This window comes from Nocardia sp. NPDC059180 (genome assembly GCF_042754945.1).
Taxonomy (GTDB): Bacteria; Actinomycetota; Actinomycetes; order Mycobacteriales; family Mycobacteriaceae; genus Nocardia.
In genome coordinates, this window is the sequence record NZ_JBHZBU010000001.1 from 115344 (window position 1) to 170256 (window position 54913).

The 54913-nt window shown below is 66.5% G+C and carries 63 protein-coding genes and 1 pseudogene (2 of these 64 only partly in view); 25 read left to right on the forward strand and 39 right to left on the reverse strand.

Going from position 1 to position 54913, the window contains the following annotated elements:
- Nucleotides 1-287: the 5' portion of an RNA polymerase sigma factor gene (locus tag ACFXNW_RS00505; protein WP_379414801.1), read on the reverse strand. 253 nt of this gene lie to the left of the window's left edge; the window shows 287 of its 540 coding nt (coding positions 1-287); the start codon lies at nt 285-287; the stop codon falls past the left edge of the window.
- Between the two features lie 170 nt (nt 288-457).
- Entirely contained in the window at nt 458-1252 is a 795-nt protein-coding gene (locus ACFXNW_RS00510) for an ArsR/SmtB family transcription factor (RefSeq protein WP_379414802.1), read from the reverse strand.
- A 155-nt stretch (nt 1253-1407) separates the two neighbouring features.
- Between ACFXNW_RS00510 and ACFXNW_RS00515 the strand changes: the two genes are divergently transcribed.
- From ACFXNW_RS00515 to ACFXNW_RS00525, 3 genes are read left to right on the forward strand one after another with little or no spacing between them, the layout of a single operon-like run.
- Complete coding sequence (locus ACFXNW_RS00515; protein WP_379414803.1) at nt 1408-2337, forward strand: ABC transporter ATP-binding protein; 930 nt, start codon at nt 1408-1410, stop codon at nt 2335-2337.
- Entirely contained in the window at nt 2334-3185 is an 852-nt protein-coding gene (locus ACFXNW_RS00520) for an ABC transporter permease (protein ID WP_379414804.1), read from the forward strand. The genes ACFXNW_RS00515 and ACFXNW_RS00520 overlap by 4 nt, the downstream gene beginning before the upstream one ends.
- A complete protein-coding gene (locus ACFXNW_RS00525; protein WP_379414805.1) occupies nt 3175-3417 on the forward strand; it encodes a helix-turn-helix transcriptional regulator in 243 nt (80 codons plus the stop codon). Before ACFXNW_RS00520 ends, ACFXNW_RS00525 begins: the two co-directional genes overlap by 11 nt.
- 136 nt (nt 3418-3553) lie before the next feature.
- Here the strand turns inward: ACFXNW_RS00525 and ACFXNW_RS00530 are convergent, their stop codons facing one another.
- The 3 genes from ACFXNW_RS00530 to ACFXNW_RS00540 all read right to left on the reverse strand — a co-directional run bounded on the left by ACFXNW_RS00530 (nt 3554) and on the right by ACFXNW_RS00540 (nt 5213).
- On the reverse strand, nt 3554-3979 hold the full coding sequence (locus tag ACFXNW_RS00530) for a type II toxin-antitoxin system VapC family toxin (RefSeq protein WP_379414807.1): 426 nt from the start codon (nt 3977-3979) through the stop codon (nt 3554-3556).
- On the reverse strand, nt 3967-4197 hold the full coding sequence (locus tag ACFXNW_RS00535; RefSeq protein WP_379414809.1) for a CopG family transcriptional regulator: 231 nt from the start codon (nt 4195-4197) through the stop codon (nt 3967-3969). The genes ACFXNW_RS00530 and ACFXNW_RS00535 overlap by 13 nt, the downstream gene beginning before the upstream one ends.
- Before the next feature lie 80 nt (nt 4198-4277).
- Nucleotides 4278-5213: an NAD(P)-dependent oxidoreductase gene (locus tag ACFXNW_RS00540; protein ID WP_379416225.1), complete on the reverse strand. Its 936-nt coding sequence runs from the start codon at nt 5211-5213 to the stop codon at nt 4278-4280.
- Nucleotides 5214-5301: 88 nt separating this feature from the next.
- Here ACFXNW_RS00540 and ACFXNW_RS00545 point away from each other — a divergent pair, with 88 nt between their 5' ends.
- A complete protein-coding gene (locus tag ACFXNW_RS00545; RefSeq protein WP_379414810.1) occupies nt 5302-5658 on the forward strand; it encodes a winged helix-turn-helix transcriptional regulator in 357 nt (118 codons plus the stop codon).
- 171 nt (nt 5659-5829) lie between these two features.
- Here ACFXNW_RS00545 and ACFXNW_RS00550 read toward each other — a convergent pair whose 3' ends face one another.
- Nucleotides 5830-6954, reverse strand: a complete 1125-nt coding sequence (locus ACFXNW_RS00550) for a glycerate kinase (protein WP_379416227.1) — start codon at nt 6952-6954, stop codon at nt 5830-5832.
- Nucleotides 6955-7229: 275 nt separating this feature from the next.
- Here ACFXNW_RS00550 and ACFXNW_RS00555 point away from each other — a divergent pair, with 275 nt between their 5' ends.
- Nucleotides 7230-7541 (forward strand): GNAT family N-acetyltransferase, encoded by a 312-nt coding sequence (locus ACFXNW_RS00555; protein ID WP_379414812.1) that lies wholly within the window; start codon nt 7230-7232, stop codon nt 7539-7541.
- Between the two features lie 3 nt (nt 7542-7544).
- Here the strand turns inward: ACFXNW_RS00555 and ACFXNW_RS00560 are convergent, their stop codons facing one another.
- Complete coding sequence (locus ACFXNW_RS00560) at nt 7545-8306, reverse strand: lysophospholipid acyltransferase family protein (RefSeq protein ID WP_379414813.1); 762 nt, start codon at nt 8304-8306, stop codon at nt 7545-7547.
- A 134-nt stretch (nt 8307-8440) separates the two neighbouring features.
- On the opposite strand from ACFXNW_RS00560, the gene ACFXNW_RS00565 reads away from it, so the two are divergent.
- On the forward strand, nt 8441-9094 hold the full coding sequence (locus tag ACFXNW_RS00565; protein WP_379414815.1) for a YqgE/AlgH family protein: 654 nt from the start codon (nt 8441-8443) through the stop codon (nt 9092-9094).
- A 150-nt stretch (nt 9095-9244) separates the two neighbouring features.
- Here ACFXNW_RS00565 and ACFXNW_RS00570 read toward each other — a convergent pair whose 3' ends face one another.
- The 3 genes from ACFXNW_RS00570 to ACFXNW_RS00580 all read right to left on the reverse strand — a co-directional run bounded on the left by ACFXNW_RS00570 (nt 9245) and on the right by ACFXNW_RS00580 (nt 11692).
- Complete coding sequence (locus ACFXNW_RS00570) at nt 9245-10048, reverse strand: ABC transporter permease (protein WP_379414816.1); 804 nt, start codon at nt 10046-10048, stop codon at nt 9245-9247.
- The gene (locus tag ACFXNW_RS00575; RefSeq protein ID WP_379414818.1) at nt 10045-11010 is read right to left on the reverse strand and encodes an ATP-binding cassette domain-containing protein; all 966 of its coding nucleotides are present in this window, start codon (nt 11008-11010) and stop codon (nt 10045-10047) included. The genes ACFXNW_RS00570 and ACFXNW_RS00575 overlap by 4 nt, the downstream gene beginning before the upstream one ends.
- A gap of 163 nt (nt 11011-11173) precedes the next feature.
- A complete protein-coding gene (locus ACFXNW_RS00580; RefSeq protein ID WP_379414819.1) occupies nt 11174-11692 on the reverse strand; it encodes an EXLDI protein in 519 nt (172 codons plus the stop codon).
- A 145-nt stretch (nt 11693-11837) separates the two neighbouring features.
- Between ACFXNW_RS00580 and ACFXNW_RS00585 the strand changes: the two genes are divergently transcribed.
- From ACFXNW_RS00585 to ACFXNW_RS00600, 4 genes are read left to right on the forward strand one after another with little or no spacing between them, the layout of a single operon-like run.
- Complete coding sequence (locus ACFXNW_RS00585) at nt 11838-13592, forward strand: thiamine pyrophosphate-binding protein (protein WP_379414821.1); 1755 nt, start codon at nt 11838-11840, stop codon at nt 13590-13592.
- The gene (locus ACFXNW_RS00590; RefSeq protein ID WP_379414822.1) at nt 13589-14248 is read left to right on the forward strand and encodes an SRPBCC family protein; all 660 of its coding nucleotides are present in this window, start codon (nt 13589-13591) and stop codon (nt 14246-14248) included. The genes ACFXNW_RS00585 and ACFXNW_RS00590 overlap by 4 nt, the downstream gene beginning before the upstream one ends.
- Nucleotides 14248-15285 (forward strand): 3-oxoacyl-ACP synthase III family protein, encoded by a 1038-nt coding sequence (locus tag ACFXNW_RS00595; protein WP_379414824.1) that lies wholly within the window; start codon nt 14248-14250, stop codon nt 15283-15285. Before ACFXNW_RS00590 ends, ACFXNW_RS00595 begins: the two co-directional genes overlap by 1 nt.
- The gene (locus tag ACFXNW_RS00600) at nt 15282-16331 is read left to right on the forward strand and encodes a pyridoxal phosphate-dependent aminotransferase (RefSeq protein ID WP_379414826.1); all 1050 of its coding nucleotides are present in this window, start codon (nt 15282-15284) and stop codon (nt 16329-16331) included. Before ACFXNW_RS00595 ends, ACFXNW_RS00600 begins: the two co-directional genes overlap by 4 nt.
- A 160-nt stretch (nt 16332-16491) precedes the next feature.
- Here ACFXNW_RS00600 and ACFXNW_RS00605 read toward each other — a convergent pair whose 3' ends face one another.
- From ACFXNW_RS00605 to ACFXNW_RS00615, 3 genes are all read right to left on the reverse strand, one after another.
- The gene (locus ACFXNW_RS00605) at nt 16492-16815 is read right to left on the reverse strand and encodes a YciI family protein (protein ID WP_379414827.1); all 324 of its coding nucleotides are present in this window, start codon (nt 16813-16815) and stop codon (nt 16492-16494) included.
- Nucleotides 16816-17106: 291 nt separating this feature from the next.
- On the reverse strand, nt 17107-17793 hold the full coding sequence (locus tag ACFXNW_RS00610) for a winged helix-turn-helix transcriptional regulator (RefSeq protein ID WP_379414828.1): 687 nt from the start codon (nt 17791-17793) through the stop codon (nt 17107-17109).
- Between the two features lie 16 nt (nt 17794-17809).
- Nucleotides 17810-18499, reverse strand: a complete 690-nt coding sequence (locus ACFXNW_RS00615) for an alpha/beta fold hydrolase (protein ID WP_379414830.1) — start codon at nt 18497-18499, stop codon at nt 17810-17812.
- Here ACFXNW_RS00615 and ACFXNW_RS00620 point away from each other — a divergent pair.
- Nucleotides 18490-18666, forward strand: coding sequence for a hypothetical protein (locus ACFXNW_RS00620; RefSeq protein WP_379414831.1), 177 nt, complete (start codon nt 18490-18492; stop codon nt 18664-18666). The genes ACFXNW_RS00615 and ACFXNW_RS00620 overlap by 10 nt on opposite strands.
- Before the next feature lie 125 nt (nt 18667-18791).
- Here ACFXNW_RS00620 and ACFXNW_RS00625 read toward each other — a convergent pair whose 3' ends face one another.
- From ACFXNW_RS00625 to ACFXNW_RS00645, 5 genes and pseudogenes are all read right to left on the reverse strand, one after another.
- Complete coding sequence (locus ACFXNW_RS00625; RefSeq protein ID WP_379414832.1) at nt 18792-19190, reverse strand: hypothetical protein; 399 nt, start codon at nt 19188-19190, stop codon at nt 18792-18794.
- On the reverse strand, nt 19187-20053 hold the full coding sequence (locus ACFXNW_RS00630; RefSeq protein ID WP_379416229.1) for a DUF692 domain-containing protein: 867 nt from the start codon (nt 20051-20053) through the stop codon (nt 19187-19189). The genes ACFXNW_RS00625 and ACFXNW_RS00630 overlap by 4 nt, the downstream gene beginning before the upstream one ends.
- Before the next feature lie 4 nt (nt 20054-20057).
- Nucleotides 20058-20969 (reverse strand): TIGR04222 domain-containing membrane protein, encoded by a 912-nt coding sequence (locus tag ACFXNW_RS00635; protein WP_379414833.1) that lies wholly within the window; start codon nt 20967-20969, stop codon nt 20058-20060.
- A gap of 88 nt (nt 20970-21057) precedes the next feature.
- Nucleotides 21058-21144 (reverse strand): annotated as a pseudogene (locus ACFXNW_RS00640) (hypothetical protein); the annotation flags it as partial.
- A 138-nt stretch (nt 21145-21282) separates the two neighbouring features.
- Nucleotides 21283-21861: a DUF6069 family protein gene (locus ACFXNW_RS00645; RefSeq protein WP_379414835.1), complete on the reverse strand. Its 579-nt coding sequence runs from the start codon at nt 21859-21861 to the stop codon at nt 21283-21285.
- Between the two features lie 207 nt (nt 21862-22068).
- On the opposite strand from ACFXNW_RS00645, the gene ACFXNW_RS00650 reads away from it, so the two are divergent.
- A complete protein-coding gene (locus ACFXNW_RS00650) occupies nt 22069-22773 on the forward strand; it encodes an SDR family oxidoreductase (protein WP_379414837.1) in 705 nt (234 codons plus the stop codon).
- Between the two features lie 38 nt (nt 22774-22811).
- Here ACFXNW_RS00650 and ACFXNW_RS00655 read toward each other — a convergent pair whose 3' ends face one another.
- Complete coding sequence (locus ACFXNW_RS00655; protein ID WP_379414839.1) at nt 22812-23045, reverse strand: DUF2510 domain-containing protein; 234 nt, start codon at nt 23043-23045, stop codon at nt 22812-22814.
- A gap of 225 nt (nt 23046-23270) precedes the next feature.
- Here ACFXNW_RS00655 and ACFXNW_RS00660 point away from each other — a divergent pair, with 225 nt between their 5' ends.
- On the forward strand, nt 23271-24062 hold the full coding sequence (locus ACFXNW_RS00660) for a polysaccharide deacetylase family protein (protein ID WP_379414841.1): 792 nt from the start codon (nt 23271-23273) through the stop codon (nt 24060-24062).
- 7 nt (nt 24063-24069) lie between these two features.
- On the opposite strand, the gene leuS is transcribed toward ACFXNW_RS00660, so the two are convergent.
- On the reverse strand, nt 24070-26943 hold the full coding sequence (leuS, locus tag ACFXNW_RS00665) for a leucine--tRNA ligase (protein ID WP_379414842.1): 2874 nt from the start codon (nt 26941-26943) through the stop codon (nt 24070-24072).
- Between the two features lie 181 nt (nt 26944-27124).
- Between leuS and ACFXNW_RS00670 the strand changes: the two genes are divergently transcribed.
- Nucleotides 27125-27532: an SdpI family protein gene (locus ACFXNW_RS00670; protein ID WP_379414844.1), complete on the forward strand. Its 408-nt coding sequence runs from the start codon at nt 27125-27127 to the stop codon at nt 27530-27532.
- 108 nt (nt 27533-27640) lie between these two features.
- Nucleotides 27641-28387 carry a glycoside hydrolase family 25 protein gene (locus ACFXNW_RS00675; protein WP_379414846.1) on the forward strand — a complete coding sequence of 249 codons (747 nt, stop codon included), beginning with the start codon at nt 27641-27643 and terminating at the stop codon, nt 28385-28387.
- Nucleotides 28388-28405: 18 nt separating this feature from the next.
- Here ACFXNW_RS00675 and ACFXNW_RS00680 read toward each other — a convergent pair whose 3' ends face one another.
- The 3 genes from ACFXNW_RS00680 to ACFXNW_RS00690 form a co-directional block, all read right to left on the reverse strand.
- Nucleotides 28406-30451 carry a PhoX family protein gene (locus ACFXNW_RS00680; protein WP_379414847.1) on the reverse strand — a complete coding sequence of 682 codons (2046 nt, stop codon included), beginning with the start codon at nt 30449-30451 and terminating at the stop codon, nt 28406-28408.
- 141 nt (nt 30452-30592) lie between these two features.
- Complete coding sequence (locus tag ACFXNW_RS00685) at nt 30593-30736, reverse strand: hypothetical protein (protein ID WP_379414849.1); 144 nt, start codon at nt 30734-30736, stop codon at nt 30593-30595.
- Nucleotides 30733-31005 (reverse strand): hypothetical protein, encoded by a 273-nt coding sequence (locus tag ACFXNW_RS00690; RefSeq protein ID WP_379414851.1) that lies wholly within the window; start codon nt 31003-31005, stop codon nt 30733-30735. The genes ACFXNW_RS00685 and ACFXNW_RS00690 overlap by 4 nt, the downstream gene beginning before the upstream one ends.
- A gap of 293 nt (nt 31006-31298) precedes the next feature.
- Between ACFXNW_RS00690 and ACFXNW_RS00695 the strand changes: the two genes are divergently transcribed.
- Nucleotides 31299-32522 carry a helix-turn-helix domain-containing protein gene (locus tag ACFXNW_RS00695; protein WP_379414852.1) on the forward strand — a complete coding sequence of 408 codons (1224 nt, stop codon included), beginning with the start codon at nt 31299-31301 and terminating at the stop codon, nt 32520-32522.
- A 333-nt stretch (nt 32523-32855) separates the two neighbouring features.
- Here ACFXNW_RS00695 and ACFXNW_RS00700 read toward each other — a convergent pair whose 3' ends face one another.
- Nucleotides 32856-33380: a VOC family protein gene (locus tag ACFXNW_RS00700; RefSeq protein WP_379414853.1), complete on the reverse strand. Its 525-nt coding sequence runs from the start codon at nt 33378-33380 to the stop codon at nt 32856-32858.
- A gap of 161 nt (nt 33381-33541) precedes the next feature.
- On the opposite strand from ACFXNW_RS00700, the gene ACFXNW_RS00705 reads away from it, so the two are divergent.
- The gene (locus ACFXNW_RS00705) at nt 33542-34798 is read left to right on the forward strand and encodes an MFS transporter (RefSeq protein ID WP_379414855.1); all 1257 of its coding nucleotides are present in this window, start codon (nt 33542-33544) and stop codon (nt 34796-34798) included.
- Nucleotides 34799-34913: 115 nt separating this feature from the next.
- On the opposite strand, the gene ACFXNW_RS00710 is transcribed toward ACFXNW_RS00705, so the two are convergent.
- The 7 genes from ACFXNW_RS00710 to ACFXNW_RS00740 form a co-directional block, all read right to left on the reverse strand.
- Complete coding sequence (locus tag ACFXNW_RS00710) at nt 34914-35318, reverse strand: nitroreductase family deazaflavin-dependent oxidoreductase (RefSeq protein WP_379414856.1); 405 nt, start codon at nt 35316-35318, stop codon at nt 34914-34916.
- Nucleotides 35319-35349: 31 nt separating this feature from the next.
- A complete protein-coding gene (locus ACFXNW_RS00715) occupies nt 35350-35598 on the reverse strand; it encodes a type II toxin-antitoxin system RelE/ParE family toxin (protein WP_379414858.1) in 249 nt (82 codons plus the stop codon).
- Entirely contained in the window at nt 35595-35867 is a 273-nt protein-coding gene (locus ACFXNW_RS00720; protein WP_379414860.1) for a type II toxin-antitoxin system Phd/YefM family antitoxin, read from the reverse strand. Before ACFXNW_RS00720 ends, ACFXNW_RS00715 begins: the two co-directional genes overlap by 4 nt.
- A 51-nt stretch (nt 35868-35918) precedes the next feature.
- A complete protein-coding gene (locus ACFXNW_RS00725; RefSeq protein ID WP_379414862.1) occupies nt 35919-36215 on the reverse strand; it encodes a hypothetical protein in 297 nt (98 codons plus the stop codon).
- Between the two features lie 226 nt (nt 36216-36441).
- Nucleotides 36442-37167, reverse strand: coding sequence for an amino acid ABC transporter ATP-binding protein (locus tag ACFXNW_RS00730; RefSeq protein ID WP_379414864.1), 726 nt, complete (start codon nt 37165-37167; stop codon nt 36442-36444).
- Nucleotides 37168-38958: an ABC transporter substrate-binding protein/permease gene (locus tag ACFXNW_RS00735; RefSeq protein WP_379414866.1), complete on the reverse strand. Its 1791-nt coding sequence runs from the start codon at nt 38956-38958 to the stop codon at nt 37168-37170. It abuts the gene before it with no gap.
- 273 nt (nt 38959-39231) lie between these two features.
- Nucleotides 39232-40026 (reverse strand): LLM class F420-dependent oxidoreductase, encoded by a 795-nt coding sequence (locus tag ACFXNW_RS00740; protein ID WP_379414868.1) that lies wholly within the window; start codon nt 40024-40026, stop codon nt 39232-39234.
- Between the two features lie 253 nt (nt 40027-40279).
- Here ACFXNW_RS00740 and ACFXNW_RS00745 point away from each other — a divergent pair, with 253 nt between their 5' ends.
- The gene (locus tag ACFXNW_RS00745; protein ID WP_379414869.1) at nt 40280-41389 is read left to right on the forward strand and encodes an ABC transporter ATP-binding protein; all 1110 of its coding nucleotides are present in this window, start codon (nt 40280-40282) and stop codon (nt 41387-41389) included.
- A gap of 41 nt (nt 41390-41430) precedes the next feature.
- Here the strand turns inward: ACFXNW_RS00745 and ACFXNW_RS00750 are convergent, their stop codons facing one another.
- Both ACFXNW_RS00750 and ACFXNW_RS00755 read right to left on the reverse strand, forming a co-directional pair.
- Nucleotides 41431-41748 (reverse strand): hypothetical protein, encoded by a 318-nt coding sequence (locus ACFXNW_RS00750; protein WP_379414871.1) that lies wholly within the window; start codon nt 41746-41748, stop codon nt 41431-41433.
- An 84-nt stretch (nt 41749-41832) separates the two neighbouring features.
- Complete coding sequence (locus tag ACFXNW_RS00755; RefSeq protein ID WP_379414873.1) at nt 41833-42180, reverse strand: hypothetical protein; 348 nt, start codon at nt 42178-42180, stop codon at nt 41833-41835.
- Between the two features lie 99 nt (nt 42181-42279).
- On the opposite strand from ACFXNW_RS00755, the gene ACFXNW_RS00760 reads away from it, so the two are divergent.
- The gene (locus ACFXNW_RS00760) at nt 42280-43251 is read left to right on the forward strand and encodes an o-succinylbenzoate synthase (RefSeq protein WP_379414874.1); all 972 of its coding nucleotides are present in this window, start codon (nt 42280-42282) and stop codon (nt 43249-43251) included.
- Between the two features lie 16 nt (nt 43252-43267).
- Here ACFXNW_RS00760 and ACFXNW_RS00765 read toward each other — a convergent pair whose 3' ends face one another.
- Both ACFXNW_RS00765 and ACFXNW_RS00770 read right to left on the reverse strand, forming a co-directional pair.
- Complete coding sequence (locus ACFXNW_RS00765) at nt 43268-43780, reverse strand: TIGR04338 family metallohydrolase (protein ID WP_379414876.1); 513 nt, start codon at nt 43778-43780, stop codon at nt 43268-43270.
- A gap of 22 nt (nt 43781-43802) precedes the next feature.
- Nucleotides 43803-44651 (reverse strand): DUF2786 domain-containing protein, encoded by an 849-nt coding sequence (locus ACFXNW_RS00770; RefSeq protein WP_379414878.1) that lies wholly within the window; start codon nt 44649-44651, stop codon nt 43803-43805.
- A gap of 120 nt (nt 44652-44771) precedes the next feature.
- On the opposite strand from ACFXNW_RS00770, the gene ACFXNW_RS00775 reads away from it, so the two are divergent.
- From ACFXNW_RS00775 to ACFXNW_RS00800, 6 genes are all read left to right on the forward strand, one after another.
- Complete coding sequence (locus ACFXNW_RS00775) at nt 44772-46067, forward strand: ABC transporter substrate-binding protein (RefSeq protein ID WP_379414880.1); 1296 nt, start codon at nt 44772-44774, stop codon at nt 46065-46067.
- Nucleotides 46068-46114: 47 nt separating this feature from the next.
- Nucleotides 46115-47155 carry a carbohydrate ABC transporter permease gene (locus tag ACFXNW_RS00780; protein WP_379414881.1) on the forward strand — a complete coding sequence of 347 codons (1041 nt, stop codon included), beginning with the start codon at nt 46115-46117 and terminating at the stop codon, nt 47153-47155.
- A 26-nt stretch (nt 47156-47181) separates the two neighbouring features.
- Complete coding sequence (locus ACFXNW_RS00785; protein ID WP_379414883.1) at nt 47182-48057, forward strand: carbohydrate ABC transporter permease; 876 nt, start codon at nt 47182-47184, stop codon at nt 48055-48057.
- Between the two features lie 239 nt (nt 48058-48296).
- Nucleotides 48297-50627: a transglycosylase domain-containing protein gene (locus ACFXNW_RS00790; protein ID WP_379414885.1), complete on the forward strand. Its 2331-nt coding sequence runs from the start codon at nt 48297-48299 to the stop codon at nt 50625-50627.
- A gap of 272 nt (nt 50628-50899) precedes the next feature.
- On the forward strand, nt 50900-51358 hold the full coding sequence (locus tag ACFXNW_RS00795) for a GyrI-like domain-containing protein (RefSeq protein WP_379414887.1): 459 nt from the start codon (nt 50900-50902) through the stop codon (nt 51356-51358).
- Between the two features lie 10 nt (nt 51359-51368).
- Entirely contained in the window at nt 51369-51794 is a 426-nt protein-coding gene (locus ACFXNW_RS00800) for a GyrI-like domain-containing protein (RefSeq protein WP_379414888.1), read from the forward strand.
- A gap of 67 nt (nt 51795-51861) precedes the next feature.
- Here ACFXNW_RS00800 and ACFXNW_RS00805 read toward each other — a convergent pair whose 3' ends face one another.
- From ACFXNW_RS00805 to ACFXNW_RS00820, 4 genes are all read right to left on the reverse strand, one after another.
- Nucleotides 51862-52959, reverse strand: a complete 1098-nt coding sequence (locus tag ACFXNW_RS00805) for an inositol-3-phosphate synthase (RefSeq protein ID WP_379414890.1) — start codon at nt 52957-52959, stop codon at nt 51862-51864.
- The gene (locus ACFXNW_RS00810; RefSeq protein WP_379414892.1) at nt 52952-53509 is read right to left on the reverse strand and encodes a PadR family transcriptional regulator; all 558 of its coding nucleotides are present in this window, start codon (nt 53507-53509) and stop codon (nt 52952-52954) included. The genes ACFXNW_RS00805 and ACFXNW_RS00810 overlap by 8 nt, the downstream gene beginning before the upstream one ends.
- A 152-nt stretch (nt 53510-53661) precedes the next feature.
- Nucleotides 53662-54465, reverse strand: a complete 804-nt coding sequence (locus ACFXNW_RS00815; RefSeq protein WP_379414894.1) for a DUF1707 domain-containing protein — start codon at nt 54463-54465, stop codon at nt 53662-53664.
- 9 nt (nt 54466-54474) lie between these two features.
- A protein-coding gene (locus ACFXNW_RS00820; RefSeq protein ID WP_379414896.1) for a DUF1707 domain-containing protein crosses the window boundary here: on the reverse strand, nt 54475-54913 show its end. 665 nt of this gene lie beyond the right edge of the window; the window shows 439 of its 1104 coding nt (coding positions 666-1104); its start codon lies off the right edge, out of view; the stop codon is at nt 54475-54477.

A 54913-nucleotide genomic window follows, 5' to 3' on the forward strand; every position in this document is an offset into this window, starting at 1 on the left:
AGCGGCCCGCGGTCGAGCGCGCGACGGGCGCGGCGCAAACATTCGTTGCGCACGATGCGGAACATCCACGAGGCGATGGCTGCCGCGGTGCGCAGCGTCCCGATCTTGCGATACAGGGTGATCAAAGCCTCTTGCGCGGCGTCCTCGGCGTCGGCAGAGGACGCACACAATTGTTGCGCGAACCTCCGCACATGCGGATGGGCGCCGGAGACGATCGCGGAGATCGCCTCCGGATCACCCCGCTGGGCCGCCTCCACGAGCTGTTCACCGGCCCATCCGCGTTCCATTCCATCCACCTCCTCGAGGGGACCGGCGCGATGGATGGTGCGGGCGCGACCACGCGGGCATGGCTCGCGGCCCTTGTCTCGGTTCGACTGTCACAACCATAAGAGCATCCGCGACCGAGAAAGGATTCGAACGAGCGGAAATCCGTCCGTGGTTGCCGCTCGACCGGCCGCTATTCGGCGGGCTCGGGCAACACATCTCCGGTTTCCAGCAGCGTCTTGAGGCTCGACAGGATCGCGGGCCAGCCGCCCTGGATGCCGTCGAGGACGCGGCTTCCGGGGTCGAAACCGTCGTGGACGACGGTCAGCTTCACGACCTCACCCTGCGGTTCGATCTCGAAGGTGATCTTGGAGCGCGATTCGGCGGACCATTCGGCGAGTTCGGCGGGGTCCATGCCGAACTCGGCGGCGAACTCCGGGCCGATGGTGTGCCAGGTGTAGGACAGCCTGCGCGGAGGATCGGATTCGAGCACGACTTGTTCCGGGTCTTTGCCGACCCAATTGCCTTGTTTCCACACCATTTCCGAGCCCTGCTGCCAGTCGGTGTCGAAGGTGGCGCCCCAGTAGCGGCCGGTGAAAGCGGGGTCGGTGAGTGCCTGCCAGAGCTTTTCCGGCGTGGTTTTGATGTAGGTGGTGTAGACGAATTCGGTGTCGCTCATCGGACTGGTCTCCAATACGGATTTCAGGTCGGCGAGGGTGTTCACTCGCGCGCGGTGATAGCGGTTGATCCAGCGGTCGGCGATGGCGTTGATGGGTTCGGCATTGAGGTAGTGCAGTTTTTCCCGGCCACTACGTCTGGTGGTCACCAGGTTGGCGGCCTCGAGCACGGCCAGATGCTTGCTGACCGATTGGCGGGCCATATCCAGGCCCGCGCACAGTTCCCGCAGGCTCTGGCCATTGTGAGCCTGGAGGCTGTCGAGTAGCCGCCTGCGACTGGGGTCGGACAGCGCTTTGAATATCTCGTCCATCGCCGTTCTCTCATTATATGCAGCCATTTGGCTGCATGATTCGAGGATAGGCAGCCATGCAGCTGCATGTCAATGCTGAGCCACTAAGCATTGTCACTGCGAAATGTAGTAGGTATGCTACAAACCATCACTAACCCACGACAGGGAGGGAAACCATGACTGTGGGTGATGGCGTAGTGCTCAATGTCGAGAAGCTGCGCATGCGCTACGGCACCAACGACGTCCTCAACGACGTCACGTTCCAGGCGCGACACGGCGAAGTCCTGGTCATGCTCGGGCCCAACGGCGCGGGCAAGACCACAACCATCGAAATCCTCGAGGGGTTCCGCGCGCCATCGGCCGGCCGGGTCGAAGTGCTCGGCGTCGAACCGGTGCACGGCGACGAAGCCTGGCGCTCACGCGTCGGGGTGGTTCTGCAATCATGGCGCGACCACAGCAAATGGCGGGTGCGCGAACTGCTCGCCTACCTCGGCTCCTTCTACGGCCCCTACAGCACCGACAGCACGCGACGGCCATGGGACGCCGATGAACTCATCGCCCTGGTCGGCCTCACCGAACATGCCGGCGCCAAGGTCTCGACTCTGTCCGGTGGGCAACGCCGCAGACTGGATGTGGCCATCGGCGTCGTCGGGAAGCCCGAGGTGTTGTTCCTCGACGAGCCGACCGCCGGTTTCGACCCGGAGGCTCGTCGCGAGTTCCACGACCTGGTGCACCGCTTGGCCGACGAGCAGCAGACCACGATTCTGCTTACCACCCACGATCTGGACGAGGCGGAAAAGCTCGCCGACCGCATCCTGATCCTGGCCGGCGGCCGGATCATCGCCGACGGTTCCGCCGACGAATTGGCACGCCGGGTATCGGTGGACGCCGAGGTGCGCTGGACCCGAGACGACCAGCGGTTCGTGCACACCACCGCAGAGTCGACCAAGTTCGTCTACGAGCTGTTCCAGCAGTTCGGAGCGGATATCGGTGAACTCGAGGTACGCCGTGGTTCGCTCGAGGAAACCTATGTGGCGCTGGTCCGGCACTACGAGTCCGGGTCCGAACAGGCGGAGATCCACGCCATCGAGGAGGTCGCGCGATGAACCCAACCATGGTCGCGATTCGGGCCGGATTCACCCGGGCGCGGATCGAATTGCGGATGCTGTTCACCAATGGCGAGGATGTTGCCGGCGTCATCCTCACCCCGATCCTGATACTGGTTGCGTTGTTCTTCATGCGCAACAGCACCTTCCAGGACACCGGTTTGGAGCTCGGCGCGCTGGCACTGCCCAGCGTGCTCGGGATGATCATCGGGTTCAACGGGTTGTACACCGTCGCCCAGTATCTGGTTCTGGATCGCGAGGACGGCACCCTACTCCGGGCCAAGGCCACACCGAACGGGATGATCGGCTATTTCATCGGCAAGATCGGCGCCAGCGCCGGAGCGGTGCTCGCGCAGGTGGTTATCCTGCTGGGCGTGGGCATGGTGATCGTGGGAGGAGTGGCGCTCGACAGCGTCGGTTCCTGGCTGACGCTGGCGTGGGTACTGGCGCTCGGCCTGCTCGCAGTGCTGTCGATCGGCGCGATCCTCGGTGCGGTCTTCGACGATCCCCGCGGCCTGTTCTTCTTCACCATGCCGCTGATGGGTCTGGTCGCCATCTCGGGCATTTTCTACCCGATCACCGGACTGCCGGGCTGGTTGCAGGTTATCGGGCAGGTATTCCCGATGTACTGGATCGGGCTCGGTATGCGATCGGCGATGCTGCCCGCGAGCGCGGAGGCGGTCGAGCTCGAACAGTCCTGGCGGCATCTGGAAACCGCTGCGGTACTGGGAATCTGGGCAGCCGCCGGACTGCTGATCGCCCCGATCGTGATGCGCCGGATGGCCCGGCGCGAATCGGGAGCCGCCATGGCCGAACGTCGTGAGAAAGCCTTGCAGCGTGCCTACTGAGGTCATCTACAACCGGATCGCGATGCTGCGCGCCGAGCGCGGCATCTCCCGGCGCGAACTCGCGGAAGCGCTCGGCGTGCACTACCAGACGATTGGGTATCTGGAGCGCGGCGAGTACAGCCCGAGCCTGCATCTGGCCTTGCGGATCGCGGAGTATTTCGAGGTGACGGTGGAGGTTGTCTTCTCCACCGCCCCCTTCCCGCGGCTCGGATCGTCTTCGGAGACGGCCTGATTCACCCCGCGCGGCCGCGAAACAGCCGGAACGTCGGAATCGGCGTTCCGGCTTCTTCGCTGTCTGCGATGGCTCGCTGCCAGTAGGCCGATACCGTGTTGCGAATGGGCGTCCATCAGCAGTGCAACCCGACGGACTACGGATAGAGGGTAAAACTCGCGACGTGCCGAGGGCGTACGGCGGTGAAGTGCCGCCGATCGGTGGTGGCAATATCTGCCAGCCCTCGACGCTCCGCCATGGCGACTACCGACGCATCGGCCGTGCCGAGGGGAAGGTTGCGATACCTGGCGACGAGCTCGGCAATCCGCAGCCAGTCGGCGGCGTGGACCGGTTCGATCGCGAACAAGCCCTCTGCTAGATCCCCGAGGAAGCGCACTTCGGCGTCGGTGCCGAGTCGGGTGCTGATGAGATATGCCGCCTCGGTGATGACCAGGGTCGGCACGACGAGCGGGCCTCGATGGGTTTGCAGAAGGTCCAAACATGCTTCGTGGTGGGCGTCATCGGCGTCGACGTAGGCATACAAGGGGCCCGCGTCGACGACCAGAGCGCTTATTTCCCCCACTCCGTGCTCAGGATCTCATCGATCCGACTCGACACATCCGACTGCCCGCTGCGCCCGGCACCGGCCGCACCGAACCGCCGACGCCCCTCGGACGGCGCAGACAGATAGCAGGTGATCGCGGCACGAGTTATCTCCGAGACGGTGACTCCCCGCCGTTGCGCCTCATGACGCAGACGGTCGTCGAGTTCGTCGGGTAGTTTCACCGTCGTCCGCTTCATGGTATGCCAGCATACCCGTCGACCGGCCCGCACGGTTTCGGCGACCTGCCGCCGCCCTGAGTCCGGGCCGTCGGGCGACGTCAGTCCTGGTCCCCGCGCATGAGCTGGAACATGGAGACCGGGCTGCCACTCGCCTCGCTCGCGGCGATGGCCTTGCGCCACAGCGATTGCGAGGTGTGCGACAGCGTTGCGTCGACGCCGACCTCCTCGCTGGCGTCGATGATGTGCTGGGCACCCGCGTCCATCATCTTCAAGGCCGCCCGATCACCCCAGCCGCCGGCCTTCGCCTCCTTGGCGTACTCCTCCATGAAGAACGGGTAGGCCCCTGCCGAGCGAATGGCGTACGGCAGGAACTGGTCGATGTCGTGACCGGAACGCTCGACCACCGCCAGCGCCTGGTGGTAGGACAGGATCCACGGGTGGAAGGTGATGAGCAGCGCCTGGTAGAAGACCTGCGCCAGACCGTCATCAGTGCCGAGGTACTCCTGCGGGCTCAGCGGGCGCAGCAGCTCGGCGTGCGCGTCGAACACCTCGCGCGGCCCGCTGTAGAAGACGTACGAGGCCGGGTGCTCGATATTGTCGCCCGCCGACATGAAACCGCCGGAGACGAACTCGGCGCCGTGTGAACGCACCCAGGCGCCACCCGCGCGCGCCTTCTCCGGCGAATCCGACGACAGATTCGCGATGACCTTGCCCGCGAGATGGTCCGTCGCCTGGCCGAGCACGTCGTACATGGCGTCGTAGTGGGTCAGACTCACCACGATCACCTCGTTGGCGTCGAGCGCCTCGGCGACGGTGTCGGCGCGCTTGGCGCCGAGCTCCACCATGGCGTCGACCTTGGCGGTGCTGCGGTTCCAGACCGTCACCTCGGTACCCGCCTTCAAGAAGGCCCGCACCATCGATTGACCCATCGGGCCGAGACCGATGACCGAGACCGAGGCCGTGCTGCCCTGCTGCTGAGACATGTGCTGATCCTTCGAAAGTCGATACGGTTGTTTGCCTGCGCCGGTATAGATGTTTCATCCGCGCAGGTAGGAGCCACAAGAACGCACGTGCGGGTACGGTTGCTTACGTCGAGGTCCGTATCGAGGTCAGGAGAATCCAATGACGACCGGCAGTGACACGGATCACGATGTCTGCGGTATGACCGTGGCGATCGACGTCGTCGGCGGTAAATGGCGGCTGCACCTGATGTGGGTGCTCAGCGAGGGGCCCCGCCGCTTCGGCGAGATCCGCCGCCTGCTCGAGGGCGTCAGCGAGAAGGTGCTCACCGAGAACCTGCGCCACCTCGAAACCTCCGGCGTCGTGCACCGCGAGGTGTACCCGGAGATCCCACCCCGCGTCGAATACTCGCTCACCCCATTGGGCGCCGAACTCGCGGTAGCGCTACGGCCCTTGGAAGAGTGGGGTGATCGGCATCGGGGTGTGCTGTTCACAAACCTGATGTCGGCGGCCAGTTGAGGCATCGAAACCCAGGCCGGTCGAGAACGGCTCGACCACGATCGAACCCAGGGGGTTCGCGTCGGTTACCGCTGTTCACCTGGCCGCTGCTCGCTGTCGTCTTCCACGTGCTGTGCCTGTGGCCGGCCAAGGCCTGATCGACGTGATGTCCGGATCAGCCGAGAACCGTGACTAGCCCCGGTCTCGGCCGTCGAGTTGTTCGGCGGCAATCCGGGCTCCGATCTGTTCGAGCAGCGCGGCGGCGTCGCCGATCGAGCGGGCTGGATCGGGTTGCAGCTCAGCGAGGGTATAGGTAGCCGCGAATCCCGCTGCGGCGAGCTGTTCAGCGGTGAGTTCGGAGCGTCCTGCGACGGCGACAACCGGGACACCCGCAGCTCGCGCGGCGGCGCTGACGCCCATCGGCGCTTTGCCATGCATGGTCTGCTGGTCCAAGCAGCCCTCGCCGGTGATGGCCAACGTCGCGGATTCGAGCACGGTGGCGAAGTCGAGGAGTTCGAGCACGACCTCGATTCCACTGCGCATCTCGGCGCCCAGGAGGGCCATGGCACCGAAGCCGGTTCCGCCGGCCGCACCCGCGCCGGGGCGCGCGGCGAACTCGCGACCGGTGAGCAGAGCCCAATTGTGCAGTGCTGCTTCGAGGATCGCCATGTCGTGGCGACTTGCGCCCTTCTGTGGGGCATACACCGTGACCGCACCCGAAGGGCCGAGCAGTGGATTGTCCACATCGCTGGCCACGATGAAGTGCGCAGCCGCAAGACCAGGATGCAACCCTCTCGGGTCCACGCGCTTCGCATCCAGCAAAGCCGCGCCGCCCCTGGGCAATTCGCTCCCATCGGGGCCAATTACCCGCGCACCGAGCGCCGTCAGCATGCCCGCTCCGCCGTCGGTCGACGCGCTGCCGCCGAGGCCGAGGACGATTCGTGTGGCGCCGGCGTCGAGCGCGTGGGAGATCAGGACGCCGAGCCCGAAGGTACTGGCGTTCAGCGGGTCCGGGCGACCGCCGGGGAGTTTCGACAGGCCGGCCACGGCCGCGAGCTCGATGACCGCGGTATCACCCTGCACCGCGTACGACGTCTCCAAGAGTTCACCGGTCGGCCCGGGCGCCCGCAGCGAGACCCGCGTCCACCCGGCCGCCACGAACGCGTCGACGGTCCCGTCACCACCATCGGCCACCGGAACCCGCATCACCCGCGCGTCCGGACGCACCTCGGCAATCCCCTTGGCCAGCGCAGATGCCACCTCGGCAGCGGTCAGCGACCCCTTGAACTTGTCCGGGGCGAGCACGACCGCCGGCATCGACTCCATGCCGAGCATTCTCCACTCCTGGTCGAGCAGCAGCCGGCGTGCACGCCATCACCACGTTCGGCTCGGCCGCCGCCACGATTCGGGCGCTGGCGTAGCGCAGTGCTCGGTGACCGGGCGCGCAGGGTCGAAGCCGAATCCCGTGTCGGTGTGGCCCATCCGGATCGCTTCCGAGCACGACGGCTCGGGCGGCGAGGTGCACGCCCGCCGATACCCCGGCCGACACGTTGCGATGTGTTCCCGGCCCGTGGGTGGAGTAGCTTCAAGCCATGTCGACAGAGGTCCGTAACAACACCGCACTGGAACGCTTCGAGATCTACGTCGACGGCGCGATCGCCGGGTACGCGGAGTACCAGGACACCAATGCCGAACGGGCCTTCGTGCATACCGAGATCTATCCCCAGCACGAGGGGCAGGGCTACGGTCGCGTCCTGGTCGAGTCCGCGCTGAACCAGACCCGCGCCGACCACCTCGGCGCCCTCCCGATGTGCCCGATGGTGCGCCACTTCGTCGAAACCCGACCCGAGTACCTGCCGATGGTGCCGCACTGGGCTCGCGGACGGCTCGGTCTTCCGCAGTAGCACTCAGTACGCGGCGACCGCCCCGTCCAACGCCTGCTGCAGATCCGTCCGCACCAACCGCGCGATCTCGGCGGGTCGGGCAGGCAGTTCGGTGATCGGGACCCCGAAGTAGAAGCTGGCCGACTTGGCTTCTTCCTTCGTCGGCTCCGCCGCCGGATCGGCGCGCGGCCCGTAGCTGAGGCCGATGCTGAGCAGTGCGGGTTCGGTGCCGAGCTTCATGGTGCGGAAGGCTATGTGGCCGATACCGCTGCCGATCGGCTGCACCTGGGTCGGGTCGACGTCGTTGCACGTGCCCTCGGGGAACACCGCTAGGCCGTCACCGTCGTGCAGGCGATCAGCGCAGATGTCCATCATGCGCTGACCTGCCGCGTTCACCGCACGCAGGCCGTGGTCGCGGCCGCGGAAGACCGGGATGCCGCCCATCATGTCGATCTTGCGGCGCTGATCGCGTTCGAGGAACAACTCGTCTTTGGCCAGTACCCGCACCCGGCCGATGCGCGGGCGCAGTTCGCTGCGCCAGGCGGCGGCGGCGACGGTGTACGGGTCGAGTTGGGACAGGTGGTTGATCGCGATGAGCAGTGGTTTGCGAGCGCGAACCAGTTCCGCGATCCGCGCCCTCGCACCGGCGGCGTAGCTGATGCGCGGCCGGAAACGCCGCCCGAGCAGCGCGTATGCCGCGCGCGCCTGGAACCGCCGCTGCTGGTGGGAGCGGTAGTAGTCGTACACGGCGTCGCTGTTGTCGAGGATGACCTCGGGCGGTTGCATGCCGCAGACTCTACGACTCCGCACCGCCTGGTCAACGTGGCTGTTGATCTTGTCACGCCCTGATCGGGCGTTCCGCGCGACACGGAACGCGAAGACAAGCGGCGCGACGGCGCGATTACTGCGATGATGACGGAGTGGCACGCGCAGAAGACCCGGATGATCGGAAAACTCGCGGCGGTCGCGGCGGTGGCGAAGAGCACGGCCGGCGAAGCTCGCACCGCGGCGAACAGATAATCCGCGCGGGCACCCTGCTGGTGTCCTCGACCGAACTCGTGGAGCCCACCTTCCGCCGCACCGTCATCTACATCATCGAACACAATGATGCGGGCAGTCTCGGCGTGGTTATCAATCGGCCGAGCGATACCGCCGTCCACGATGTGCTGCCGCAGTGGGCCGAGGTCGCCGCGGCGCCGCGCACCCTGTTCGTCGGCGGCCCGGTCAAACGCGATGCCGCACTGTGTCTCGGCACACTGCGGGTCGGCGCTTCGATCGACGGCGTCGCGGGCCTGCGCCGCATCGACGGCCGGGTGGTGTTGATCGACCTCGACAGCGACCCCGCGGTGATCGCCCCGCTGGTGGAGGGGGTCCGCGTCTTCGCCGGTTACGCGGGCTGGACCTTCGGCCAGCTCGAGGGCGAACTCGAGCAGGACGACTGGATCGTGCTCTCGGCCCTGCCCAGCGATCCCATCACCACGCGCCGCACCGACCTGTGGGGGCATGTGCTGCGCAGGCAGCCGCTGCCACTGTCGCTGTTGGCGACCCATCCGATCGAGGTCGAGCGCAACTGAGGTCGCGGGCGGAGGGACAGGCCGCCGACCCGCCAAAGCTGCCCGACCCCGCGAACCCCGGCCGTTGCCGACAGCCCTGCCCGCGCTCCTCGCCGCCTGCCCCCACACGCCGACGATCCCCTACCGAAGCAGGGGATCGAAGGGGACGAATCAGCGGGTCTGCCGCTTGAACAACGCCATGGCCCACAGGTATCCGAGACCCGCGATACCGACACACCAGGCGAGCGCGATGATCCCGTTGGCGCCGATCTCGGTGCCCATCAGCAGTCCGCGGATGGTTTCGGTGATCGGCGTGAACGGCTGGTACTCGGCGAACCAGCGCAGCACGGTCGGCATGGTGTCGGTGGGGACCAGGCCGCTACCGAGGAACGGCAGCATCACGATCGGGAAGGGCATATTGCTCGCGCTCTCCGGATTCGGCGCGGCGAGACCGAACGCGACGGCCAGCCAGGTGAAGGCGAACACCACGAACAGCAGCAACCCGATCACCGCCAGCCACTCGACCGGGGTCGCGTCGGGGCGGAACCCCATCAGCATGGCCACCCCGAGCATGCCCGCCAGCGCGAGTGCCCCCTGGATCAGCGTGCCGACGACATGCCCGGTCAGCATGGCCGACTGCGAGATCGCCATCACCCGGAACCGGTTGACGATGCCCTTGGTCGCATCGGTGGCAAGTGACACCGCCACCGACACGGTCAGATACGCCGGGAGCAGCAGCAACATGCCCGGTGCCAGGTAGTCGATGTATTTCGCGCCCGGTTCGAGGCCGGCTTCGAGTGCTCCGCCGAAGACGTAATTGAAGATCAGCATGAGCACGATCGGCATGATCAGAATGCTGAAAGTCATGCTCGGATAGCGTCGTACGTGCAGCAGATTGCGGCGCAGCATGGTCAGCGAGTCCGCGACTGTGTTTGCGGTTCTACTGGGCTGGGCCTGCCAGGTTGCGGTGGTCATCGCACGGGCTCCTTGTCCGCGACGGAGGATCCGGTCAGGGTGAGGAAGACGTCGTCCAGGTTGGGTGTGTGGACCGACAAGCCTTCGGCAGGGATGTGGAATTCATCGAGCCGGTCGAGGACCGCGCGCACCGAACCGATACCGCCGTCACCGGGTACGGCGAGGGTGAGATCGTCATCGACCGGACGGGCCACCGAACCGAAGGCCGTGGTCGCCGCGTCCAGATCTGCGCGATCGGCGAACTGCAAGCGGATATGTCCACCGGGGACGAGCCGCTTCAACTCGGGCGCGGTGCCTTCGGCGACGATGCGGCCGTGGTCGAGCACGGCGATGCGGTCGGCGAGCTGATCGGCTTCCTCCAGATACTGGGTGGTGAGGAAGACGGTGACGCTGTAGTCGTCGACCAATTCGCGAATGATCTCCCACATCGACCGCCTGCTGCGCGGGTCGAGCCCGGTGGTCGGTTCGTCGAGGAAGATGATGCGCGGATCGCCGACCAGCGTCATCGCCAGGTCGAGGCGCCTGGTCATGCCGCCGGAGTAGGTGGACGCCGGTTTGTCGGCGGCCTCGGTGAGGTCGAAGCGTTCGAGCAGTTCCGCGGCCAGGTTACGCCCGGCTCGCCGGGGCAGATGGTTCAGATCGGCCATCAGCACCAGGTTTTCCCGGCCGGTGAGCAGCTCGTCGACCGCCGAGAACTGGCCGGTCACGCCGATGGCGCTGCGGACCGCGTCGCGGTCGGTGGCCAGATCGTGTCCGCCGACCTGGATCTCGCCGCCGTCGGCGCTGATCAAGGTGGTGAGGATCTGCACAGTGGTCGTCTTGCCCGCACCGTTGGGGCCCAGTAGGGAGAAGATCGTGCCTTCGGGCACGTTCAGATCGATGGCATCGAGTACCACCTTGTCGCCGTAGGCTTTTCGGAGCCCCGAGACCCAGATAGCCGATGCGCGTCCACCTGTGGACATGGCCTTTCCTTCCACGAATTTCTCATAAAACAATGCGAATGACAGCATGAATACCCCGCACCGCTCCCCGAGGGGCGGTGTTGTCGGATGTGGATGTTCAGTTAGGCGATCGGCGGGTTGCCGAGCACGCCATGACGCCGGCTTCGAGCAATCGGCCCGCGCCTCAGATGTCCAGCTCTTCGATGGGCGGGCGGTCCGCGATGTCCGCGACCCGCTCATAGAGCTTGTCCGGAATCTCGCCTTTCAGTTCGGCGAGAGAATCAACGATTACCAGAATGAAGTCACCCCAATCCTGATCGCCGACGCCGAGCATGCGCCGCCAGCTCTTCCAGTCTTTCCAGCCGTTCACGGTGATATCCGGGAGATCGTCCCAGTTGGAGTACTGGGCATGCAGGACGAACTTGCCCTTGCGGCTGCGGAAGACCCGAACGTGTTCGGTGCGAGTGTCGTTGACATCGCGCCATTCGCCGAGCAGCGCACCCTCGAACCGGACCTGCCGGACACCGTTGTGACCGACCCGGAGCACGACGTCCTCGAACCCTTCTTGCCTGCCCTCCTCCAGTTCGATGAACCGGCGCAGCGCAGTGACAACGGCCCCCGACAGATTGCCGCCGACAAGCTCCTGCGCCCGCTGGAACAGGGGTAGGTCGTCGTCGGCAACGTAGATCGTCTTGTTGGGCATGGCCATGACTATACGTAGATGTATACGTACACGCAATAGTAGGACGGAAAGCGCCCCCGATCAGGGTGAACCCCGGCAGCACCGGTCCCGTATCTCCTCATGGGCGGTGCACGGCGCTGCCGACTCGGTGCGGGAAGGAGGTTCGATGCCCGACAGAGTTGTGGACTATCTGGTGCGCACCATGCCGGACCTCGGCGTGCGACATATCTTCGGCGTCGACGGCGCCAATATCGAAGACCTCTACGACGCCGTCTTCGACGCGGGCGGCGCAGTGACCGGCGTGGTGGCCAAACATGAGTTCTCCGCCGCCACCATGGCCGACGGCTGTGCCCGCTCGACCAGCGGGCTCGGCGTCGTCGCCGCGACCTCCGGTGGCGGTGCGATGAATCTCGTTGCCGGACTTGCCGAATCGTATGCCTCGCGGGTTCCGGTGCTTGCGCTGATCGGTCAGCCGCCGACCGCGCTGGAAGGGCACGGCGCCTTCCAGGACTCGAGCGGTCAAGCGGGTGCGATCGACGCGGTCCGGCTGTTCAGTTCGATCAGCCGCTACTGCGCACGGGTCGCCGCGCCGGCCGAACTGCCCGAACGGCTGGCACGGGCGCTGCGCGCGGCTCGCCGCGGGGGGCCGTCGGTATTGCTGCTTCCGAAGGATGTCCAGCAGGCCGACATGGGCGATATCCCGGCATTCCGTCCCGACCCGCGCGCCACCTGGCTCGACGACGACGAACTGGAGCGCGTGATGACCGCGCTGGAAACGGCACACAACCTCGGGTCGGTGGTGGTCATCGCGGGCGATCAGGTGGCTCGTGACGACGCCCGCACCGCACTCGCCGAGCTGGTGGCCGAACTGGGCGCGCAGGTCGGTGTGGCGCCCGACGCCAAGGACACCTACGACAACTCCGAACCCGCGTTCTGCGGCGTCGCGGGAACCATGGGCCACCGCGAACTCGCCCAAGCCCTGGAAGCCGCCGCGCTGTGCCTGCTGGTCGGCACCCCGATGCCGGTGACCGCGCGTACCGGGCTCGACGATCTGCTGGCGCGGACCACGATCGCCAGCATCGGACTGGCGATGCCGCATCTGCCCGCGGTCCACGCGACCTGCACCGATGTCGCTGTCGCATTGCGCACCATCCTGGAGCGGCTGCGCGGCGGCCACGACGGGCACGCCGACGGCGAGCTGGCCGAGTCGATCATCGCCCCCGCCGCGCCACCCGACCCGGCATCCTCGGTCGCCACCGCGGTACGCACCACTCGTGTCACCCGCACCGCCCCCGCTCGCACCCTCACGCCGATGGCGGTACCCGAATCGCATGGTCCGGGTCTGCGCTACCGCCACATCGTCGCGGCGATCCAGGCGGCGCTGCCCGACGGCGCCGACGTGTTCGCCGACGCCGGCAATACCGGCGCGGCCGTGGTGCATCAATTGCGGGTGCCGCGCGATGGCCGTTTCGTGGTCGCGCTCGGTATGGGCGGGATGGGTTATGCGTTCGGCGCGGGCATCGGTTCCGCCTTCGCGCGCGCACCGGACGGTCACCGCACCGTGGTGATCGCGGGCGACGGCTCGTTCTTCATGCACGGCATGGAGTTGCACACCGCCATCGAGCACGCACTACCGATCACCTTCATCGTGTTCAACAACAATGCCCACGCCATGTGCGTGACGCGCGAACAACTGCTGTACCGGGATCGATACAGCTTCAACAGATTCCAGCCCGCCCGGCTGGGTGACGGCGTCGCCGCGATGTTCCCGCAGCTACGCGTCTGCTCGGTACACACCTTGGCCGAGCTACCCGCGGCACTCACCGAATGCCTAGGCGGTCCGGGCCCGTCGTTCCTCTCGATCGACTGCGACCCCGACGAAATCCCCCCGTTCCTGCCATTTCTCAGGAGTTCACCGTGACAACAAGCGCTCTGCCCGCCCTCAGCGACGTGACGGACCAAGCGATCCCCGGCTTGCTGCGCATCGAGAACTCCGATAAGGAGGCCACCACACCGATCATCATGGACATGCTGCGGTCGGTGTATCCGCACGACCAGATCTACGGCGATTTCTGCCCGGTTCAGGCCTATATCGCCGCACCACCGCAGGAGGTCTACGAATATCTGGCCGATACCAGGTCGTTGGAGGAATGGACCTACAGCCTTCGCGGTTTCGCCGAGACCGACGAGCCAGGACTATGGCTGGCACATGACCGGCTCGGCGATACGACCAAGATCTACACCCGCACCGTCGCAAACCCGGATGCCATGACCGTCGACTACCACTGTGCCTGGGACCAGGGGTTTCACCTGTGGATGGTGTATCTGATGCGCGTCGTGGACGCGCAGGTGGTGTTCGACAAGCCGGGTTCGGTTGTGCTGTGGGTGAATTGCCGGCACCCCTTCTACGACGAGAACCGCTATCCGGAAACCGCACCGCCGAAACGTCCGGTGTGGGTCGGCGATTTCTGGGAAATGTTCTCCGCCGGACACCAATTGGAGATGGACAATCTCAAGGCGATCTGCGAATACCGCGCCACACATGGACTGCCGATCAAGCCGGAATGGATGAGTTGATGACAGACCCTGACGCACCACGCCAGCCGACGGTCAGCTTGATCGATGTGGCGAGCTATCTGCCCGGCGAACCGATCGGGACGGAGTACTTCACCCAGTTCTCCCGGTCGGATCGGATGGCCAAGAACGTCATGTTCCGATCGCCGAAGACGCGCCATCACGTCGGCCGTGACGAGACAGCTGTCGATATGGTCGAGCGCGCGGTGGCGCCGTTGATCGCACGGCACGGCGCCGACTTCCTGTCGAATATCGACATCCTCCTCACCCATACCCAGTTGCCCGACAATCCGGTCATGGGTTGCGGCCCGGAGGTGGCGCGCAGGCTCGATGCCAGGCCCAGCTGGGTCTTCGACCTGCACAACGGCGGCTGCGCGGCGTTCGTGCACATGATGGCGTTGGCCCAGACCATCATGCGCACCACCGACGCCAGAACCGCGCTCATCGCCGCGACCCAGAATTGCGCGGGCCCGGTGTTCACACAGCCCGATATCCGCAAACTCGCCCAGGCGCCCGTACCCGGTGACGGTTGCGGTGTCGGCCTGCTGGTACGCGACGACAGCGCACCGATCCTCGACATCGAATGCCGTACGTACCCCGAATTCGCTGGTGATATGGACTTTTCCACCAACGGCGACCGCAAGTACTGGGAGCCGGGCGAGGGCCAGGGATGCGTGAGCTTCACCGAATCGAAGATCACCAAGGTCTTCGCGCGCGGAAATCGGCTGGTTCCGGAGGTGGCGCTGGCGGTATGCGATCGGATCGGGGTGAAGGGGCGCGATATCGATACGTTCGTCACCAATCAGCCGAACCGACTGTTCCTGCGCAATTGGCATGATGCGTTGGAGCTGCCCGCCGAGCGTCATCCGGACACGTTCGACAGTTGCGGAAATCTATTCGCCGCAGGGATTCCGGTGACTCTGGATGTGGAGAACCGGGCAGGTCGGTTGCGTAATGGTTCGGTCGTGCTCATGTCGGCGTTCGCCCACGCCGGTGACTTCGCCGCTGCGGCCGCGGTGCGCTGGGGTGCGCGGCGATGAGCATTCAGGTGGCCGACCGGAGCCGATCGTCGCGCCGTTTCCATCTCGCGGCACCATCGATCCGGTTCGACCTGAGTTTGAGCGAGAATCCTTTCCCGCCGTTGCCTTCGGTGCGTGAAGCGATACAGCAGGAACTGAGTCAGGCGAACAGGTATCCCGAATTCCTGCCTGCGCGTCTGCCCAAAGTGATCGCCGGCCAACTCGGCGTGCGCCCGGACCAGGTGGTCGTCGGCGCCGGCGCCACCGGAGTGGCCATGCAGATCATGCACACGCTGGCCGGGCCGGGCGCGGAAATGGTGCTGGGCATGCCGACCTTCGACGGGTACCCGATCATGGCCGGGATGACCGGGGTCGATGTCGTCGGCGTCCCGCTCGACGCCGCCGGTGACCAGGACCTACGCGCGATGGCACGCGCCGTCAGCAGCCGGACGAGGCTGGTGGTGCTGTGTCGCCCGCACAACCCCACCGGAACTCTCGTTTCGAAGCGCGACCTGCGCTGGTTCCTCCGCGCGATCCCTACCCGGGTGCCGGTCATACTCGATGAGGCGTATGTCGAATTCCTCCCTGCCGGCGACCGGATGGATACCGATACCCTCCTCGCCCACTACCCGAATCTCCTTATCCTGCGCACCTTTTCCAAGGCATATGGCCTGGCAGGCCTGCGCATCGGCTATGTCTTCGGCAACACCGACCTGATCAGCCGCATCCGCCGCCTGCAACTCCCCTTCGGAACGCCGACATTCGCGGTCACCGCAGTCTCCGCGTCATACACCGCCGAACCCGAACTAGCGGTGCGCGTCGCCAGGATCACCGAGGAACGCGAATCGCTACGGGAGGCCCTGCGGCGCACGGGCATAGAGCCCCCCTACAGCTACGCCAACTTCCTCTACCTCCCCGGCCCCGGCATCGCGACGGCTTTGCGCAGAGCAGGAATCGGCGCCAAGGCATACCCCGACGGCAGTGCCAGGATCGCTGTCGGTGACGTGGAGGCGGGGCGATCCGTTCTCGATGCGGTCCGAACGATCTCCCGAGTCCGCCCGAGCTGATCGCAACGGCAATATCTCGCACGCACCCGTCGCCACACCCACAACACCCCGACCCCCACGCATTCCCCCCCGCCCCCACGGCGCCGTTCGACGAGAGGTACATGAGGCGAGGCTTTGCGGCGTGTCACCTGCGTCATGTACCTCTCGTCGGGGTACCGCTTTAGGGCTCGACGACCTGGCGGAGTTCGATATGGCCGTATTGGGCGGTGGGGATGCGTTGGGCCCATTTGATGGCGGTGTCGATGTTGGGTACGTCGAGTATGTAGAAACCTGCGACCACATCGCCGGTGACGCCCTTGTCGACTGCGACCTTGTCGTCGCGGACCATGACGGTTCGTGCGTCGTGGCCGGGGTGGAGGCCCGCTTCGTGCACGAAGATTCCGGCTTCGCGGACATCGCCGTCGAAGGCGATCCATTCCTGGACCTCGGCGTCGGCTTGTTCGACTTCGGCGGGGTTGTAGGAGTAGATCAGCGTGTACTGCATGGTGATTCCGCTTCTTCCAGTTGTTGGTTGCGACGGGTCGGCCTGGATGCTCGGCGTGCCGCGTCGCAGCTCTGTCGATGGGTACGACGGCCGGGCAGAGACAAATTCATCGGCGACTCTTACCGATTCATCTTCGGGTGCTGGGCTCTGCCAGCGACGGGGGGCCCGGTGCCGACATCATCGACGCCGCTCGGCAGGCTGGTGTCGACCATGTCGCGCTGGTGTCATCGATAGCCGTGGCGACCCACGCCCATCTCGCGCCGCCGCGAGCCGATAACTCGTGCACGGCGGTTACGACGATGGCCGGTCCGTTTTCCGGTCGTGTGGCAGTGGTAGCCGGAACAAGCCCTTCAGGCGGCGCAGGGCCTCGCCGTCGCCGGAGACCGATGCGGCACCGGTCTCGATCGCCTCGGCGAGGGTGAGGTCTTGGCCAGTCAAACGCAGGAATGCCTCGGTGCCGATCGTGATCGTCACATCGGGGTGTTGGGCCGGCCCATGTAGTGCCTCGATGGTCGCGTCGTCGATGCGGGTGTGGAAGACCTCGTCGTCTATATGGAATTCATAGACCGCACGCAGTCCGGTGGCGGCCTCGGGATCGAAGCATGCCCGTAGGCCGAGCACTGCCCAGCCTGGGTGGAACGTTTCGGTCTCGCGAGGTTCGCCCATTGCCCATTTCAGGCCCCACCGGGCCAGCGCGAGGATCGCGGGGCCCAATTCCTCACCTGCTGGAGTGAGGGCGTATGCGGGGGTTCGGGCGGGTGGCGGGAGCGTAATCTTCTGTGCGAGACCTTCGTGTTCCAGATGTTTCAGGCGGGTGGCGAGTAGGCCGGTGCCGAGTCCGCGCAGGCTCGTTTGCAGGTCGCCGAATCGTTTGGGGCCGGTCAGCAATTCGCGGATCAGCAGCAGGGTCCAGCGCTCACCTACGAGGTCGAGGGTGCGCGCGGTCGCGCAGTACTGGTTGTAGGTTCGCTGGTCCACTTCATCACTCTAAACTTCACGCTTCCTGATTTTGCAGGAGCGAAGCGTCCAGGAGCATCTGTGTGAGCGATTCGGGGTGGGTCAGCATCACGTCGTGTGCACCGTCCAGCGCGCGGGTCCGATAGCCGAGGGCCGCACCGAACCGTTCGAACGGATAGGTCTGTGGCCTGCAGTAGATCGCGGTGCCGGGGATCCGGTCGACAGCTCCGCTGAGGTGGGTGGGTTCAGCGAATGCGCGCAGTGGCTGTGGGAGCAGGCGCGCACTCAGCCATTCCGCGTCGTCGGCGTCGAGGATGCCGAATGCCGCAGGAGGGGGTGCCGGAATCTGCCGACCACCCCCGCGCGCCTCGGCCGCCGCCCGAACGGAGGTGACGAAGGCTTCGGGAGCGAGGTCGAACATGCTGACCCCGTTGCCTCCCGCCCATCCGTCCACCAGGACGATATGGCTGACCACATCAGGGCGGGCATCGGCCGCCTCCCGCACGACCAGCCCCGAATAGCTGTGCCCGACCAGCACGATCTCGTCGTCCCGTGCGGTATCCAGGGCGGCGGCAACGATGGCGGCGTGGTCGTGGAGGCCGTGGTCCCCGACGGCGCTGAGATCAGGCGTGCGGGTGCGCGCCCCGGCGGCGTGCAGCAGCGGGACTACTCGCGACCATGCCCATGGGCCGTGCCATGCGCCGTGGACGAGAACGAATGTTGTCATTGCGAATCCTTCTCTCGCAGTGTGGGCAGCACCTGGTCGGCGAATTCCTCCAGGCCCTCATCGTGGTGTTCGGTAGCCAGGCGAATCACGAGGTGGCGGGCACCGGCCGCGACGTACCCGCCAACCAGTCGACGGCTTGGTCGGCGGCGCCCGCGAACATGGGTTGAATCGACCCGATCTCCCGCCTCGCCATGGCACCTCCTGGTCGTGAGGTTCATCAGCATAGCTCGTTACTTCCTGTTTTTGAAGTAGCGAGTTCCAATATGAGTAATTGAGAACTGGACGAAACCTGCTACCGGGCTCGGCGAGGCCGCATTCGGCGGATGAAGCTGCGGAAAATGCAGGCGAGGCGGGTGTTGCTGCCGGGCAGCCGGATTCCCAAGTGTTCGGCAAAACCGGCAATCTCGGCGTCGGTCGAGATCTTCGGTCGTCCGCGCGCCCAGGAGGCGAACTCCTGCTCGAAGGCTGGGCCTGCCGCGTCGGCGAGCATCGGATTGTGCCGAGCGAGGATTCCGGCACGCTTCCGGAGCAGGGCCGTTTCGGCGGCGCGGAGGGCTTCGTCGTCGAATCCAGGAGGGGTCGCATCGCCCGCGACCAGCGCGCGGACCAGGGCGGCCTGTTGTTCGCCGAGCGTGTCGATGGGTGTGCCCGTCCAGCCGTCCCGGGCACTTCCGGAAACGCCGGGAGTCATGGTCTCCTCCCCTGGGGTGAGCGGACTGAGCGCGCACGGGCGGTAATCGGTGCGCGCGCACCGGCATTGGCGATGGCGTCGAGTTCGTCGAGGAGTTCGTCCGCCGGCGGATAGTTGCCGTCGCGTTCGAGCATCAAGGGCGCCGGGCATCCAACGGTGAATTCGGCGACCAGGTCGAGCACTTCGGCGGGGACCGGGTGCTGGTGGGTGTCGTGGTAGTACCCGCCGGTATCGGTACCGCCCGCGACATGACAGTAGGCGAGGCGATCGGTGGGCAGGCGCAGTAGTTCGGTGAGGGGGTCGCGGGCGCGGTTGCGGGCATTGGCGTACACATTCGCGATATCGATCAGCAGATACACGCCGGTGCGTTCGACCAGTTCGGTGAGGAATTCCGCTTCGGTGAATTCGTCGTCGGGCCAGTTGAACAGTGCGGCGATGTTCTCGACCGCGAGCGGCACCGGCAGATCGTTCTGCGTACGGGCAATATTGCGCGTCAGCACCTCCAAGGAAGCGCGAGTGCGCGGCACAGGCAGCAGATGGCCGGCTTCGAGCCCACCGGCGCGCACGAACGCGACGTGCTCGCTCACCAGCGGCGCGGATACCCGGTTCGCGCACTCCGCGAGGTGGGCGATCCGCTGTTCATCCACCGGATCGACCCCGCCGAGCGACAGCGTGACACCATGCGGCACAACGACGGTCCCCCGCGCGCGCAACGCCGCCAACTCGGGTGGCACGCTCGCTGACCCCGACAGCGATTCCGCGATCACCTCACAGAAGTCGAGACCGTCGAGCTGGTCGATCAGCCCGCAGATCTCGGGCCGCCAGCCGATGCCGAGCGCCCCGTCGGGCAGCAGACCGTTCACGATCTCATCCGCCGCAACCACCACAGCCACCGCAACCACCGCCACCGCAGCCGCCGCCGTCACCACCACCGCCGTCGCCGCTACCGGTATCGGCGCCATCGTTCGGGGGCTCAACGGCCTGCGCGAGACCGGGGTCGAGCAACGTCAGGGCGGCCACACCGAATATCGCGACCGCGACCGCAGCCGCGCCGACACCGTAGGTGGTGTACGCGGGCGAATTCGACGGCCGCAGATGCGAATTATCGGTAATGGCGCGCGCCTTGGCGGCCGCACCGCGCGGGGTCAGCGAGTCCGGGGACACCACCCACCACCCGCAGAATGCCAATACCATCAGGCACAGCACCAGGAATCCCGACGGGTTGCCCGCGATGATCCCCGCGATGAACCGGACAAGGCCGAGGATGCCGACGATCAGGATCGGCATGACGGCGTCACGCGCCTCGCGCCGATCGGCATCGCTGGGGATATATCCACGCTCGACCAGCGAGGTTCGCAGTTGCTTCACCGGCTCGGAGGCGGCCTTGGTGATATCGGCGATCGTCTGCTTCCTGTACCCGAGCACGCCGTAGATCGCGCTGGTGAACCAGTCCAGCTGTGCGCGTTCGGCCGACGTCGGGGTCCGGGTCGGAGTCGCATCCGAATCGATGAGCTCATGGCTGCGCAGCAAGGTCACGGCCGCGGTCACCGCACGCTGCTTGCCGAACAGCATCGCGGTCTCCGGAGCGGTCAGCTTCTCCAGCGACGGGCTATCCGAAGCGGACGCCTGCCGGTAGACGGACTTGAACCGCAAATACAGGCTCGCCGCGATGGCGAGCACCGCGACCGGGATGTAGACCAGCAGGAAGTCGCCGCCGGAAATTCCCCAGGTCTCCCCCGCCGCGACCACATCGGGTGTGATCCGCTGTGCAAGTGTCATATCCGAGCCTCCGACCTGCCATGACGTTTCACCCAGTATCCGGACGAATGGGACCTACCGCCACGACGATTCGGCCTGCGGGTCACGGCAGCCACGTCATCACAGGCCAGACCGGGCCGCGCCGGTATTCACGCGGCCGGAAGTCCTTGGACACCGGTGACGTCGACGGCGGTAGGCCTAGCGCAGGTCGGGTTCGGGAGTTACGCGGCCATGGGCGCGGCGTTTCCGGTGCGCCACCGATCCGTCCGCCGTGAGGCGACCAGCGGCCGAGCGCCGGCTCCGGCACGATGCCGAGCGGAGCCGACGGTGCCGATCAGTACTGCTGCTGCGGCCGCTGGATCGCGCTGGCGCCGATCGAGCCGAGCAACGTGATGATGCAGAGTCCGGCGATCAGGTTGATCACCGCGGTGGCGATCTTCGCGTCCAGATCGGCGACCAGGGTGAAGGGCAGCAGCACCGCCAGTGCGGTGAGCAGGCCGGTGATCCAGTAGTAGAACTGCATGGGGCTCGGCATGAAGGCCAGCAGCAGGTTCAGCAGACCGGTGGCGGCGATGGCGGCAGCGGCACCGGCCACCGCGTAGGAGGTGGTCGAGACCGTGCCGTAGGCGCCCGCCCCTTCGGGCGAGAGCACCGAGATCTTCAAAATCCCGCGGACCAGCATGATCGCGACGACGATCACCAGCGCGACGACAACGGCCGTACCGAGACCGCCCGCCCAGAGTCTGCCCAGATTGATCTGCGGCATCTGCCGTTGCGGTTCCTGCCCGTACTGCTGCGGCTGCTGTGCGTACTGCTGCTGCCCGTGCTGCTGCTGTGAGTGCTGGGTGTACGGCTGCGTGTACGGCTGTTGGTGCGGGTCTTCCCGCCCGTAGTTGTGCGACGGATCCGTCATAGGGCGAAACTACCTCGCGGAGGGCGCGGTGCATATCCGAATGGCGGGCCGGGCCTGTCGGACGGCGGCGTTGCTCGGCGCCTGCCTCCCTCATGGCCCGCTGACCGCTGTCTCCGGCCGACGCGCGCTTCAGCGACCCAGCGGCTCCGCGCGGGCTCGCCCCGGATGCCCGCGGCTGCGCCTGACCCGCCCGCTAGCGTTGGCCCCATGACCACTGCCTCCGCATCCGAATCGGCGCGCCCGAAGGCGTTGATCACCGGCGCAGCTCGCGGTCTCGGTGCCGCGATCGCTCGCGCCCTCGCACCGACCCACGATCTGCTGCTCGGCGCGCGATCAGCGGAGTCCCTCGAACCGATCCTGGCCGAGCTGCCCGACGCCACCGGGGTTCCGGTCGAGCTCACCGACTATCCGGCAGTCGCCGAAGCCGTCGCATCGATCGAGCGGCTGGACGTCCTGGTGCACAACGCGGGCGTCGCCGATCTCGGCACCATCGCCGAATCCTCGGTGGAGCAGTGGCGTACGACGATGGACGCCAACATCATCGCGGTGGCGGAGCTGACCCGCCTGCTGCTGCCCGCTCTACGCGCCGCGAACGGCCATGTGGTGCTGATCAATTCCGGTGCCGGCCTGCGCGCCAACGCAGGCTGGGCCTCATACGCGGCAAGCAAGTTCGCCATGCGCGCATTCGGCGACGCCCTGCGCCTCGAGGAACCCGTTCTGCGCGTCACTTCCATCCATCCCGGCCGTATCGCCACCGATATGCAGCGCGAGATCGTCGCGGGCGAGGGGCGCGAGTACCGCCCGGAGGAATTCCTCACCGCCGAGACTGTCGCGGGCGCTGTGCGCAATGCCATCGAGACGCCGCGCGACGGGCACCCGACGGAGATCATCCTGCGCCCGATCGCGCGGTAAACCCTGGATGCTGTTGGTCCGATGCGCCACCCGGCGCGTCAGGCACGTGGTTGGGTCTGCGGAGTCCACTGCTGTCCGTCGAACCAACGAAGAAGGCTGGGGTCGGCATGATCGGGATACCACCCCGGTGCCATCGCAGCCGGCGGACGCCCAACGGGTCGGGAGCCCGAGCCTGATGCCTTGATGATGGCGAAGACGAGGGTGCCGACCCCTGCGATCATCGCGAGAAGGACGATCAGGACGAGGATATGCCAGATGCTCAATGCTCCCATCCGGCCAGTATTTCGTTTACTGCTGCGGTACTTCGAGGCGGCCGACGAGGTCGGTGGCGGGATCGGGCAGTCCAGCGCGGCGACGAGCGTGCGCTGTAGGTACGGCGCAGGTGTGTGGCGATCCCGGGGAAAGCGGATCCGCACCGGTAGAGTCTGCGCTGCATAACAGCATGTCAGTGGGGCCTTTTCGTAGCACGAGTTCGGTTGAACGAGCGGGGTTGCGTGATGGACAGACGCCAGATGTTGTCGATGTTGGCCGCGGGGACCGCGATGGCTGTGTCCGGGTGCAGTGCGGCGCAGGGTGAGCCGGTGGTGGCCGGGATGCCGGAGGTGCCCGTCCCGGCGCCGGTGCCGCCGCCGCTGCTGCCGCCACCGCCGGGTGGGCCGAAGACGCCGATTCCGGCCGCCACAATTACCGCGCTGCCCGGGGCGGGGAACAATATGGCGCTCACCGTTGATGACGGAGCGAGTTCCGAAGTCGTCGGCGCCTACATCAGATTCGCCAAGGACACCGGCGCACGATTCACCTTCTTCGTCACCGCCTACTACGACTCCTGGAGCGCCCACCGCGACGAATTGCGTCCGCTGGTCGATTCCGGACAGATCCAACTGGGCAACCACACCTGGGATCACGCCGACCTCACCGCCGGCTCCGCGTCAGCGGCTGCTTCCCAGCTGGAGCGCTGTAAGACGTTCCTGTGGAACACCTTCGGGGTCGACGGCGCGCCCTACTATCGTCCGCCGTTCGGCAGGCACAACGCGACCGTCGACAGCATCGCCGCCGACCTCGGCTACACCGTGCCCGTCATGTGGTACGGCTCGCTGTCGGACTCCGGCCTGATCACCGAGGCCTACCTGATGGAATGCGCGCGAAAGTATTTCAACCCGCAGACCATCATCATCGGGCACGCGAACTTTGCGCCGGTCACGCGTTGCTACGGGCAGCTTGTGGACGTCATCCGGGAACGCAATCTGTCGCTGGTCACGCTGAACGACGTATTGCGGGTTCAGGCCTGAACGCTGCTCAGGGGACGATATTCACCATTCGGCCCGGCACCACGATGATCTTGCGTGGAGCCGCGCCTTCGAGCAGCGCCGCGATCTTCTCATCGGCCAGCGCCGCGGCCTCGATCTCAGCGGGATCGGCATCGGCGGGCACCTGAATCCGGCTGCGCACCTTGCCCTTCACCTGGATCGGGTACTCCACCGACTCGTCGACCAGCAGCGCCGGATCGGCGATCGGGAAGGGGCCGTGGGCCAGTGCGGTGGTGTGGCCGAGGCGCTCCCACAGTTCCTCGGTGATGTGCGGAGCCAGCGGGGCCAGCATCAGCACCACCGGCTCGACCACCGTGCGCGGCGCGCCATCCGGGTAGGCCTTGGTGAGGTGGTTGGTCAGCTCGATCAGCTTGGCACCTGCGGTGTTGTCGCGCAGTGCGGCCAGATCCTCATCGACACCGGCGATCGTCTTGTGCAGCAGACGCAGCGTCTCATCCGACGGCGCAGCGTCGGTGATGCGCACGGCGCCGGTCTCCTCGTCCACCACCAGACGCCAGACCCGCTGCAGGAAACGGTGCGCGCCGACGACATCCTTGGTCGCCCACGGCCGCGAGGTGTCCAGCGGACCCATCGACATCTCGTAGAAACGGAAGGTATCGGCGCCGTACTGATCGCAGATCTCGTCCGGGGAGATGGCGTTCTTCAGCGACTTGCCGATCTTGCCGTATTCCTGGTTCACCTCGATCTCGGTGCCGGAGGCATCGGTCCAGAAGAACTTGCCGTCCCGCTCGACGACCTCGGCCGCAGGTACATAGGCGCCACGGGCGTCGGTGTAGGCGTAGGCCTGGATGTAGCCCTGGTTGAACAGGCGACGGTACGGCTCGCAACCGGAGACATCACCCAGGTCGAACAGCACCTTCTGCCAGAACCGCGCATACAGCAGATGCAGCACGGCATGCTCGACACCACCGACGTACAAGTCGACGCCGCCCGGATCGTCGGGACCGTGGCCTTCGGCGCGCGGACCCAGCCAGTACTGCTCGTTCTCCTTGGCGCAGAACGTTTCCTGGTTCGACGGGTCGGCATAGCGCAGCTGATACCAGGAGCTGCCCGCCCAGTTCGGCATGACATTGGTGTCGCGCCGGTACTTCTTCGGACCGTCACCCAGATCGAGTTCGACGTGCACCCAGTCGGTGGCCTTGGCCAGCGGCGGCGACGGCTCGGAGTCGGCGTCGTCGGGGTCGAAGGTGACCGGCGCGAAATCGTCCAGCTCCGGAAGCTGCACGGGCAGCATCGATTCCGGCAGGGCGTGCGGGGCACCGTCCTCGTCGTAGACGATGGGGAACGGCTCGCCCCAGTAGCGCTGCCGGGCGAACAGCCAGTCGCGCAGCTTGTACTGCACGGTGCCGGTGCCGTGACCGTCGGCTTCCAGGCGGCCGATGACGGTGGCCTTGGCCTCGTCGACGCTCAGGCCGTCCAGATAGCCGGAGTTCACCAGGGCGCCGTCACCGGAGTAGGCGGCCTCGGTGACATCGCCACCGGAGATCACCTCGACGATGGGCAGGCCGAACGCGGTCGCGAACTCCCAGTCGCGCTGGTCGTGGCCGGGGACGGCCATGATCGCGCCGGTGCCGTAACCGCTGAGCACATAGTCGGCGACGAAGATCGGCACCTGCGCGCCGTTGACCGGGTTGGTCGCGTAGCTGCCGAGGAAGACGCCGGTCTTCTCCTTGTTCTCCTGCCGCTCCAGATCCGACTTCGCGGCGATCGCCTTGCGGTAGTCGGCCACGGCCTCGGCCGGAGTCGCGGCCCCGCCGTTGGTCCAGCGCGGGTCGACGCCCTCGGGCCAGGCGGCCGCGGTCAGCTGATCGGCCAGCTCGTGCTCGGGTGCCAGCACCACATAGGTGGCGCCGAACAGGGTGTCCGGGCGGGTGGTGAAGACCTCGAGCTCGTGACCATCGGCCGCGAAACGCACCTGCGCACCGCGCGAACGCCCGATCCAGTTGCGCTGCATGGCCTTGACGTTCTCCGGCCAGTCCAGCCGATCCAGATCGTCGACCAGGCGGTCGGAGTAGGAGGTGATTCGCATCATCCACTGCCACAGGCGCTTACGGAATACCGGGAAGTTGCCGCGCTCACTGCGACCCTCGGCGGTGACCTCTTCGTTGGACAGCACCGTGCCAAGGCCGGGGCACCAGTTGACCACCGAATCCGTTTGGTACACCAGGCGATAGGAGTCGATCAGGGCGCGGCGCTCGGCGGCGGACAGGCTCGCCCAGTCCTTGTCGTCCGGGACCGCACGCGCACCCGAGGCGAACTGTTCTTCCAGTTCCGCGATGGGGCGGGCGCGATCCAGTTCCTGGTCGTACCAGGCGTTGTAGATGCGCAGGAAGATCCACTGCGTCCACTTGTAGTACTCGGGATCGGTGGTCGCGAAGGAGCGGCGGCGGTCGTGCCCGAGACCCAGCCGATCCAGCTGACCCTGCATGGTCGCGATATTGGATTCGGTGGTGTCGCGCGGATGCGCACCGGTCTGCACCGCGTACTGCTCGGCGGGCAGGCCGAAGGCGTCGTAACCCAGCGCGTGCAGCACGTTGCGGCCGTGCATCCGGTGATAGCGGGCGAACACATCGGTGGCGATGTAGCCCAGCGGGTGACCGACGTGCAGGCCCGCGCCGGACGGGTACGGGAACATGTCCTGCACGAACAGCTTGTCCGGCGGCGTCGGCCCGGCCAGCGGACCTACCGGGTTGGGCGCGTGGAAGGTGCCGCGCTCGGTCCAGTTCTGCTGCCAGCGGCGCTCGATTCGGCCGGCGAGCTCGGCGGTGTAGCGGTGCGCAGGTGCGTCATCGGTCGCGGCGGTCTGCCCGGCCGCAGGGTCGGTTGCACGGGTGTCCTGCACGGTCCTGCCTTCTTTGCTCGCCGATCGGGAGAAATTGCGTCGTCGAACAGGGTAAGTCTTGGGACTTGACAACCCCAAAAAGGGGCTGCTCGGGTGGATGGTCCGTGATGCCCACCACGATCGCGCCGACCTCCGGGGAGCGGTCGACCGCTGGTGAGAGCGCCTACGGTAGCCTGCTGAGGTGGTTGTCGTCCCCATCATCCTGTTCCTGCTGGCTGCGGTAGCGCTGGCGATCGGCGTGCTGGGACTGGCGGGCAAACTGCCCCGCAACCGATTTGTCGGCGTGCACACCGACGAGGCGCTCAGCACCGACGAAGTCTTCCGCGTCGCCAACAAGATCGCCGCCCCCACCTCCCTCGCCGCGGGCGCCCTGCTGTTCTGCGGTGGGCTCGTGACGCTGGCCGCCGGTGGTTTCGCGGTTGTGCTGATCGCGCTCGGTGTCGGGGTCATCGCCCTGTTCACCCTCGGTGCGGGCGCCAACGCCGGTGCTCGTGCGGCCACCACCCTCGCCCCGCCCGCGGAGACCGGCGGTTGCGGGCAGTCGTGCGGGGCGTGCTCGCTGCGCGACACCTGCCAGCCGGCCACCTGAGCCGAGCGACCTTCGTTTCTCGCTGTGCACCCTCACGAGTGAACATTCGGCAAAAGCCTCAGATGTAACACTGGTCACATTCGCGTCCGGTGGCTATCGTCGGACGGCATGAACAGCACCCGCTGGAGAGCGACCTGCAGCCTTGCGTTGTCCGCGATCACCGCGGGCAGCATTCTCACCGCGACCCTGCCTTCGACGGCGCACGCCGAGCAAACCGGGCCCGATGTCTCGTCGTGGCAGCACATCGACGGGCGGATGATCGACTGGTTCGCGGTGAAGCGGTCCGGGCACGACTTCGCGATGGTGAAGGCGACCGAGGGACTCAGCTACATCAACCCGTACTTCGTGCCGGACAGCGTGCTGATGCGCGCCGCGGGTGTGGCGCGCGGGACATACCATTACGCGCGGCCGAATCTGCCGCCCGAACCGCAGGCCGCGATGTACGCGGCGGTCGTGCTCGGCCAGAACGGACCGCTGGATCTGCCGCCGGTGCTCGATCTGGAGGATTCCGGCGGGCTGACACCGGCCGCGCTGATCGACTGGACGCACCGATACCTCAACACCGTCCAGGCACTGACCGGCCGGGTGCCGATCATCTACACCTATCCCACCTTCTGGCGCACCGCGATGGCCGACAGCAATCAGTTCCATCGCTACCCACTGTGGATCGCCGACTATCGCGGCAATCCACAGCCGGAGGTGCCGGGTGGCTGGCCCGCGTGGACGTTCTGGCAGACCACCGACAGCGGGTCCGTACCCGGAATTGCCGGCGGAACCGACGTGAACGTCTACAGCGGCGCTCAGGGCAACTTCGCGCAGTTCGCGAATATGGCGGGATTGTTCGGCAGCAGCTGACCACCGCCGAACCCCGCGCTACATGCCGATGCGACCGCCGTCGGCCTTCCACACCGCAACCACGGACGGCCGCGGCTGAGTATCGCCGCCGTCGGGCCAGTGCGAGACGGGCGCGTCGGCGGAGGCGCCGTCCTCTTCGCCCGGATGCTGGACACACACCAGCACCCGCTGCTCGGTGACCACCGGTCCGCAGGTCTCACCGCCCGCGGGCACGGTCAGGAACTGCTTGGTCTCGCCGCGGCGCTCGCCCTCGAGCGTCACCGCGAACAGCCCGTCGTTCGACTTCAGCGCATTGCCGTCGGTGGAGATCCACAGGTTGCCGTACGGGTCGAAGGCGACGTTGTCCGGGCAGGAGATCGGGCTGACCTCGGTCTTGTCGAAACCGCCGTAGTAGGTGTCGGCCGCCGCCGGATCGCCACAGACCAGCAGCAGCGACCAGGTGAAGTCGGTGCCCTTGTGATCGTCGGTGATCTCGAGGATCTGGCCGTTCTTGTTCTTAATGCGCGGATTGGCCTCGTCGACGCCTGCCTTACCGTCCTCGCCGCGCTTGGTGTTGTTGGTCAGCGCGACGTAGACCTTGCCGGTCTTCGGGTTGGCCTCGAAGTCCTCCGGGCGGTCCATCTTGGTGGCGCCCACCTTGTCGCCGGCCAGGCGGGTGAATACCGCGACCTCCTGCGCGGACATCCCGTCGATCAGTGATTTCGCGCTGCCGTCTTCGGCGGTCTCCAGGATCGGAACCCACTGGCCGTTACCGGTGAAGCCTTGGTCGGAGGGGACGTTGCCGGAGCCGTCGATGCGGTCGGGGTGATCGCCGGTGAGCTTGGCGACGTAGAGGGTGCCCGCGTCCAGGATGGTCATGTTGTGGCGGCGGCTCGCCGCGCCGGTGCCGGGCTGGACCTTACGGGACGAGACGAACTTGTACATGTACTCGAAGCGCTCGTCGTCGCCGCTGTAGGCGACCACGGTGCCGTCCTCGGTGACGTGGATATTGGCCGATTCGTGCTTGTTGCGGCCGAGCGCGGAATGCTTGACCGGAGTCGACGCCGGATCCCACGGGTCGATCTCCACCACGTAACCGAATCGGTTGGACTCGTTCGGTTCCTGCGCCACATCGAAGCGCTTGTCGAACTTCTCCCAGAAGTGCGGGGCATCGACCTCGCCGACGCCGTAGCGCTCGGCCCGCTCGGCAGCCACCGGATCGGCAGGCTTGCCGACAAAGTAGCCGTTGAAGTTCTCCTCACCGGAAAGCACAGTGCCCCAAGGGGTCACGCCACCGGCACAGTTGGCGAACGTTCCCGCGACCTTGGTCCCGGTCGGGTCCGCGGACGTCTTCACGAAGTCGCTGCCCGCCGCCGGACCGGTGAGCAGGAATTCGGTATCGGCGGTGATGCGCCGGTTGTACTTGCCGAAGGCCGGGGCGAGTTTGCCCGAACCCGACTCGCCCACGACCTCCACCACCGAAAGACCATGCGCGGCAATGGCGATGCCGAACTGTTCGGGTGTCATGGTGTCGCCGTTGAAGCCCTTGAACATGAAGGGCTCGGTGGTGTACTCGTGATTGACCACCAGCAAGTAGCGGTTGGCCTGACCCTCGATGGGCAGCAGAGCGGCGAAGTCGTTGTTGTAGCCGAACTGCTTGGCCTGGGCGGCGGCGGTCTGTTTATCGAAGTCGAACTGCGGCGCGTTCTCGAAGATCGGATCACCCCAGCGAATCACCACGCCCTGCTCGTAGCCCTCCGGGACGACGACGGCGTCTTGCTTGTTCGGCGCCACCGGTGTGAACCCGGTGCCCGACCCGGCCTCGCCGTTGGACGCAGCCCCGGCGCCGTCGTCACCGCAAGCAGCGAGCAAACTACCCGCGCCCACCGCCAGCACTGCGGCCGCACTGCCCTTGAGCACCCCACGCCGCGACATGGCGGCCACGATGTCACCGAAGTACTCGCCCGAGGATTTGTTGGACACCTCGTGGAAGCAGGCGTTACCGCACTTATAGGCGCAGGTGACTGCGGAGCGCGACGATCTGCCGTCGTGCTGCACGAATAGGGCGAGTGGGGTGAAGCTCACGGTGCCTCCTGGATCAAGCTGACGGCCGCACGGTAGACCACGAGGGAGAGTCGGAGACGACGACAAGATGAACGTCGATCGAATTAGGCAACCCTCAGTTACCTGACTGTGCTGGGGAAAACCGTCGCCGATAAGTGTCGGTCACACCGGCTCACCACCTTCCCAAGCCTGAAGAATCTCCTCCAGAGTGCGCCGCTCACCCGGCATGCCGTACTGGTCGACCGCCGACCAGGTGCCGTCGTCCCACTGCACCCACCCACAAGTCTCGTCCTCCGGATCGATCACCGCACGAACCGCTCGGCCCGCCGATCCGGAGTGATCGCACCGAGCGCGACCAGGGTTCGGTAGGCATCACGCTTATGCGGACAGTCTTCGATACTGCACCGCCGATGCACCTGCATCGTGCTGTGCGCTGTTCGCGCCGACATCCGGGGTGCTCGAGCGGTGATCGGCGGTTCGTCCTCGCCGAAGGTGTAGGGGAGGACGTAGATCAAGCCGAGAAGTAAGACAGCGACCGAGCCCGCCACAGCGAACGCGGCAATGTAGTCCGACATCCAATCCCCCTGCAGTTGATGGTTGTTGGGAACCACCCGGCGCCGGGGAAACGGGGCACGCACCCGGCGACGGGGGCGAGAAAAGGTTCCGCTGCTCCCGTGTGCTGGACCGGTACCAGCAACCCACCACTCGAGGTGGGGGAAATTCCCCGCCCTGTCAGGGGATTCGATCCCTCACCGGGTGCACCAACCGCAGCTATCCTGGTGTTCAACGCTTCGCGGAACACTCGTCCACAGCCGACGGGCAGGTGGACGTCCGTGAAGGATCCGGATCCGCGAAGAAGGACAGGCATATGCCGAAACCTGACGAACTCGCCGGACGCTCGATCGGCGAGCGAATCCAAACCATCCGCACCCGAACGGGTAAGTCCCGCGCCGTTGTCGCAGGCCTGGTCGGCCGATCCGAGGAATGGCTGCGCGACGTCGAGCGTGGGCGCCAAGGCGCACCGGGTCTAGAGATGCTGCTCAAGCTCGGCCAAGCGCTCGGCGTTCGCGACCTCACCGAGCTGACCGGGGACCATGAGCTGCTGGTCGGTCTGTCTCGACGGGCCGGACATCCCGTGGTTCCCGCAATCCGCGAAGCGATCGAATCGGTCGATCTCACCCCGACAGCGCCGACGATCACCCCAGACGAACTCCGGGCCCGCGTCGATCGGGCGTGGCGGCTGTGGCACACATCGTCCACGCCGCGCGCCGACGCAGGCGCGATGTTGCCCGAGCTGATCCGCGAGGGCAGGTGCGGGCTGCGCACCCTCGAGGGAGACGAACGCCGCGCGGCGGCCGCCGCATTGTCCGGGGCATATGCGCTGTCCGAGCAGGTACTCGCGTGGGTGGCCGACGCACCGCTCCTGTGGCTGGCAGCCGATCGGTGCATGGCCGCAGCCGAAATCGCCGACGACCCAGTCACACTCGCCTCGGCATCCTGGGTGCTCGGCAATGTCTGGCGTTCGACGAGCCGCGAGGAAGACGCCTACCGATTGGCGCAGGACGCTGTTGCGCTGCTCGAGCCGCGACTCGACGACAGCAAGGAAGCGCAGGCCCTCTGGGGCGCCTGCCACCTGCACGGCGCGATCACCGCCGCCCGCCTCGGGCGCGAAGGCGACGCACTGCGCGGCATCGACTCGGCAATGTCGATGGCTCGTGCGCTTCCCGATGGCTCGGCGCACCCTTGGACCTTGTTCGGCGTCGTCAATATTGAAGTGACGGCCGTATCGGTCATGGTGGATATGCGCAGATCCGGCGGCGCACTCGAAGCCGCGTCCGTGGTAGACCCGGACGCCATGCCGAGCATCGACCGCCGCGCCCGGCTATGGCTCGAGCTGTCGCGCGCATACGGCCAGCAGAAGGACTGGCTCGGCACCCTCGGCGCCCTGCGAACCGCCACGGCCATCTCCGAGGAGTCGATGACCTGCCACCCGATGTCTCGCAATCTCGCGGCCGAGCTGGTCACGCACGGCGGAAAGATCATCGAACGCGAAGCCCGCTCGCTCGCAGTGCGATTGGGTGTTACCGCCTGACTCGCCGAGTGGCACTTGGCTGCGGCGCTGCCGATCATTCTTCCCAGCAATGACGGCCGCCCCTGACCCTCACTACGGTGATCACGTCGGACAGACTGCTTCGGCGTACGCGACCATGGGGTGGCTCAGACAGTTGTTCTGCACTGTAGCTAACCGGATCATCGATCATCCGGGGGGCGGCGTAATTACCTGCCTCGGGGATACGTTGCCAATGCCACCCCTTCCGCGAGTCGTCGGAGCAACTCATTCAAGTCCGTGTGACCCAAGCCGACGAGCGGAACCGCGAGGTTCTCGCGGTGCCGCTCCGGACCATCTTCACTGGCGCGACAAGCGTTAACGCACCGGCGCGCTGCTGCGTCCCTGCGTCCTGCCGCTCAGCTCGGCGTCGAGCGTCGCCTGTGCCACCTTCATCTGTTCGGCGTACACCGGGTCCTGCATCCGCTGCCAGACCACGTCCTCGGCGACGTCCTCGACATGGCTTGTCACCCACCAGATGTTGCCGAACGGATCCTTGACGCGCCCGCCGCGCTGACCGAACGCGGAGTCTCCCAGCTCGGTGACCACCTGGGCGCCGGCGGCGATCGACTTCGCGAACGCCTCGTCCGCGTCCGGAACGAACACGCGCAGCAGGCTCGGCATGGCCGGCCACTCCGGCCGGCTGTCGAAGGCCAGCACGACGGTGTCGCCGACCCGGATCTCACCGTGACCGATCGATCCGTCCTCGGTCGCCACCCGGGCGATCTCCTCGCCGTTGAACGCCTGTGTGACGAAGTCCAGGAATGCACCGGTGTCGGAGGTGACGACCCAGGGGGCGACGCTGGTGTAGCCGGTCGGGACGCCGTTGCGCAGATCGGTCATGGTGGGGTTCCTTTCAATGCTGTTTCGCTGTTGTCTCCACTCTATTGGCGAAGTAGGACTGGGTATGTCCTAGATCCGAACGGAATCCGCGGCAACCTCGGTGACGGTGGCGTCGATATCCCGCCAGCGTCCAGAGCTGGTGATTCGTAACGTCTTTCGTTGTGAATATTCCTGCCACCGAGATACGTGATGACCGTCGGCTGCGCGGCCCGGTCGTACTGTTCATGTCGCTTGCGGCCGCGCTCGGAACGTCCACCATTTACCCCCTGCAACCGGCTATCGCGGATGTGGCGGGAGCGTTGCATTCGTCGATCGCCGCGGTCGGGTTTGCGCTTGCGTGTGGTCCGGTCGGGTATCTGGTGGGACTCGGTCTGCTAGTCCCGCTGATCGACCGATTCCCGCCCGGACGGATGCTCGCGATCCAATTCGGCGCGCTGGCAGTCGCGTTGGCGGTGGGCGCGGCCGCTGGTCGTGCGTGGCAGTTGGGGCTGATGATCGGCGTGATCGGCGCATGCTCGGCTGTCGGCGCGAGTCTCAGTTCGTTGGCGGGCCGACTCGCACCGGCACGGCAGCGGGCCACGATCCTCGGCATCGTCACGGCTGGGATCTCGGCCGGGATTCTCGCGGGGCGAATCGCGGGAGGGTGGCTGTCCGACGAGATCGGCTGGCGCGGAATGCTTCTGGTTTTCGCTGCCGCTTGCCTGATTGCGGCCGGGTGTTGCCTGATTGCTCTGCCGGACACCATAGGCACAGCCGAACTCCGCTATCTCGCGACGCTGCGCTCCCTCCCCGGATTGTTCGTGCGGCACGCAACTCTGCGGGTTGCGGCGATACGCGGCGCGCTGTGGTTCTTCGCGTTCTGCGCAGTGTGGGCCGGGCTCGCGGTCGCGCTTTCGGAGCCGCCGTTCTCGTACTCGGCAGAGCAGATCGGCCTGTTCGCCTTGGCGGGGCTCGCGGGAATTCCGGCGACGCAGGTCGCGGGCGTCTGGACCGACCGAGTGGGCGCACCACGCGTCATCCTGGCCGGCCTGGCGTTGGCAGGCGTCACCGCTGTCGTCGCCGGACTCGCCCTCGAGAACATCATCGTGACGCTGGTCTGCCTGGCACTTTTCGATGCGGGCCTCTTCGCCGCTCAAGTGGCGAATCAGAGCACCGTCCTCGCCATCGACCCCGCCGCTCCCGCCCGTTTCAACAGCGCCTACATGCTGGTGTACTTCGTAGGCGGCAGCCTCGGCACCGCTTGCGGCGCAGCGGCCGTCGAGTGGTTCGGCTGGCCGGCCACCGCCGCGATCGCCGTCGGCGCCATCGGAATCGCCGCCATGATCGCCGCAGTAACCTCCCGAGGTGCGGGGTCCGCCGAGATGCGAGCATCGCACTCCGGCCCGACAGGCGAGCCAACGATTCGCGCCCGCCCCTGACCCGCGTCACCCACCTCTAACAACTCGGCAGCGAGTGGTACATGGCTGCGGCAAACGTCGAGAAGACCCCGCAGCCATGTACCACTCGCAGGTTCGGCCGAGGGTTGGAGGTCTGCTAGGTCCTGGTCAGGGCCACCACTGGGATGATGCGGTCGGTTCTCTTCTCGTGGTCGACGAACCAGGGGTAGGTCTGCTTCAGCATCTGCCAGACACGCTCGCGTTCCTCGCCCTCGAGCGGCAATGCCTGCGCGTCGTAGGTCTCGTCGCCCACTTCGACGACAACCGCCGGGCTGCGGACCAGGTTGCGGTACCAGTCCGGGTGCTGCGGGGCACCCATGCTCGACGCGATCACCAGGAGGCGATCACCGTCGCGGTGGAACATCATCGGGGCCGTGTACGGCTTCCCAGTCCGCCGACCGACCGTTGTGAGCAGGACCAACCGATCCCGATGCATCCCGTCGGGGTCCTCGCCCGCCCGGAACTTCGCGATCGTCTCCTGATTCACCTTCTTGATATCCACGATCCACCTCCTCGGTCGGGACGATATCCGCTCAGCGATAGACGTCGGAGCGTTTGGCGACCGCGAAGATACGGATGATCGACTCGGCGTCATCGATCTCGTAGACGATGCGGTACTGGCCGATTCGAACTCGCCAATCGCTGCGTCCGACCAGCTTTTTGGCGCCGGAGGGCCGCGGATCCTTGGTCAGCGCGATGATCGCGTGCAGCGCCGCCTCGAGCACATCGCGAGGCAGCTTTTGCAGTTGTTTCAGGACGTCGGGATGGAACTCGACGTTCACGAGGCCAGCAGCTCAGCCGGGTCCACACCCAGCTGATCGAGCATGTCCGACATCGACATCGCCGTGTAATCCGCCGCCCTCATATCCCGTAGGCGCAGCGCGTCGATCAGATCGGCGTGCTCGTGCAGCCGCTCGTAGTCGGCCATCGAGATGATCACCGCAACCTCGCTGCCGCTGTCGGTGATGATCGCTTCCTCCCCGGTCGCGGCAACACCGCGCACGATCGCACCCAGCTGCATCCGAAGATCACGCAAACTGTGTGTACTCATGTTGAACATATTACCCATTCGGTGCCGTGAACGGCACGGATGGGGAGAACCTCAGTGCTCGTCGTAGTGCCCGTCGTGCCGCGCGTGACGGTGACCGTCGTGGATGTAGTCGACGTGATCGCCGTGCGGAACCGCCACATGCCCGCAGCCCTCGCCATGGACGTGGTCGTGCGGACTGCATTCGGTGTGGCCGGCGTGCTCACATTCGTCGTAGTGGCCCTCGTGTTCGCGGTGCAAATGCCCGTCGTGGACGTAGTCGACGTGGTCGCCGTGCGGGACGGCGACGTGACCGCAGGTCGGGCCATGGTGGTGCTCGTGTTCGGTGTGCTGAGCGTGTGCTGTCGTCATCAGAATCCTTCTTCCCGCAGGGGTCAGGTGGAACCGAAGAGCACTTCACACATTACCAAGTGCGCATGAATACGAAATAGCGGTGAATGCGCCGGCAGCGTTCGACCGACACATCACTCCCCGCCCCGCACACGCCCGAACCACCCGTGCCGGACGCATCACCTCGCCGCCGCGCACGACGCAAGCCACCCGCGCCAGACGGAGACGAGCCGCGACGTGGAGCCGACTAGAGCACCTGGTCCAAGAAACGCCGCAACCGGGGAGTCTCCGCATTGTCGAACAGCGCATCCGGGCTGCCGGTCTCCACCACCTGACCTGCGTCCATGAACACCACGCTGTCGGAAACGCTTCGCGCGAAACCCATTTCGTGCGTCACCACGACCATCGACATTCCACCGGAAGCCAGATCCGTCATCAGCGCGAGCACACCCTTGACCAGCTCCGGGTCGAGCGCCGAGGTGGCCTCGTCGAAGAACATGATCTCCGGCTTCATCGCCAGCGCCCGCGCGATCGCCACCCGCTGCTGCTGGCCGCCGGACAGATTGGCAGGCCGGGAATCGGCCTTACCTGCCAGGCCGACCACCTCCAGCTGCTCGATGGCCAACGCTCGTGCCTGTTCCTTGGACAGGCCGCGCAGCTTGCGCGGGCCGAGCGCGACATTGTCGGCGACGGTCTTGTGCGGGAACAGGTTGAAATGCTGGAACACCATCCCGATGCGCTGACGCAGCTTGTCCGGATCCTCGGTCAGCACCGACTCGCCGTCGAGCAGGATGTCGCCCGCGTCCGGCTCGTGCAGCCGGTTCAGCACCCGCAACAGCGTGGACTTGCCGGAACCGGACGGCCCGATGACGGTGGTGGTCTTACCCGCGTCGACGTGGATGTCCACCCCGCGCAAGATCTCGTTGTGGCCGAGCTTCAGCCGCAGACCGGTGCCGGTGAGTGACGCGCTCATCTACCCACGCCCTTCCGTGATCGCGGCCTGATCGGCCGGGTCGATGGGTTGATCGGGTCGCCCGGTGCGCATCCGCCGGTCGATGTAGTTCACCAGGTGGGTGAGCGGGATCGTCAGCAGCAGGTACACCAGACCGGCCGCGACCAGCGGCGACAGGTTGCCGGTCTGTGCGTTCAGGTCGCGCCCGACGGCGAACAGCTCACGCTGGGAGGCGAGCAGGCCGAGGAAGTAGATCAGCGACGAATCCTTGATCAGCGCGATGAACTGGTTCATCAGCGCGGGCAGCACACGCCGCACGCCCTGCGGGATCACCACCAGCGTCATCGACTGGCGGTAGCCGAAACCGATGGCGCGGGCGGCCTCGAGCTGCCCCGGTTCGACCGACTGGATACCGGAGCGGAAGATCTCGCCGATATAGGCCGAGGCCAGCAGCGCCAGCGCCACCGCACCGAGCCAGTACGGATTGTTGCCGGTCAGATCGCCAACCACCGGACCAACACCTAGACCGATCAGCAAAATGATCACCACCGCGGGCAGGCCACGGAAGATGTCGGTGTAGACGCGGGCGGGCCAGCGCAGCCAGCGCGACCGTGAGATGCCCGCCACCGCGAGCAGCATGCCGAGCACCGTGCCGAGTACACCCGAAACCAGTGCGAGGATCAGGGTATTCGGCAGACCGGTCTTGAACAGGTCGGGAAATGCCTGGCGGTACAGCGACCAATCGAAGAAGGTGTCGCGCAGTTGTTCCAGGGTGGATTTGGGCTCGAGCTGAGTTTGCTCGACCGGTCCGCGTTCGGCGGCGATCGCGGCGAAATCCGGAAGTTCGGGCGTAGGAGCGGCTTTCGATCCCGGCTTCCAACCGGGTGGGAGCTCACGCGGCACCCATTCGCTGTAGAGCTTTGCGTAGGTGCCGTCGGCGATCACCGCGTCCAGACCGCTGTTGAGGGCGTCGATCAGCGGCTGCTCGTTCTTGCCGACGGCCCACGCCGCGAAATTGTCGAGACTGAACGAGTTTTCGACGATCGAGGTGCCATCACCCGGTGCGATCGCGCCCTCCGCCTGTGCCGACGGCGCCACCCAGGCATCCACCTGGCCGGTTTTCACGTTGGCGTAGGCGGTGTTGTAGTCCGGGAATTTCACCGGGTCCAGCTGCAATTGGTTGACGACGTACTCGTCCTGCACCGTGCCCTGCACCACGGCGACCCGGCTGTCCGGGCCCAGATCGTCGAACCCCGCGATCGGACTGCCGTTGCGCACGACCAGCGAGAAATAGCCGAAGTCGTAGCCGTTGGTGAAGTCCACCATCCGCCTGCGCTCGTCGGTGGTGGTGATGTTGGAGGAGCCGACGTCGAAGCGCCCGCCCGCCACCTGCGCCAGCAGGCCGGCGAACTCGGTGCCGGAGAACTCCACCTGCAAGCCCAGTTTCGCGGCCACCGCGCGCAGTAGTTCGTTGTCGAAGCCGGTGAACGCGCCCGCAGAATTGACGCAGATGCTCGGCGGTGCGTCCGACAGTGTGCCGACGCTGAGCTTGCCCGGGCTGATCAGGCCGAGCTTGCTGATGTCGATGGACTCCAGCGGAACGGTCGTCGGCGTGGTGAACCGGTCGACGCCCGCGCGCGTCGGTGACGCCAGGTTGGTCGGCGCGGCCGACGCCGCCTCGACCCCGGGTGGGGCGCACAGGTCGCGGGCCGAAGAGTCGTCACCGGAACCGCAGGCCGTCGCCAGGGCGACGACGGCGAGCAATATCACGGCGATCAACGCACGAGACCGCACAGCGAGCAGACCAGCCATGGGAGAACACCCTAGCCGTCCAGGTCAGGCTAACCGGCGGCTACCGGTTCATGGCGGGCCGGGTGGAGGTCGGTGACCACGGCACCGGCCCGCTCCGGGCGATTGCACCAGCGTGCGAGAAATCCCCACCGCGACTGCGGGACAACGCGCTGCTAACCGGTGGTTCCCACGACCGGTCGCGTGATCTCCGGTTCCCGCCGCACTCGTCCACGCGGATTCTCGGTGCCGCCGCGCTCGGCCACACGGGATACTCCCCCACTGGCCGACACAAGCTCAAGCGATTCCGCTGACCGGCTCCGGGTTGATCTCGTCCCGCCAGTTGATCGCATCCACCACACGGCTCAGGTCGTAGTCCGGCCCGCTGACGCCGACGGTGAACAACGTCGCGCCCGCTGCCAGAAACTCCGGCGCCCGGCCGGCCCCCGGCCAGCTCACCGAGCGCTCGATGCGCGCCGGATCGGTGCCTGCGGCCGCGCAGTGCTCGCCGAGAATGCCGCTCTTGCGGGTGAACACCGCGAGGTCGCCGAAGCTGTGCCAGATATCGGCGTGCTCGGCGACCAGGCGCAGCGTTTTGCGCTCGCCGCCACCGCCGATGAGCATCGGGATATCGCGGGTGGGCGGCGGATTCAGTTTCTCGAGCCGGGCGTCGATCCGGGCCAGCGCACCCTTCAGCTTGTCCAGCCGGGTGCCCGGGGTGCCGAACTCGTAGCCGTACTCGGCATAGTCACGCTCGAACCAGCCCCCGCCGATCCCGAGGATCAACCTGCCACCGCTGATGTGGTCGACGGTCCTTGCCATATCCGCGAGCAGGTCCGGATTCCGGTAGCCGCCACCGGTGACCAGCGCACCGATCTCCACCCGCTCGGTCTGCTCGGCGAATGCCCCGAGCATGGTCCAGCACTCGTAATGCGCGCCGTCCGGGTCGCCGGTGAGCGGGAAGAAATGATCCCAGTTGAAGACGATGTCGACGCCGGCATCCTCGGCCCGCCGCACGGCGTCCCGAACGAGCCCGTATTCGGACGCATGCTGCGGCTGTAGCTGCATTCCCACACGAACCGGTCGACTCATCGCACTGACTCCTCGTCGCTCGGGGCCGGCTACCCGACCGAGGCTACCGCCGCCCGTCCCGCCGGTAGTGCTGAAACGATCGTCGGCTCCTGCATCAGGAAGGAAAGCTCCGCGAGAAGAGAGCTGGTGAGGCCGGTCCGTCCACCGGATCGGCCGCGCAAGCGCGCGCCGCGGAAGCGACACGTAAGATCCGCCGGAACCCTCTACTCGGATCGTCCGGCACGTTCCTGCCGGTGAAGGGAAGTGATCTGCCGTGGCTACGGTGACCTTCGACCATGCCACCCGGTTGTATCCGGGTGCCGCTACAGCGGCTGTGGACCAGTTGAATCTGGAGATCGCCGATGGTGAATTCCTGGTGCTGGTCGGTCCGTCGGGATGCGGCAAATCCACCTCGTTGCGCATGCTGGCCGGGCTGGAGGACGTCAACGGCGGGCGGATTCTGATCGGCGACAAGGACGTGACGCACGCCGAGCCGAAGGAACGCGATATCGCCATGGTGTTCCAGAACTATGCGCTGTACCCGCATATGTCCGTCGCGGAGAACATGGGCTTCGCGCTCAAGCTCGCCAAGGTGAGCAAGGCGGAGACCAAGCAGCGCGTGCTGGAGGCGGCGAAGCTGCTGGATCTGGAGCCGTACCTGGACCGCAAGCCCAAGGCACTCTCCGGTGGTCAGCGGCAGCGGGTGGCGATGGGGCGGGCCATCGTGCGCCAGCCGCAGGTGTTCCTCATGGACGAGCCGCTGTCGAACCTCGACGCCAAGCTGCGGGTGCAGACCCGCACCCAGATCGCGCAGTTACAGCGCAGGCTCGGCACCACCACGGTGTACGTCACCCACGACCAGGTCGAGGCCATGACCATGGGTGACCGGGTGGCGGTACTGCGTGACGGGCTGTTGCAGCAGTGCGCGTCGCCGCGTGATCTGTACCGCGATCCGGCGAACGTGTTCGTCGCCGGGTTCATGGGCTCGCCCGCGATGAATCTGTTCACGCTTCCGGTCTCCGACGGTCGGGTGGAACTCGGCGGGCACGAACTGGCGCTGCCGCGTTCGGTCGCGGATTCGAGCAATGGTTCGGTGACCGTCGGTGTGCGTCCGGAACACCTGGAGCTCGGCGGGGAAGATTCCGGCCTCACCAAGGGCGGCGTCGGGATCGAGATGGAGGTGGACGTGGTCGAGGAACTCGGCTCCGACGCCTATATCTACGGCCGTACCGTCGCCGATGGTGCCACCGATGGCGGCGGGGAAACAATTGTGGCGCGGGCGGATTGGCGTAACCCGCCGGCCAAGGGTGCACGGGTCCGGCTCACCGCGGACCCGGATCACACCTACTTCTTCTCGGCCGATGACGGGCGTCGGCTGAACTGAGGGTCGCGTCCGCCCGGGTCGGTTTCGGGCGGACGAAACTCTCAACTCGGCGCGGTGAGGACTGCGACGAGCAAGCCACCCACCCAAGCTCCGGCGAACAGCGGCACCCCGATCAGGGGCGCCCAGCCGATCGGACGTCGTCCGCGCACGGCACCGACAAGGACCGCGACCACCGCGCCGATCGCGAGCGCGAAGCCGACGGCAGCGACGGCATAGGCGGCCGTCAGATCATGCGGGCGCACGGATTCGCGGCCGGACAGCTCGTACCAGTCCAGCAAATGCACTGCCACCCAGCCGAACCCGGCCGCGATCAGGGTCGCGGGTACCGCACGCGCGAGATCCAGAAGTCGCCACCGCACAGTTCGAGTGTGCGGCGACATCGGCAGCTCGGCAATCCCGCCGCCGACAGCGGCACCCGTCCGACGGCAACCGCGATCGCCCGATCAGACCACCTGGCTCGCGATCTGGTGGCCGCCGAGGAATGCCGCGATCACGATCACGATCGACAGCAGGCCCAAGTACCAGATGAGGCGCTTGCGCAGCGCGAGTACCAGCATGATCAGCGGCACGACCAGCACTGCGAATGCGGCTCCGCCCCAGGACACCAGCATGCCGTACCAGATGAACTCCTCCCGGCAGGCATCCGCGGAGCAGCTGCCTGACAGCATCCCGAACAACATCGTCACATAGGCGGCCAACGTGCCAAGGCAGGCGCCGATCGAGTACAGGACCGCACCGAGCACGACATCCCAGGTGCGGATCGGGGGCGATACCGGGTGCTGATGAATCATGCTGTCAGCCTCTCCCGGGACGGCAGGCATCGACTCCGCAGAATTACTCAGTTCGCCTGCGGAAAATCCACGTCGGGATGCGCGGCTACCCTGCTGACGATGAGCGATGTCGAAGCCGTCGGCGTATACGCGGTGCCCATGCGCACCCGGTTCCGTGGCATCACCGTGCGGGAAGGGATGCTGGTGCGCGGCCCGCTCGGCTGGGGCGAGTTCTGCCCGTTCCCCGAGTACGACGACCGGGAGGCCGCGCACTGGCTGGCCACCGCCGTCGAGCAGGTGACGGTGGGCTGGCCCGCGCCGGTGCGGGAGCTGATACCCGTGAACTGCACGGTGCCCGCTGTCGGGCCGGAACGCGCGCATGCCATCGTCGCGGGATCGGGGTGCCGCACGGCCAAGGTGAAGGTGGCCGATCATCCCGGTTCGCTGGCCGAGGATATGGCGCGGGTAGCGGCGGTACGGGATGCCCTCGGCCCCGGCGGTGCGGTGCGGGTGGATGCCAACGCGCTGTGGGATGTCGATACCGCCGTGCAGCACATCACCGAAATCGACCGCGCCGCCGGTGGTCTGGAGTACGTCGAACAGCCCTGCCGCACCATCGACGAGCTCGCGGCCGTGCGCCGTCGCGTCCAGGTGCGGATCGCCGCCGATGAATCCATTCGCCGCGCCGAGGACCCGCTGAAGGTAGCCGTGGCAGGTGCGGCCGATATCGCCGTCCTGAAATGCACGCCGCTGGGCGGAGTGCGTCGCGCCCTGGAGGTCGCCGCGGCCGCCGGGCTGCCGTGCGTGGTGTCTTCGGCACTGGAAACCAGCGTCGGCCTCTCCGCCCAACTCGCCCTCGCGGCGACCCTTCCCGAACTGGATTTCGCCTGCGGGCTGGGGACCGTGGCGCTGTTCGAGGGCGATGTGGTGGCCGAACCATTGCTACCGGTAGGCGGGTTCCTGCCGGTTCCGCCGACCCCGCCGGTGCCCGATCCGGACCTGCTGGAACGCTATCGGCATCCCGATCCGGACCGGACGGCGTGGTGGCGCGAACGCTTCGACCGCGTCCATGCAATGCTGGGCCGCCCCTAGGGGACGCGTCGGGCGTTCAGCCGAAGCCGACACCACAGCCGGTCATCGTGCCGCGAAGCAGCAACGCGGCTTCGGGACCGATCACACCGTCGACCAATTCGACATAACGGCTACAGAATTCCGGGCCATGCGGGGCGTGCTCACGCGGACGCGGTTCGAGATGATGCGTCAGCTCGTGCAGCACAACCAATTCCCTGAGCGCCCAGGCTGTCCCGCCCGTGTGCAGCGGAACGGCGAGGACCCCGCCATCCGCCTCGTAATGCGCAGCCGTTGTTCCGGCGCGCTCCCGGACCCGAAGCGGCGAACTCGCCCGAACCCACTGCGCCACAACCCAGTTCAAGGCCAGCACCCGATCGCAGTAGCTCTGCACCGACTCCACCGAGGCGAAGCGCCGCTCCACCGGCAAAGTGATCTGCGAGCCGTACACCTCCACAGTGCGGTGACCGAACTCGTCGGCCCGATCGAACGCACCCCGCACCAATTGCTCCGCGTCATAGACCTTGGCCCGCTGGCTGTCGCGCACCGTCATCGCGCCGACACGCAGGCCATGGTCAGGTCGCTCGGCGCGAAGTGAGGCGGGCGCGGGGGGCGGCGAGTTCCGGTGAGGTGCCGAGGCGTGCGGTGCGGCCGGCTCGGTCGCCTGCGCTGCGCGCGGCGGGGGCGTAGCCCGTGGACGTTTGCGGTCCGCGCCAGGTGCCGCGGGCTTCAGACGTGCGGGTATAGAAGTCGACGAGTTCGACCTCTTTGTTGCGCAGGGCGAGCGCTGTCCCGGTGTCGACAGCGCTCGGTTCGGCCCGCGCCTCGGTCTCGACTTCCGACTTCACCTCGGACAGCCGCTTGCCGATCCGCGCCGCGAACGCCATCTGGAAGTTCAGTCGCGCCGTCACCGCGGCTACCGGAGCTTTCACCCGGCGGCGCACTCTGCGACCACCGCGCACCTCGACGACGATCTTCTCCATTGTCTCCGACCGATACGCACCAGATTTGATGTATTGATCCGACGCTCGCACCATCTGCACCAACAGGCTCGTGTACAGCGCCTCGCAGGTATCGATATCGGAGTCGAAGCCGTAGGCGTAGACCTGGGTCGAGGTTCTGGCCACATCGCAGCGCACATCGTTGGCGGCGGCGATCGCTACGAACAACTGGACGTAGGTTCGCAGCCCTTTACGTCCCGGCTCACCGATCGGGATGATCCGCTGAATCGGCGTCGGCCTGCGTTCGCGTCCCGCCACGTGCGCGCGTGCCACGGCCAGGTCGATCGAGGACCGGGTGGCAAGGCGCTGCGCCGCCGTAAGGAAGGCCTCGGCCTCGTGTTCGTTATCGGTCGACTCGGCCTTGCGCAGCAGCCCGCCGATGCGGGTGAGCATCCGATCGGGGGCGGGATTCGCGGCAGTCATCGCGGTCCAGCCTAAGCACACAGACCGACACGGTCGGGCGCGTCGGGTGATCAACAGGTATGTTGCCTTGTGCACCGCCGGGTGTGCTGCCGCTCACGTCTCGACCTTGGAGTATCCGCGATGGCTTTGAAGAAGGTGTCCCTACGTGCCGCACTCGTGCCCCGCGCCGCGCTCGCCGTGGCTTCGGCGGCGCTGCTGACCGCGACCTTCGCCAGCGCGTGCACCAGCGACAACGGCGGCAACCCGACCAGTGAGAACCTCACCGGACGCGGGCCGATCACCTATGTCGAGGGCAAAGACACCACCGAGACGGGCGTCGTCAAACAGCTCATCGACCGGTGGAACGCGGCCCACCCGGACGAGCAGGTCACCTACAAGGAACAATCCAACGACGCCTCCCAGCAGTACGACGACCTGGTCGAGCACATGCGCTCCAAGTCCGCCGACTACGACGTCTTCGCGATGGACGTGCCATGGACGGCCGAGTTCGCGGCCAAGGGCTGGATCCAGCCGCTGAAGGATTCCTTCGCCATCGACACCTCGGCGCTGCTGCCGCCGACCGTCGCCAGCGCCACCTACAACAACACCCTCTACGCCGCCCCGCGCAACACCAACGGCGGCCTGCTGTTCTACCGCAAGGACCTGGTGCCGAACCCGCCCAAGACCTGGGACGAGATGCTCGGCATGTGCAATATCGCGCGGGACAACAACATCGGCTGCTACGCCGGTCAGCTCAAGAACTACGAGGGCCTGACGGTGAACACCGCCGAGGTCATCAACGCCTACGGCGGCACCTTCGTCGGCGCCGACGGCAAGACCCCGACCGTGGACAGCCCGCAGGCGCGCGCCGGTCTCGGCAAGCTGGTCGAGGCGTACGACCGCGGCGACATCCCGCCGGAGGCGCTCACCTTCACCGAGACCGAAAGCGGTGCCGCCTTCACCCAGGGCAAGCTGATGTTCCTGCGTTCCTGGCCGTCCACCTTCGGTGACGCCGGCTCGGAGTCGTCGGCAGTGAAGGACCGGTTCGCGGTCGCCCCGCTGCCCGGTGAGACCGGTATCGGCGCCTCGACCCTCGGCGGCTACAACGCCGCGATCAGCGCCTTCTCCAAGAACAAGGCCACCGCGCTCGACTTCCTCCGCTTCCTGATCAGCGAGGACGCCCAGCACATCGTCGCCTCCGGTGCGCTGCCCTCGGTGCGCGAGTCGATGTACGACGATCCGGCCCTGATCGCCAAGATGCCGTACCTGCCCGCGCTCAAGGATTCGATCTCCAACGCCGTCCCGCGCCCGGTGACCCCGTTCTACCCGGCCGTGTCGAAGGCCATCCGGGAGAACGCGTTCGCCGCCCTGCAGGGCCAGAAGTCCGTGGACGATGCGATCATCGGCATGCAGAAGGGCATCGAGGCGGCAGGTTAGCGGGAAGTTCAGACGGACCCGACCAACCGAATTAGGAGAGATAGACGGTGTCGGATCCTTCGGGAACGGATACGGCCGTGCGGAAGCGGCGCACGGCCGAAACGAGTAAACCCTCGCGTAAGAAGCGCGGCTGGGGCGCGGTGATCGCGGACGAACTGCGCCGCTCCGGCAAGGCCTGGATGTTCATCCTGCCGGTCCTGATCGCGCTCGGGGTGGTCATCGGATACCCGGTCTTCCGGGCGCTGTGGATGTCGTTCCAGCAGGAATCCGGCGGTATCGACCCCGAAACCGGCATGTTCACCGAGGGCGGCAGCGCCGGGTTCTCCAACTACACCCACTGGATCTTCCAGCAGTGTGAGACCGCGGCGGGCACCGTCGACTGCCCGACCGGCAATCTCGGTTCGCAGTTCTGGCTGGCGATCGGCGTCACGCTGTTCCTGACCGTGGCCACGGTGTCGCTCGAGGTGGTCCTCGGCCTCGCGATGGCCATGGTGATGGGCAAGACCTTCCGTGGCCGGGCGCTGCTGCGCGCCGCCGTGCTCATCCCGTGGGCGATCCCGACCGCGGTGACGGCGCGGCTATGGGAGTTCATGTTCCAGTACGACGGCGTGGTCAACCGGGTCCTCGGCACCGGCATCCTGTGGACTTCCGATGCATGGCCGGCCCGGTTCGCGGTGATCGCGGCCGATGTGTGGAAGACGACGCCGTTCATGGCGTTGCTGCTGTTGGCCGGTCTGCAGATCATCCCGAATGATGTCTACGAAGCCGCACGGGTCGACGGCGCCTCGGCCTGGCAGCGGTTCGTGCACATCACGCTGCCGCTGCTCAAGCCCGCCCTACTGGTCGCGGTGCTGTTCCGCACCATGGACGCGCTGCGTATGTACGACCTGCCCGCGATCATGATGGGCGACAACGAGGCCACCCGCACGATCTCGATACTGGTGGTCGAGCAGGTCCGGCAGGATGCCAATAGTGCGGCCGCACTATCGACGATCACCTTCTTGATGATCTTCGCGGTGGCGTTCGTGCTGGTGAAGGTTCTGGGCGCGAACGCGGTCCGAACCCAGGAAGAACAGCGGAAGGCATGATGGCCGCCCCCACGACCACAGAGGCAATGACTACGCAGGAGCCGACCACCGCTGCCGGGGGAACTTCGTGGACCCGCAGGCTCGGCTCAGCGCGGCTGTATCTTGGCGCGCTGATCGTCCTGGTATGGGGGCTCGGCCCGTTCTATTGGATGGCGGTCACCGCGTTTCGCGATCCGCGCTACACCTTCGACAACACGCCGTGGCCGACGCATCTGACATTGGAGAACTTCCGCGACGTCTTTGATACCAGTCGCGGCACCCACTTCGGGCAAGCAGTGATCAACAGCATCATCATCGGCGCGATCACAACTGCCATCGCGCTGGTGCTCGGCATGCTGGCTGCGTACGCGCTGGCACGGATGGCTTTCCGCGGGAAGTATCTGGCGTCCGGGCTGATTCTGGGCGCATCGATGTTCCCGGTGGTCGTCCTCGTGACACCGTTGTTCCAGCTGTTCACCGATCTGGGCTGGATCGGCAAGTACCAGGCGATGATCATCCCGAACATCTCGTTCGTGCTGCCGCTGACGGTCTACATCCTGGCGGCGTTCTTCGCCGAACTGCCCTGGGAACTGGAAGAAGCGGCCCGCATCGACGGTGCGACCAAGGCCCAAGCGTTCCGGCTGATCATGCTCCCGCTGGCGGCGCCCGCGATTTTCACCACAGCGATCCTCGCCTTCATTGCGGCGGTCAATGAATATCTTCTCGCGCGCCTGCTCTCGAACGACTCGACGCAGCCGGTAACGGTGGCGATCGCGGACTTCGGCGGAAACAATCCGCACGTCCCGCCCTACGGCTCCACCATGGCAGCCGGCGTGGTGGTGACGATTCCGCTGGTGATCATGGTGCTGCTGTTCCAGCGTCGAATCATCTCCGGTCTGACCGCAGGTGGCGTCAAGAGCTGAGCCCGGGACGGCACAACCGATTGCCCAGGCGCGGCAAACCCCCGCATAAAGTCACTGCCGGACGCAGTCCGTCATCGGACCGCGCATGGCCGCAGCGAATGCGGAGGTACGCCTAGTTACCCTCCAGCTATGCTTGGCGGGTAAGTCTGTGCCCGTTTCCGGTACCCAGGCGGGTGTGGTTCGGCGACGCTGTAGTCAGACGGTGGGGTAACCGAGTTTTGCCGACGCTCCGGGAGGAGATGATCGTGAGCTCGTTTCGTGACCGGCGACCGCGCACTACCCGCGGGCGATCCCCGGAGCCGGAGTATGCCTCGATCAGCGGATTCAACCCGCGCGGGGACAAGTCGGACGACGGTGGCCGCACCGGCAGAAAATCCGGCGACGACGACGCGCCGGGATCCGGCCGACGACCTCGTAGCGGCCGCGGCAGGCGCATCCGTCGGCTGATTCTTGCCCTGTTCGTCATCTTCATCGCGGTGCCCGCGCTGCTGATGGCGCTGTTCTATTGGAGTGCCGAGATCCCGTCGCCGTCGGCGATGCGCACCAACCAGATCGCCACCATCGTCGCCGCCGACGGCACCACGGTGGTCGCGAAGGTCGTCCCGCCAGAAGGCAACCGCACGCCTGTCCCGCTCTCGGATGTGCCGGTGCCCGTGCGCAATGCCGTGATCTCGGCCGAGGACCGCAATTTCTACACCAACCCCGGATACTCGATCCCAGGCTTCCTGCGGGCGGCACGAGACAACCTACTGGGCAAGGAGAACGCCGGCGGCGGCTCGACCATCACCCAGCAGTACGTGAAGAATGCCTTCCTCGGTTCCGAGCGCACGGTGACCCGGAAGATGCGTGAGCTGGTGATCGCCGCGAAGATGGCGCGCGAATGGAGCAAGGACGACATCCTCGCCGCCTATCTCAACACCATCTACTACGGCCGCGGCGCGTACGGGATCGCGGCTGCGGCGAAGGCCTACTTCAACAAACCGGTGCCCGAGCTGACCCTGGCCGAGGGCGCGGTGCTCGCCTCGCTGGTCCGCTCCCCCTCGATCCTTGATCCGGAAACCCACCTCGAGGATCTGAAAGCCCGCTGGAAGTATGTGCTCGACGGCATGGTCGAGATGGGTGTGCTGAGCCGCGCCGACCGCGAGACGGCGACCTTCCCGCAGATCATCCCGATCGCCGAGGTGGCCGACGACGGCGCCGCCCGCGGTCCCGAAGGCCTGATCCGCACCCAGGTGCTACGCGAACTACTGGCCGCGGGCATCTCCGAACACGAGCTGAACACCGGCGCGTTGCAGATCACCACGACCATCGATCCGAAGGCACAGCAGTCGGCGGTCGCGGCGGCCCAGGACGCCATGGAGGGGCAGCCGCCCGATCTACGCACCGCGGTGGTGTCGATCGATCCGCGCTCGGGCGCGGTACGCGCCTATTACGGCGGCGCCGACGGTGTCGGGTTCGATTTCGCGCAGGCCCCGGTGCAGACCGGTTCGGCGTTCAAGACCTTCGCGGTGCTGGCCGCCCAGCGCCAGGGCATCTCGATGGTCAAGCAGTTCGACAGCTCGCCGGTGCAGGTCAACGACGTGCTGGTGCGCAATGTGGAGAACGAATCCTGCGGCACCTGCTCGCTGGCCGAGGCGTTCAAGCGCTCGCTCAACACCAGCTTCTACCGGCTCACCCAGTCGATGTTCAACGGACCGCAGGCCATCGCCGACGCCGCGCACCAGGCCGGTATCCCCGAGCAGATTCCCGGCGTGGCAGGCCCGTCGCTGAGTGAGAACGGCGGACCGCCCGCGCCCTCGATCGTCCTCGGCGTGTACCAGGTGCGCCCGATTGATATGGCCTCGGCGTACGCGACGATCGCGGCGTCCGGGATGTATCACCAGCCCTACTTCGTGCAGCGGGTGGTGACAGGCACCGGCCGCGTCCTGCTCGACCGCGGGGCACCGGAACACCAGGTGGGCAAGCAGCTGCCGCCCGGCGAACAGCGCTTCCCGAATTCCATCGCCGATCGCACCACCCAGGCCATGCTGCCCATCGCGGCCTACTCCAACGGGCACTCGCTGTCCGGCAGGCCCTCGGCCGCCAAAACCGGCACCACCCAGCTAGGCGACACCGGTGAGAACAAGGACGCCTGGATGGTCGGCTTCACCCCGTCGCTGTCGACAGCGGTATGGGTGGGGACCGAGCATTCGCAGGCCATCCGCACCGCAGGCGGCGGGCGCATCTACGGCTCGGGGCTGCCCTCCGATATCTGGAAGCAGACGATGGACGGCGCCCTCGAGGACACGCCGGTCGAGAATTTCCCGGTGCCCGAAGGCGGTTCCGGGCTGCCGATCATCCCGGCCGGGCCGCCGCAGCAGTCCGGTGGGCCCTACGACATCCTCAACCCGCCGCCCGGTGAGCAGCCGCGCGGGCCGGAGATCTTCATTCCGCCGGCACCGCAGTCTCCGGCACCTCAGCCGCAGGAACCGATCGTCATCTTCCCGCCGCCGCCCGCACCGCCACCGCCGCCGCCTCCGCCGCGGCAGGTCGAGATCCTGCCCGGAATCGTGATTCCGGTACCGGGATGACACCAGGGGAACGCTCGGCATGGCAGCATCGTTTGCCAGGGTGAGAGCGTGACAGTGCGGCGGCGGCACCGGCCCGACGCCGACGCCGCTGGCATGATGCGGGAGGATGAACGAACGAGCGACACGACAGCGGCGCGAGCAGCGGCCCGCAGGCGGGAGCCCGCGTGCCGACGCAGAGCCGGGGAGCGCCGCCGAACGAACACCGCGGCGCGAGCGGAGGGCCCGGCGCGTGCCGCCAACTGAACGACAGACGAGAAATAGGGGCTACGCCGGTGGATTTCAATGTCGTTGACCGCCAAGAGTCATTGGTGGCGGGAACCGTGCTTCGCAGCCCGGCATTGGCTGTGGAGGGGCCGCGGCGCACCAAGGTGGAAGAAGCGTGGAAGCGCAATCTGGCGCGGGCGCTGCCCGGGCCGCCGGCCAGCGCGTTCGTCGACCACGCGCCCGAGATCAACTCGTATCTGACTCATATCGTCGGCTACAAATGCCGCACCCTCGACGACCTGCTACCCGGTGACGTGCTCGCGCGTATTCCGGCGGGCAGGTTCGCGCGGTTCACCCTCAGCGGTGACGATCTCGGCGACACGGTGGTGACGGTGTGGCGCGCGATCTGGGACGCCGAAGCCGCCGGTCGGCTGGAGCGTTCCTACACAGGCGATTTCGAGCGCTACCCCGACAACCGGACGGTCGAGGTCTTCGTGGCGCTGGCAGACGATTCGGTGGACGGGTAGGAACAACGCTGTGGACTTCGAGATAGTCACCCTGGACGAAAGCCTGGTCGCCGGACTCACCGTGCCGCTGGCCGGACGCGAGGTCGCCGCGCGCGACCTCGACCTGGTGAACTTCACCTGGGACCGCTACCTGGCCAGGGAGAAGAACGTGCCCCGGGTCGCGGCCTATATCGGCCAGAACGATCACGCGGTAGCGGTGCTCGGCTACGAGGTGGCGTCGATGGCGGAGATGGACGCCGGTGACGTGGTCACGCGCGTACCTGGTGGCCGCTTCGCCAGGTTCGTCGTCTCCGACAAGCCCTACGACCTGTTGCGTACCGCGTGGGCTCAGGTGCGCAAGGCCGAGAGCGCGGGCACCATCACCCGCTCCCACGCCGCCGAGATCGAGCGCTACACCGGACCGACCTCGGTCGAGGTCTACGTCTCGCTCGACTGAGCGCGAGAACGACGAAGCCGGTCGGAGGAATACTCCGACCGGCTTCTTTCGTTTCGATCCCGCTGGATCAGGCCTCGATGATGAAGGCCTCGAGCTGGGTGCGGGCGACGTCGTCGGCCAGCTGCTTCGGCGGGGACTTCATCAGGTAGGCCGAAGCCGGGATGACGGGTCCGCCGATGCCGCGGTCCTTGGCGATCTTGGCCGCGCGCACCGCGTCGATGATGATGCCCGCCGAGTTCGGCGAGTCCCACACCTCGAGCTTGTACTCCAGGTTCAGCGGCACGTCACCGAAGGCACGGCCCTCGAGGCGCACGTAGGCCCATTTGCGGTCGTCGAGCCAGCCGACGTGGTCGGACGGGCCGATGTGCACGTCGTTGGCGCCCAGTTCCTTCTTCAGGTTGCTGGTGACGGCCTGGGTCTTGGAGATCTTCTTCGACTCCAGCCGCTCACGCTCGAGCATGTTCTTGAAGTCCATGTTGCCGCCGACGTTGAGCTGCATGGTGCGGTCGAGCTGCACGCCGCGGTCCTCGAACAGCTTGGCCATCACGCGGTGGGTGATGGTCGCGCCGACCTGGCTCTTGATGTCGTCACCGACGATCGGGACGCCGGCCTTGGTGAACTTCTCGGCCCACTCCGGGTCGGAGGCGATGAACACCGGCAGCGCGTTGACGAAGGCAACGCCCGCGTCGATGGCGCACTGGGCGTAGAACTTGTCGGCTTCTTCGGAACCGACGGGCAGGTAGGAGACGAGAACGTCGACCTTCGCGTCTTTCAGCGTCTTGACCACGTCGACCGGCTCGGCCTCGGAGACCTCGATGGTCTCGGCGTAGTACTTGCCGATGCCGTCGAGGGTCGGGCCGCGCTGCACCACGACGTCGCTGGGCGGCACGTCGGAGATCTTGATGGTGTTGTTCTCGCTGGCGAAGATCGCCTCGGACAGGTCGAAGCCGACCTTCTTGGCGTCGACGTCGAACGCGGCGACGAACTTCACGTCGCGCACGTGGTACTGGCCGAACTTGACGTGCATCAGACCGGGAACAGTCGCGGTCTCGTCCGCGTCCTTGTAGTACTGAACGCCCTGGACCAGCGAGGATGCGCAGTTGCCCACACCTACGATGGCGACGCGAACCTCTGTGGCGCTCTCAGCAGCTTTGACATCACTCATGGCCGGTATTTCCCTCTTTCTGTGGTGCCGCCTTCGTCGATTGCTCCGCCGCAATCAACTCGTTGAGCCAGCGCACTTCGCGCTCGCTTGATTCGAGTCCGAGTTGATGGAGCTGACGGGTGTAGCGATCCAGCGAGCCACTCGCCTTCTTGATCGCTTCCCTAAGCCCCTCTCGGCGCTCCTCGACCTGACGCCGCCTGCCTTCGAGGATCCGCATCCGCGCTTCCGCGGGGGTGCGGCCGAAGAAGGCGAGGTGAACGCCGAAGCCGTCGTCGGTGTAGTTCTGTGGCCCGGTGTCGGCCAGGAGCTCCTTGAAGCGCTCCCGTCCGGCCGGAGTCAGCTGGTAGACCCGCCGGGCGCGACGCGTGGTCGCTCCGGCCGGGATCTCCTCCGCGATCAGCCCGTCCGCCTGCATTCGTCGCAGTGTCGGATAGAGCGACCCGTAGGAGAAGGCCCGAAACGCACCGAGCAGGCCCGTCAGCCGCTTACGCAGCTCGTAACCGTGCATGGGCGATTCGAGGAGCAGCCCGAGGATTGCGAGTTCGAGCATCGGGCTTCACCCCCTGACTGTGTGCAGACCTAACCGATGGATGCGACTACCAACTATATCGGAGCGATATAACCACGCATAGTTCTTCGTGATGCATAACGCATTTTCGCAGGTGGGAGCGCCGCTTGAAACAGGGTGAGACTGCTACCGCGTCAGCCGGCTGGGTGGATCTCCAGCGGCTTACCTGCCAGATCGACCATCAAATGTCCGGTTTTTCCGTCACGGTCGACGAAGACTTCGATGACCGGACCCGCATCGGCCGGGGCGATGAGTTCGTAGCCGATACTGATGTGCTCCACCACGCCGCCGGGCAGCCGCACCGACTCCGGCGCACCGCGCAGCACACCGGCGACCGCGGTCAGGTCGACGGCGCCCAGATCGATGGGGCGGCCGTTGGCCCAGCTCACGGTTGAGGAACCGCTGGCCGCGAAACCTTCCGCATCGAACCGATACAAGGCGGGTTGTCCCGCCTCCAGCCGCTGGACCACCGCGAACTCGGGCATGATCGTGACCGTATCGGCGATGGGGTCGCCGAACTCGCGCCGATAACTGTCGATGAACAGGGCGAAACCGGAGCCGGTGACCAGCCCGGGCAACGGCGCGGGATCGGCTTGCTCCGCACCGATCGCGATGACGGGATCGCTCGACCCGTCCGGTCGCAGGACACCCGCCGTCGCACCGATCACCGCCGCTACCGCGAGCACCGCGACCGGGATCCACCAGCGGCGCTTGGGACGATCGCGATGCAGTACCGCCGAGTCGGCCAGCGCGTTCGGAATCTGCAAGTCGCGGATGAGCGCGTGCAGATCGCCGAAAGATTTGGCCCGCATGGCCGAGCGGGTACGCGCGGCGTGCTCGTCCTCGGTGAGTTGCCCGTCCTGCAGTGCCGCGTCGATGAGCGCACATACCTCGACGCGGTCGCTGTCACGCGCCCTGAGCTGCTCGTTTCTCGTCATCACCGGCATCTACCCCTCGAACGGCCAGACGCGGAGCACCTCGCCGGCGGGGCTGAGGAGGAACCACCCGGATTCGTTGAAGTCGTTGCCGACGTACACCGACACGACCATGCGGCCCTCATACGGCGGGAACCTGCCGATCTCGACCGACAGGTGTGAGACCGTCCCGTCCGGCACCTGCGCGATGGTTCCGGCGTTCGCCAGCGACGCCCCGATCGCGGCGATATCGAGGGTGCCGAGATCGACCGTCGGGGTGTCCACCTTTCGTGTGGTCGGATCGCTCGGCCGCTGGAAACCGCCTCGGTAGTCGTAGGTCACCAGACGGTTCGGCTGTCCGGGGATGGCCCGCTCGACGTCACCGTGCTCGCCATACAAGGAGATCTCATCGGCGATGGTGTCACCGAATTCGACGCGGTAGTCGGCGATGAAGTGGGCCATGCCCTCGGCG

Coding starts and splice junctions, on each gene's coding strand:
- ACFXNW_RS00575 (WP_379414818.1), bottom strand. CDS start 11,010: ATGTCCACAGGTGGACGCGCATCGGCTATCTGGGTCTCGGGGCTCCGA.
- ACFXNW_RS00735 (WP_379414866.1), bottom strand. CDS start 38,958: ATGGCTGGTCTGCTCGCTGTGCGGTCTCGTGCGTTGATCGCCGTGATA.
- ACFXNW_RS00765 (WP_379414876.1), bottom strand. CDS start 43,780: ATGACGGTGCGCGACAGCCAGCGGGCCAAGGTCTATGACGCGGAGCAA.
- ACFXNW_RS00775 (WP_379414880.1), top strand. CDS start 44,772: ATGGCTTTGAAGAAGGTGTCCCTACGTGCCGCACTCGTGCCCCGCGCC.
- ACFXNW_RS00720 (WP_379414860.1), bottom strand. CDS start 35,867: ATGAGTACACACAGTTTGCGTGATCTTCGGATGCAGCTGGGTGCGATC.
- ACFXNW_RS00655 (WP_379414839.1), bottom strand. CDS start 23,045: ATGGGAGCATTGAGCATCTGGCATATCCTCGTCCTGATCGTCCTTCTC.
- ACFXNW_RS00545 (WP_379414810.1), top strand. CDS start 5,302: ATGACGACCGGCAGTGACACGGATCACGATGTCTGCGGTATGACCGTG.
- ACFXNW_RS00580 (WP_379414819.1), bottom strand. CDS start 11,692: ATGCCCAACAAGACGATCTACGTTGCCGACGACGACCTACCCCTGTTC.
- ACFXNW_RS00570 (WP_379414816.1), bottom strand. CDS start 10,048: ATGACCACCGCAACCTGGCAGGCCCAGCCCAGTAGAACCGCAAACACA.
- ACFXNW_RS00550 (WP_379416227.1), bottom strand. CDS start 6,954: ATGCCGGCGGTCGTGCTCGCCCCGGACAAGTTCAAGGGGTCGCTGACC.
- ACFXNW_RS00730 (WP_379414864.1), bottom strand. CDS start 37,167: ATGAGCGCGTCACTCACCGGCACCGGTCTGCGGCTGAAGCTCGGCCAC.
- ACFXNW_RS00515 (WP_379414803.1), top strand. CDS start 1,408: ATGACTGTGGGTGATGGCGTAGTGCTCAATGTCGAGAAGCTGCGCATG.
- ACFXNW_RS00625 (WP_379414832.1), bottom strand. CDS start 19,190: ATGACTCCCGGCGTTTCCGGAAGTGCCCGGGACGGCTGGACGGGCACA.
- ACFXNW_RS00755 (WP_379414873.1), bottom strand. CDS start 42,180: ATGATTCATCAGCACCCGGTATCGCCCCCGATCCGCACCTGGGATGTC.
- ACFXNW_RS00790 (WP_379414885.1), top strand. CDS start 48,297: ATGATCGTGAGCTCGTTTCGTGACCGGCGACCGCGCACTACCCGCGGG.
- ACFXNW_RS00760 (WP_379414874.1), top strand. CDS start 42,280: ATGAGCGATGTCGAAGCCGTCGGCGTATACGCGGTGCCCATGCGCACC.
- ACFXNW_RS00600 (WP_379414826.1), top strand. CDS start 15,282: ATGAGCATTCAGGTGGCCGACCGGAGCCGATCGTCGCGCCGTTTCCAT.
- ACFXNW_RS00785 (WP_379414883.1), top strand. CDS start 47,182: ATGACTACGCAGGAGCCGACCACCGCTGCCGGGGGAACTTCGTGGACC.
- ACFXNW_RS00635 (WP_379414833.1), bottom strand. CDS start 20,969: ATGACACTTGCACAGCGGATCACACCCGATGTGGTCGCGGCGGGGGAG.
- ACFXNW_RS00695 (WP_379414852.1), top strand. CDS start 31,299: ATGCCGAAACCTGACGAACTCGCCGGACGCTCGATCGGCGAGCGAATC.
- ACFXNW_RS00615 (WP_379414830.1), bottom strand. CDS start 18,499: ATGACAACATTCGTTCTCGTCCACGGCGCATGGCACGGCCCATGGGCA.
- ACFXNW_RS00595 (WP_379414824.1), top strand. CDS start 14,248: ATGACAGACCCTGACGCACCACGCCAGCCGACGGTCAGCTTGATCGAT.
- ACFXNW_RS00690 (WP_379414851.1), bottom strand. CDS start 31,005: ATGTCGGACTACATTGCCGCGTTCGCTGTGGCGGGCTCGGTCGCTGTC.
- ACFXNW_RS00700 (WP_379414853.1), bottom strand. CDS start 33,380: ATGACCGATCTGCGCAACGGCGTCCCGACCGGCTACACCAGCGTCGCC.
- ACFXNW_RS00810 (WP_379414892.1), bottom strand. CDS start 53,509: ATGCTCGAACTCGCAATCCTCGGGCTGCTCCTCGAATCGCCCATGCAC.
- ACFXNW_RS00740 (WP_379414868.1), bottom strand. CDS start 40,026: ATGAGTCGACCGGTTCGTGTGGGAATGCAGCTACAGCCGCAGCATGCG.
- ACFXNW_RS00650 (WP_379414837.1), top strand. CDS start 22,069: ATGACCACTGCCTCCGCATCCGAATCGGCGCGCCCGAAGGCGTTGATC.
- ACFXNW_RS00560 (WP_379414813.1), bottom strand. CDS start 8,306: ATGCAACCGCCCGAGGTCATCCTCGACAACAGCGACGCCGTGTACGAC.
- ACFXNW_RS00555 (WP_379414812.1), top strand. CDS start 7,230: ATGTCGACAGAGGTCCGTAACAACACCGCACTGGAACGCTTCGAGATC.
- ACFXNW_RS00605 (WP_379414827.1), bottom strand. CDS start 16,815: ATGCAGTACACGCTGATCTACTCCTACAACCCCGCCGAAGTCGAACAA.
- ACFXNW_RS00620 (WP_379414831.1), top strand. CDS start 18,490: ATGTTGTCATTGCGAATCCTTCTCTCGCAGTGTGGGCAGCACCTGGTC.
- ACFXNW_RS00725 (WP_379414862.1), bottom strand. CDS start 36,215: ATGACGACAGCACACGCTCAGCACACCGAACACGAGCACCACCATGGC.
- ACFXNW_RS00520 (WP_379414804.1), top strand. CDS start 2,334: ATGAACCCAACCATGGTCGCGATTCGGGCCGGATTCACCCGGGCGCGG.
- ACFXNW_RS00805 (WP_379414890.1), bottom strand. CDS start 52,959: ATGAGTGATGTCAAAGCTGCTGAGAGCGCCACAGAGGTTCGCGTCGCC.
- ACFXNW_RS00510 (WP_379414802.1), bottom strand. CDS start 1,252: ATGGACGAGATATTCAAAGCGCTGTCCGACCCCAGTCGCAGGCGGCTA.
- ACFXNW_RS00770 (WP_379414878.1), bottom strand. CDS start 44,651: ATGACTGCCGCGAATCCCGCCCCCGATCGGATGCTCACCCGCATCGGC.
- ACFXNW_RS00815 (WP_379414894.1), bottom strand. CDS start 54,465: ATGACGAGAAACGAGCAGCTCAGGGCGCGTGACAGCGACCGCGTCGAG.
- ACFXNW_RS00585 (WP_379414821.1), top strand. CDS start 11,838: ATGCCCGACAGAGTTGTGGACTATCTGGTGCGCACCATGCCGGACCTC.
- ACFXNW_RS00675 (WP_379414846.1), top strand. CDS start 27,641: ATGAACAGCACCCGCTGGAGAGCGACCTGCAGCCTTGCGTTGTCCGCG.
- ACFXNW_RS00645 (WP_379414835.1), bottom strand. CDS start 21,861: ATGACGGATCCGTCGCACAACTACGGGCGGGAAGACCCGCACCAACAG.
- ACFXNW_RS00660 (WP_379414841.1), top strand. CDS start 23,271: ATGGACAGACGCCAGATGTTGTCGATGTTGGCCGCGGGGACCGCGATG.
- ACFXNW_RS00535 (WP_379414809.1), bottom strand. CDS start 4,197: ATGAAGCGGACGACGGTGAAACTACCCGACGAACTCGACGACCGTCTG.